General features: G+C 44.4%; 43 protein-coding genes and 1 pseudogene (1 of these 44 running past the window's edge). 16 read left to right on the plus strand and 28 right to left on the minus strand.

Annotated features, from left to right (window positions below; all coding sequences use genetic code 11):
• Nucleotides 1–319 precede the first annotated feature (319 nt).
• Nucleotides 320–1,300 (minus strand): Hpt domain-containing protein, encoded by a 981-nt coding sequence (locus tag H6F74_RS23685; RefSeq protein ID WP_190444604.1) that lies wholly within the window; start codon nucleotides 1,298–1,300, stop codon nucleotides 320–322.
• Nucleotides 1,301–1,725: 425 nt separating this feature from the next.
• Nucleotides 1,726–8,184, minus strand: coding sequence for a CHAT domain-containing protein (locus H6F74_RS29505; protein ID WP_199301577.1), 6,459 nt, complete (start codon nucleotides 8,182–8,184; stop codon nucleotides 1,726–1,728).
• A gap of 231 nt (nucleotides 8,185–8,415) precedes the next feature.
• On the opposite strand from H6F74_RS29505, the gene H6F74_RS23705 reads away from it, so the two are divergent.
• On the plus strand, nucleotides 8,416–9,081 hold the full coding sequence (locus tag H6F74_RS23705; protein ID WP_190444605.1) for a Uma2 family endonuclease: 666 nt from the start codon (nucleotides 8,416–8,418) through the stop codon (nucleotides 9,079–9,081).
• A gap of 127 nt (nucleotides 9,082–9,208) precedes the next feature.
• On the opposite strand, the gene H6F74_RS23710 is transcribed toward H6F74_RS23705, so the two are convergent.
• The 3 genes from H6F74_RS23710 to H6F74_RS23720 form a co-directional block, all read right to left on the minus strand.
• Nucleotides 9,209–10,078 carry an alpha/beta hydrolase gene (locus H6F74_RS23710; RefSeq protein WP_190444606.1) on the minus strand — a complete coding sequence of 290 codons (870 nt, stop codon included), beginning with the start codon at nucleotides 10,076–10,078 and terminating at the stop codon, nucleotides 9,209–9,211.
• 112 nt (nucleotides 10,079–10,190) lie between these two features.
• Nucleotides 10,191–10,820 carry a cytochrome b N-terminal domain-containing protein gene (locus H6F74_RS23715; protein ID WP_190444607.1) on the minus strand — a complete coding sequence of 210 codons (630 nt, stop codon included), beginning with the start codon at nucleotides 10,818–10,820 and terminating at the stop codon, nucleotides 10,191–10,193.
• A 141-nt stretch (nucleotides 10,821–10,961) separates the two neighbouring features.
• Nucleotides 10,962–13,775: an EAL domain-containing protein gene (locus tag H6F74_RS23720; protein ID WP_190444608.1), complete on the minus strand. Its 2,814-nt coding sequence runs from the start codon at nucleotides 13,773–13,775 to the stop codon at nucleotides 10,962–10,964.
• Between the two features lie 388 nt (nucleotides 13,776–14,163).
• Between H6F74_RS23720 and H6F74_RS23725 the strand changes: the two genes are divergently transcribed.
• Entirely contained in the window at nucleotides 14,164–14,580 is a 417-nt protein-coding gene (locus H6F74_RS23725) for a DUF2358 domain-containing protein (protein WP_190444609.1), read from the plus strand.
• A gap of 79 nt (nucleotides 14,581–14,659) precedes the next feature.
• Here the strand turns inward: H6F74_RS23725 and H6F74_RS23730 are convergent, their stop codons facing one another.
• Complete coding sequence (locus H6F74_RS23730; RefSeq protein ID WP_190444610.1) at nucleotides 14,660–15,982, minus strand: hypothetical protein; 1,323 nt, start codon at nucleotides 15,980–15,982, stop codon at nucleotides 14,660–14,662.
• 690 nt (nucleotides 15,983–16,672) lie between these two features.
• On the opposite strand from H6F74_RS23730, the gene H6F74_RS23735 reads away from it, so the two are divergent.
• Entirely contained in the window at nucleotides 16,673–17,449 is a 777-nt protein-coding gene (locus H6F74_RS23735) for a DUF2927 domain-containing protein (protein ID WP_199301578.1), read from the plus strand.
• 307 nt (nucleotides 17,450–17,756) lie between these two features.
• Here the strand turns inward: H6F74_RS23735 and H6F74_RS23740 are convergent, their stop codons facing one another.
• The gene (locus H6F74_RS23740) at nucleotides 17,757–18,179 is read right to left on the minus strand and encodes a hypothetical protein (protein WP_190444611.1); all 423 of its coding nucleotides are present in this window, start codon (nucleotides 18,177–18,179) and stop codon (nucleotides 17,757–17,759) included.
• A 349-nt stretch (nucleotides 18,180–18,528) separates the two neighbouring features.
• On the minus strand, nucleotides 18,529–19,116 hold the full coding sequence (locus H6F74_RS23745; protein ID WP_190444612.1) for a peptidoglycan-binding protein: 588 nt from the start codon (nucleotides 19,114–19,116) through the stop codon (nucleotides 18,529–18,531).
• 259 nt (nucleotides 19,117–19,375) lie between these two features.
• Here H6F74_RS23745 and H6F74_RS23750 point away from each other — a divergent pair.
• Nucleotides 19,376–20,484, plus strand: a pseudogene (locus H6F74_RS23750) (IS630 family transposase).
• A 326-nt stretch (nucleotides 20,485–20,810) separates the two neighbouring features.
• Here the strand turns inward: H6F74_RS23750 and uvrA are convergent.
• The 4 genes from uvrA to H6F74_RS23770 all read right to left on the minus strand — a co-directional run bounded on the left by uvrA (nucleotide 20,811) and on the right by H6F74_RS23770 (nucleotide 28,309).
• Complete coding sequence (uvrA, locus tag H6F74_RS23755; RefSeq protein WP_190444613.1) at nucleotides 20,811–23,813, minus strand: excinuclease ABC subunit UvrA; 3,003 nt, start codon at nucleotides 23,811–23,813, stop codon at nucleotides 20,811–20,813.
• A gap of 109 nt (nucleotides 23,814–23,922) precedes the next feature.
• Nucleotides 23,923–24,492, minus strand: coding sequence for a Uma2 family endonuclease (locus H6F74_RS23760; protein ID WP_190444614.1), 570 nt, complete (start codon nucleotides 24,490–24,492; stop codon nucleotides 23,923–23,925).
• A 94-nt stretch (nucleotides 24,493–24,586) separates the two neighbouring features.
• A complete protein-coding gene (locus H6F74_RS23765; protein WP_190444615.1) occupies nucleotides 24,587–26,038 on the minus strand; it encodes a serine/threonine-protein kinase in 1,452 nt (483 codons plus the stop codon).
• Nucleotides 26,039–26,176: 138 nt separating this feature from the next.
• Nucleotides 26,177–28,309 carry a tetratricopeptide repeat protein gene (locus H6F74_RS23770; protein ID WP_190444616.1) on the minus strand — a complete coding sequence of 711 codons (2,133 nt, stop codon included), beginning with the start codon at nucleotides 28,307–28,309 and terminating at the stop codon, nucleotides 26,177–26,179.
• Nucleotides 28,310–28,413: 104 nt separating this feature from the next.
• Between H6F74_RS23770 and H6F74_RS23775 the strand changes: the two genes are divergently transcribed.
• The 4 genes from H6F74_RS23775 (at nucleotide 28,414) to H6F74_RS23790 (ending at nucleotide 31,779) form a co-directional block, all read left to right on the plus strand.
• On the plus strand, nucleotides 28,414–28,596 hold the full coding sequence (locus H6F74_RS23775; protein ID WP_190444617.1) for a hypothetical protein: 183 nt from the start codon (nucleotides 28,414–28,416) through the stop codon (nucleotides 28,594–28,596).
• Nucleotides 28,597–28,751: 155 nt separating this feature from the next.
• Entirely contained in the window at nucleotides 28,752–30,692 is a 1,941-nt protein-coding gene (locus tag H6F74_RS23780) for a serine/threonine-protein kinase (protein ID WP_190444618.1), read from the plus strand.
• A gap of 165 nt (nucleotides 30,693–30,857) precedes the next feature.
• Complete coding sequence (gene smpB, locus H6F74_RS23785; protein ID WP_190426023.1) at nucleotides 30,858–31,325, plus strand: SsrA-binding protein SmpB; 468 nt, start codon at nucleotides 30,858–30,860, stop codon at nucleotides 31,323–31,325.
• Between the two features lie 151 nt (nucleotides 31,326–31,476).
• The gene (locus H6F74_RS23790) at nucleotides 31,477–31,779 is read left to right on the plus strand and encodes a WGxxGxxG family protein (protein ID WP_190444619.1); all 303 of its coding nucleotides are present in this window, start codon (nucleotides 31,477–31,479) and stop codon (nucleotides 31,777–31,779) included.
• Between the two features lie 101 nt (nucleotides 31,780–31,880).
• On the opposite strand, the gene H6F74_RS23795 is transcribed toward H6F74_RS23790, so the two are convergent.
• The 5 genes from H6F74_RS23795 to H6F74_RS23815 form a co-directional block, all read right to left on the minus strand.
• Complete coding sequence (locus tag H6F74_RS23795; RefSeq protein ID WP_190444620.1) at nucleotides 31,881–33,290, minus strand: IctB family putative bicarbonate transporter; 1,410 nt, start codon at nucleotides 33,288–33,290, stop codon at nucleotides 31,881–31,883.
• A gap of 103 nt (nucleotides 33,291–33,393) precedes the next feature.
• Nucleotides 33,394–35,013 carry a GAF domain-containing sensor histidine kinase gene (locus H6F74_RS23800; protein ID WP_242022392.1) on the minus strand — a complete coding sequence of 540 codons (1,620 nt, stop codon included), beginning with the start codon at nucleotides 35,011–35,013 and terminating at the stop codon, nucleotides 33,394–33,396.
• 253 nt (nucleotides 35,014–35,266) lie between these two features.
• A complete protein-coding gene (locus H6F74_RS23805; RefSeq protein WP_190444621.1) occupies nucleotides 35,267–36,007 on the minus strand; it encodes a GUN4 domain-containing protein in 741 nt (246 codons plus the stop codon).
• 124 nt (nucleotides 36,008–36,131) lie between these two features.
• A complete protein-coding gene (locus H6F74_RS23810) occupies nucleotides 36,132–36,626 on the minus strand; it encodes an adenylyltransferase/cytidyltransferase family protein (RefSeq protein ID WP_190444622.1) in 495 nt (164 codons plus the stop codon).
• A gap of 84 nt (nucleotides 36,627–36,710) precedes the next feature.
• Nucleotides 36,711–37,397, minus strand: coding sequence for a response regulator transcription factor (locus tag H6F74_RS23815; protein WP_190444623.1), 687 nt, complete (start codon nucleotides 37,395–37,397; stop codon nucleotides 36,711–36,713).
• A gap of 868 nt (nucleotides 37,398–38,265) precedes the next feature.
• On the opposite strand from H6F74_RS23815, the gene H6F74_RS23820 reads away from it, so the two are divergent.
• Both H6F74_RS23820 and H6F74_RS23825 read left to right on the plus strand, forming a co-directional pair.
• Nucleotides 38,266–39,003 (plus strand): PEP-CTERM sorting domain-containing protein, encoded by a 738-nt coding sequence (locus H6F74_RS23820; RefSeq protein ID WP_190444624.1) that lies wholly within the window; start codon nucleotides 38,266–38,268, stop codon nucleotides 39,001–39,003.
• A 100-nt stretch (nucleotides 39,004–39,103) separates the two neighbouring features.
• Nucleotides 39,104–40,528, plus strand: a complete 1,425-nt coding sequence (locus H6F74_RS23825; protein ID WP_190444625.1) for an NADP-dependent isocitrate dehydrogenase — start codon at nucleotides 39,104–39,106, stop codon at nucleotides 40,526–40,528.
• A 183-nt stretch (nucleotides 40,529–40,711) separates the two neighbouring features.
• Here the strand turns inward: H6F74_RS23825 and H6F74_RS23830 are convergent, their stop codons facing one another.
• From H6F74_RS23830 to H6F74_RS23860, 7 genes are all read right to left on the minus strand, one after another.
• Entirely contained in the window at nucleotides 40,712–41,815 is a 1,104-nt protein-coding gene (locus tag H6F74_RS23830) for a hypothetical protein (RefSeq protein WP_190444626.1), read from the minus strand.
• A gap of 321 nt (nucleotides 41,816–42,136) precedes the next feature.
• A complete protein-coding gene (locus H6F74_RS23835) occupies nucleotides 42,137–43,300 on the minus strand; it encodes an LptF/LptG family permease (protein WP_242022394.1) in 1,164 nt (387 codons plus the stop codon).
• Between the two features lie 94 nt (nucleotides 43,301–43,394).
• Entirely contained in the window at nucleotides 43,395–44,123 is a 729-nt protein-coding gene (gene lptB / locus H6F74_RS23840; protein ID WP_190444627.1) for an LPS export ABC transporter ATP-binding protein, read from the minus strand.
• Nucleotides 44,124–44,206: 83 nt separating this feature from the next.
• On the minus strand, nucleotides 44,207–44,743 hold the full coding sequence (locus H6F74_RS23845) for an LptA/OstA family protein (RefSeq protein WP_190444747.1): 537 nt from the start codon (nucleotides 44,741–44,743) through the stop codon (nucleotides 44,207–44,209).
• Nucleotides 44,744–44,893: 150 nt separating this feature from the next.
• Nucleotides 44,894–45,313: a DUF309 domain-containing protein gene (locus H6F74_RS23850; protein ID WP_190444628.1), complete on the minus strand. Its 420-nt coding sequence runs from the start codon at nucleotides 45,311–45,313 to the stop codon at nucleotides 44,894–44,896.
• Nucleotides 45,314–45,447: 134 nt separating this feature from the next.
• A complete protein-coding gene (locus H6F74_RS23855) occupies nucleotides 45,448–45,810 on the minus strand; it encodes a ferredoxin thioredoxin reductase catalytic beta subunit (protein WP_190426056.1) in 363 nt (120 codons plus the stop codon).
• A 96-nt stretch (nucleotides 45,811–45,906) separates the two neighbouring features.
• Nucleotides 45,907–47,061, minus strand: a complete 1,155-nt coding sequence (locus H6F74_RS23860; RefSeq protein ID WP_190444629.1) for a DUF58 domain-containing protein — start codon at nucleotides 47,059–47,061, stop codon at nucleotides 45,907–45,909.
• A gap of 304 nt (nucleotides 47,062–47,365) precedes the next feature.
• Between H6F74_RS23860 and H6F74_RS23865 the strand changes: the two genes are divergently transcribed.
• Nucleotides 47,366–48,487 (plus strand): RNA-guided endonuclease TnpB family protein, encoded by a 1,122-nt coding sequence (locus H6F74_RS23865; RefSeq protein WP_190444630.1) that lies wholly within the window; start codon nucleotides 47,366–47,368, stop codon nucleotides 48,485–48,487.
• 235 nt (nucleotides 48,488–48,722) lie between these two features.
• The gene (locus H6F74_RS23870) at nucleotides 48,723–49,937 is read left to right on the plus strand and encodes a PilT/PilU family type 4a pilus ATPase (protein WP_190444631.1); all 1,215 of its coding nucleotides are present in this window, start codon (nucleotides 48,723–48,725) and stop codon (nucleotides 49,935–49,937) included.
• 109 nt (nucleotides 49,938–50,046) lie between these two features.
• Here H6F74_RS23870 and typA read toward each other — a convergent pair whose 3' ends face one another.
• The gene (typA, locus tag H6F74_RS23875; protein WP_190444632.1) at nucleotides 50,047–51,837 is read right to left on the minus strand and encodes a translational GTPase TypA; all 1,791 of its coding nucleotides are present in this window, start codon (nucleotides 51,835–51,837) and stop codon (nucleotides 50,047–50,049) included.
• 739 nt (nucleotides 51,838–52,576) lie between these two features.
• Between typA and H6F74_RS23880 the strand changes: the two genes are divergently transcribed.
• Nucleotides 52,577–54,172 (plus strand): ATP-binding protein, encoded by a 1,596-nt coding sequence (locus tag H6F74_RS23880; protein WP_190444633.1) that lies wholly within the window; start codon nucleotides 52,577–52,579, stop codon nucleotides 54,170–54,172.
• Nucleotides 54,173–54,203: 31 nt separating this feature from the next.
• Here H6F74_RS23880 and H6F74_RS23885 read toward each other — a convergent pair whose 3' ends face one another.
• From H6F74_RS23885 to H6F74_RS23895, 3 genes are all read right to left on the minus strand, one after another.
• Entirely contained in the window at nucleotides 54,204–55,184 is a 981-nt protein-coding gene (locus tag H6F74_RS23885; RefSeq protein ID WP_190444634.1) for an aldo/keto reductase, read from the minus strand.
• A 22-nt stretch (nucleotides 55,185–55,206) separates the two neighbouring features.
• Nucleotides 55,207–55,698 (minus strand): DinB family protein, encoded by a 492-nt coding sequence (locus H6F74_RS23890; RefSeq protein ID WP_190444635.1) that lies wholly within the window; start codon nucleotides 55,696–55,698, stop codon nucleotides 55,207–55,209.
• Nucleotides 55,699–55,759: 61 nt separating this feature from the next.
• Nucleotides 55,760–56,149 (minus strand): MerR family transcriptional regulator, encoded by a 390-nt coding sequence (locus H6F74_RS23895; RefSeq protein WP_347269549.1) that lies wholly within the window; start codon nucleotides 56,147–56,149, stop codon nucleotides 55,760–55,762.
• A gap of 266 nt (nucleotides 56,150–56,415) precedes the next feature.
• Here H6F74_RS23895 and H6F74_RS23900 point away from each other — a divergent pair, with 266 nt between their 5' ends.
• From H6F74_RS23900 to H6F74_RS23910, 3 genes are all read left to right on the plus strand, one after another.
• Nucleotides 56,416–57,405 carry a serine/threonine-protein kinase gene (locus tag H6F74_RS23900; protein WP_190444636.1) on the plus strand — a complete coding sequence of 330 codons (990 nt, stop codon included), beginning with the start codon at nucleotides 56,416–56,418 and terminating at the stop codon, nucleotides 57,403–57,405.
• A 62-nt stretch (nucleotides 57,406–57,467) separates the two neighbouring features.
• On the plus strand, nucleotides 57,468–57,644 hold the full coding sequence (locus H6F74_RS23905; RefSeq protein ID WP_190444637.1) for a hypothetical protein: 177 nt from the start codon (nucleotides 57,468–57,470) through the stop codon (nucleotides 57,642–57,644).
• Between the two features lie 20 nt (nucleotides 57,645–57,664).
• Nucleotides 57,665–57,671, plus strand: the start of a protein-coding gene (locus H6F74_RS23910) for a hypothetical protein (protein WP_199301579.1). The gene runs 632 nt beyond the window's last position; only the first 7 of its 639 coding nucleotides appear in the window; it begins with the start codon at nucleotides 57,665–57,667; the stop codon falls past the right edge of the window.

A 57,671-nucleotide genomic window follows, 5' to 3' on the forward strand; every position in this document is an offset into this window, starting at 1 on the left:
CGCTCTGATTTTCCGGATAACTATTAAGTATAAATACTCAATAGTTTAGTTGGGGATTCTCTTCTACGCTTGGAGCCGCTGTCTATGTGCCAGTTGCGGGTGCGGAATGTGGGATTTAATGGGATCTGCAATTTAATATAAAAAATCATCAGTAGTATAGCGTTTCTCAGTTGGGTGGAATATATGACAGTTCTGACGTTTGGGCTACCTTGGTAGAGACTTGGCAATGCCATGTCTCTATAGATGTATGGCACCCAACCGTAGAATTACTATAGAGCAGGCATACCTACCTGCCCTACAGAGATTTAGCCAAGGATGGTCAGCGGCTAGCTTGGTGAAGTAACTTAGCTAGCATCAACAGTTGCTCTTTATTAAAAACTTGAGCCAAAGCCTTTGCTGCTGCTCTGGGTTCTAGTGGAACAGTAATTTCCTTGGGGGAGGAAGGGCTGGGTGTTGGTGCCTGTACGGGTGTTTTTGCCACCGACGTAGTAGGGGCAGGGGTTGCTGGAGAAGCTGCCAGCAGCCGCAGACTGGCACTAGGAGCGATCGCGTTACCTTTCCCAGCTTGCAACAAGTCGCTAGATTGCTTGAGTTCCTTGATGGCAATGGGTGCCAGAGTAGAATAAGGATTTTTGGGATTAGCGATCGCTCGATGTACCGTTTTTACCAGCATCGTCCAAGTTCCTATCCCACCTCCCAGCTGCGCTAGACGTTGGCAAAAAGTTTGAAGTTGTTGGCGACTTGATGGCGTTTCTGCTCCCTTAAACAGCAGCAACATCTGTTTTAGAACCGCCGTCACCTGAACCGAGAAATTTGGCGGCGGCATTTTCGCCACAGGTTTCGCTAGTTCCGCCTGTAGGGGTAATTCATCAATTGCTCCTACTCCCCCACCTACTAAGCGATCCAGATATGCCTGCAATTGTGCAAAATTAGGCTCTGCCGCTTGCACGAGTTTCTCACCTTCATCTTCCCTCAGCCCAAATGGCCCTTGCAGGCGGTCAACTAATTCCTTAAGCGTGTCGTACCCTTTTAAAAACATTGACTCCAGCTGGTGGTCAATGGTGACAGGATGCTCTTTGAGAATCTTAAAACAATCCTCAAACCGGTGGGAAACCTTTTGAATACTGTTAAAGCCTAGCATCGCCGCGCCTCCCTTAACAGAATGGGCAGCGCGAAACATTTCATTAACCCTTTCCTGATCTGCTATGACGCTTTGCAGATCCATTAGCCCTTTTTCCAGGGTTTCCAGGTGTTCTTTTGCCTCCTCGATAAAAAAACCTAAAATTTTTCCCGACTCCACGGCAGTATTCCTCAAAACAACGATTTTCTGTACTCACCTGTTCATTGGGGGAGTCGTTCCAGGCAATGATTCTTGCACTTGACACTGTTTACCCCGGTTCATCGCGGCACCCCTTTCCTTTGGCTTGTAGAGGCGGGATGTAATCTCGCGTCTCTACAAAGCTGTGAATACGCTTAGGACTGTTCTTAAAATACCCGAAACCGAAAATTTAGTGCTGAGTGGCAATACCTAACTTTGTAAGTGATATTTTTGCACTTGTGTCAAGTAAGTTTGTCCATTGGGATAAAAAAGGCGGACGAAAGCCTATAAAACATACAACAACACCATATGTAACTTTTCCTAAATTTTCTTACTGTTGCAGGTATCTTGTCTGCGCTACGGATTTTTTCTTTTTTTGTATGGGAGCCTTTTACATGAGTGGCTTTTTACCACGGGTTGCCAATCATCGTGAAAGCTGCCCAGTAGTAAGGATGGGTGAGTTCTTGGTTTTCCAAGTTAGCGAGTTCTGGTGGCAGAGGTAGGTTGCCTGTGGGTAACAATAGTTGACCTCCTTCCAGACGCACCTGCCCCTTAAGCATCGCCACTTGCGCCTGTCGCAATGCCTCAGCTTTGATGGGGGCTTTTTTCAATTGTGCATAAAAATCCGCCATCAATCCTTGGGTTCCCTCATCTGACACAGACCATAAACTGGCGACAGCTGATTTTGCCCCTGCCAGCACAGCTAAGCCAGCAAACCCTAACTCTGCCTGTTCATCTCCGAGTGCCGTGCGACAGGCACTCAATACCAACAATTCTACGGGCGGATCGTTCCATCCGAGTTGACGCAGCTGGTTTAGTCGCAGTTTGGTGTCCCATAACTGGATGTAAGAGTTTTCCACTGATCCAGGCTTAAATTCTCCATGAGTTGCCAGGTGAACGATTCCATATGGCACTAGGCGACGCTGTGCTTTGAGATTATCCAGGGTAAATTTCTCATTGAGGAAAGATTTCCCCTTCCATAGTTTCTGGGTGATAATGGACAATTCTACAGGCACGCCTGGTAAAGGATTGAGTTCAGCAAATTTTGACATACCCATTGCTAGAACTTGGGTGTTTTTGATATCTACGTAACGGGTATCAGTGAGACTGAGACTGGGCATGGTGCCGATGCTGTACTTTTCTATCAAGAATTTTTGACCATCATGGAGGGCAGCCATTGGTAGACTTCGCAAACCCGCATCCATCATAAATACTAGATTCTGCATCCCTCTAGCTTGTAATTCGGCTTCCAGGGGTGCCACCATCCACTGATAAAGTTGCTGCGATGATGCCTGGTAGCCACGGGCATTTCTGACATTGGTTATTTCGCCGCGAAATGTTTTAGCCACTTTCATGACTTGTTCGCGTGTTGCCCCTTCTACCCGTTTCCGAATTGCCGATCCCTTGGCAGGAACGACTACAAGTTCCAGTTGGTCGTTGTTTTGGGCGGGACGATTAACTGGAGGGGTAGCAACCTGTTGCTGAGACACTTGATTGAGGGCTAGTCCTTGGGCATTAAACTGCCATATAACATCGGATTGTGGCGATATTGGTAGAGAAATAGTCTTGTCTGCTGCTGCTTTTGGCGTCCCCGTGGCAGGAACAAAATTAATATAGATCAGGGCAGGTTTTATTCCGGTTGCTTTCTCAATTGAGAGAAGAATATCGCGAGCTTCGGTTAAAGTTTTTACAGGAGTATCCGCACTTTCACCAATATATTGCTCGAATGAGCGCGTGGATGACTCCTCTAAGTCAACTAAGAGTGTGTCAACTTCTGCTGGAGGAATGGTAGTAAATAGGGAAAGTTGTGGAGATTCATTTTCCTCCGGCGGCGTTGCCTCATCAGGCGCTGAATTTGGTGCTGTTGAGGGTTGTGGATCTGGCTGTAGTATGGGCTTTTGGTCTGGTTGTGCTGGTTGTGGATCTGGCTGTGGATCTGGTTGTGGATCTGGCGGTGGGGATGGTGGTGGTGAAGCGGTAATTATTTTTATCTCACTCGGTGCAGTGCCTTGAGAATAGCTATCTAAGAAAGATTGGGTAGGGATAATGCTATTGTCGGAACCAGTTGTAATTACGCCGCGAGTTCCATTAGTCCCAGCATCTCCCACAATAAAAGGAGTAATGTTGTTGCCTCCATGACGAATGGTAATGGCATTACCTCCCGCACCTCCGGCGTTGGAAATGCTTGCTTGTTGACCATTTGTGTCTGTGAAGGTGTCGGTGGCGCGGAAAAATCTACCTGTGGTAATGTCAACAATGCCGCCTGTGCCTCTAGATCCGCCTTGGGCGTTAATGAAACTAACAGAGATGTCATTTTCAGGATCGAGGATGACATTACCACCATTTCCGGTGCTGGCACTGGAGTTGATTTTTCCTGCGGTGATGCGAGTGATGGCAGAAATGGTGATGTCTCCGCCATTTGTGGTGCCTGTGGCGGTTAAATCTCGACTTTCTACGGCTGCTGTCTGACTGGTGAGGCTGATATTGCCGCCACTACCATTGATGGAATTAGAGATGATATCGCCTGCTAGTATGTTGTCTTGGGCGGTGAATGCGATCGCGCCCCCATTCCCAGAACTATAACCATAACCATAGCCAGAACCAGAACTATAACTAGAGTTTATTCTGCCTGCGGTGGTATCAATCGTACCGTTGCTAGTTAGAGTAATATTCCCTGCCGGATTAGTAATATTACCTGTGATAATATCTTGATTTGCCAGCAGTGCGATCGCTCTGCCTGACCCTAGAATTTCAAAACCTGCGGTATCAATTGAGCCTGCTTGCAAGGTAACTTGAGACAAGAAGCTTGTGTCATCAGCAAGTGTTATCTTGCCGCTACTTGTTGCTCCTCCGATGGTGAGAGCATTCCTAAAACTACTCAATACGACCATATCGCCTGCTGTTACGCTCAAAGCATTGGAGTTATTGTATGCTCCGCCAATCTCAATGTTTCTGCTAGCGGTTGCTGGTTGTAAAGTTAAGTTACCCGTGCCGCTGATTGTCGGAACTGGTCGGAAATCAATCTCATCTGCTGTCAGCGTCACATCTGAATTTAAGATTATATTACTGTCGAAACTGATGGTGCTACCACTCGTTGTGGTAATGTTGCCGTTTAGGTTGGTGGTGCCGGAATCAACAATAGTTAAATTGCCTATGGGCGTGGTGTCGCCAATAGCACCACCAAATGTGATGGGACTGCTTAGCGACAAAGTTAAGCTTTGTCCACCTGCACCTGTTCCATCAACCGTTCCGGTGATGCTGATGGGAGCGCCTCCTCCTCTGCTGGCACTGAGGGCAACGTTGTTACCAAGTAACACGTTGCCATCAATCGAGATGCTGTTATTTCCGTTGCCATCAATCGAGATGCTGCTGATGTCTGCGTTTAGGGTTGTAGTCGGTGCAATCAGGTTGACAAAGCCGTTTGGGTTTGTAATTGTGCCATTGACTGCGATCGCGCCTTGTGTTTGAATCGTTCCGTCTGTGGAGAACAAGGCACCTGCTGGATCAATTGTGATAGTGCCGTTGCTATTGGTGCCTCCGATGACGAGCGGTCTAGTAGAGGTGAATACGTTAAGATCGCTGGCGGTCACGGTCACAGAACCTGGTAAATTGTATGCCCTACCAACCTGAATATTTCGGTTAGCTGTCGCGGGTGCGAGGATTAGGGTGCCTGTTCTGGTAGCGTCAACAACTGTCCCCCTAAAGTCAATCTCATCAGCTATCAGCGCTATATCGTTCCCACTATTCAACGTCAGCCCACTGTTGAAATTAATAGTGCTGCCTGGGGCTGTTTTGACATTGCCATTAAGAGTGACATCATTACTATTGACAGTCAAGTTGCCTATCGGTGTTGTGTCGCCAACAGCGTTACCAAAAGTGATATTACCTCGGAATGCCTCCAGTGTCAGATTTTGACCGCCTGCACCATTTCCATCCAGCGTTCCTGTGATGTTAATGTTACCGTCCGTATCACCTAAATCAGTGCTTGTGGTTGTCGTGGTAAATGTAGCGTTGTTCCTGAGTACCACGTTGCCATTAATATTGATATCGCCCCCGTTAAAACTATCGGCAGTGGTACCGAGATTGCCATTAATCAAAATTGCCGATGTGTTTGCTGGGCTAATTGTCAGGTTAATATTCCCACTACCCAAATTAGTAGAGTTGGTGATGATAGTGCCGACATTAATACTGTTAGTAGCATTGATGTCAATATCTGAGCCATTAGTAATAATGGTGCCAAGCTGACTATTGAAGTTGACGCTACTGCTCTGAAAACTGCCACCGCCAGTGTTAATCGTCCCAGTAATTGTGATGTTATTAGCTCGGCTTCCCGCACCACCTGCACCGCGAAGCTCTACTCCCAATGCAAAACCCTCAATTGAACCATTCAGGGTAATGTTATTGGCGGCTTCCAAGATAAGAGCGGTACCATCACCCGCTACAATGTTTGCTCCGGATGCTAGGGTAATGTCACCAGCTTGTGTACCTGTGTTTCCCGTAGTGATGATGACGGTGGTTCCGTTAAGCGAGGAAGTAACTGTCGCTACGTCAACGATTGCATCATCATTAGTAGGAGTGAAAATAGCAGGAATTCCACCAGTATCCCCGTTAGTCAACGTACCGCCAGTAGTAGGAGATGCCTGGATAATTACGTTACGAGGATCTAACAACCAGGTGCCGGGAAGACCTTTAGGAGCGCTGGCATCAGCGGGTTTAGTAACTTCCAGGTAATTTTTGCCGGAAGTTTCGATAAAGCCACCGTTACCGCCTTCTGAGCCACCACGAGCGGTAATATTGCCATGAGTACGGGTGGCTTCATCTGCCCAAACTATTACTCTACCGCCATTGCCATTAGTAATAGCATCAGCATTGATTTTTGCATCTTCGCTAACATAGGTATAAGCAGCATTGGGAACACCGCCTTTTCCCAAATAATCGCCGCCAATTAATACTCTACCGCCACCCGCATCGCCGGAGACATTAACGTTGGCTCCGACTAACGCAACTTTATTTCCTAGTACAGCTACTGCACCGCCTGTTGCTCCTGGTTGCGTGTTGGATGCGTCTAGTTTACCGGATGCGATCGCGTTTCCCGATTCTACTGGTACGCTAATCCCAGAACCAGTTATCTGAATGCGATCGCTATTGACAATTAATCCAGTAGCATTAATTACGTTTCCACCCGTCAGTAATTGCGGCAAAGATTGTGGAGACTGACCGGGGACATCTGACAGGCCAGAGGTTTGTCCTACCAACGGACTGACTTCTAAACTTAATACATTTCCCGCGTTAGAGATGCGAACTAAACTTTCACCCGGTACAGCGGCAATGGTAATATTTCCTCCTGGTGCCGTCAGAGTTCCTGTGTTTAAGACTGTCCCAGCCAATAGATTGAGATTATATCCAGTTCCTACAGCTAAGTTACCTGTGTTGACAATGCTCCCCGGCTGTTGTGTACTAAAGGTAAAGGTGTTGGGTATTCCTGTCAAGTTGGCGTAGTTATTCAACCCATAAGCATTAAACGAGTTATTATTACCAAAACCGATGCTTGTAGCGGTGGTGGCGGTAAAAGAAGCGGGAACATTTAAGCTGGCATTGTTGCCAAAAACGATGCCAGCGGGATTCATCAGAAATAAATTAGAGTTGCCGCCTGTAACTTGAAGCAAACCATTAATAATCGAGGGATTGCCACCATTGACGCGACCGAGGATGTTTTGAATTGATGGTTTAGATAAGAAATTAGCTATTTGGTTTGAGCCGAGTCCAAATTCGCTGAAACTGTGGAATAAATTTGCTTTGTCTCCTGAAAGTTTACCGCCGCTAATATCAATTTGATTGCCTGTGGTGGTGACGTTGGTGTTGGTGTCGTTTCCTGGGGTGATTTGTGCTTTGACGAAAGTTGGAAAAAGGCAAAAAGCGAGAGATAGAAGGGGTACTCCCACTTTTTTAGCTGTCACTCTGAAGGGTGCGGCTACACGAACAAAGGCTGCTTCCGCCGCCTGAATTAGTTTCAGCTTGCGGAGGCTGGCTTCGTTTGCGTAGCCGCAGGTTTCAACTTGTGGGGGTATTGGGAAAAAATCTATAAGTGACTTATTTTTGGGAATTAATTTAACTATTGATTGAAAGGGAAAATGACTGAAAATTTGCAATTGTATCGCCAAGCGATCGCTCATTCCCCGGCGATGAATAGCGTTAGCGATCGCTCGTGCTGAGTTTTTCGCCTGCTGTTTGGTATATCGCTGAGAATCGCTCCCTAGATGGCACCGATAGTAATACAGCGGCTTTTTGACGTGCCGCACTTCGGTAATTTCGGAGAGTTTCAGGCATAAATCGTAGTCTTCTACGTATGCCATTGACTCATCAAAACCTCCCACTTGCTCCAAGACATCCCGCCGCATCAGACGGAAGTGAAAGGTCATAAAATCGAGCAATAGCCGCTCTTTGGAGTAGGGAATTTGGCACCGTTTCCCGTAGCTGAGAATTTTGCCGCGTTGGTTAATATCCAGGTAGTCGGTGTAGACTAAACCTACTTCTGAGTTTGCCTCTAGTACAGCTGCTGTTTCAAGGAGTGCTGTCGGTGTCAGCAAGTCGTCGCTGTCTACAAACCCGATGTAGGTTCCTTTTGCGTGCGCGATCGCATTTTGCAATGACGGTATTCTGCCTTGATGTTCTGCCGCTATTACCCGCACACGGCGATCGCGTTTAGCATACTCCCTAGCAATTTCCACAGATTTATCTGTAGAACCGTCATCCCAAACAATTAGCTCAAAGTCACGCCTAGTCTGCGCCAGAATACTCTCAATAGCCGCACCGAGATAGCGATCGCGGTTGTAGGTAGTAATAACTAGGGAAATCGGTACAGGCATGGACTACTCCGAAATGGTTAACTTTCGTTGCCGAAAGTCGTGCTACATATAATCAAATTATCTGATCTAAAATACTCCTTTAAGTAGATGTCTAAGCAAAATTAAATAATATTTAGCAAACGCAAATTTGCTAAATCACAAAATGCCAAATTGTATTTGACAGTCCTAAAACGTGGGTCGTCTGCTGTGCAAACAAGCTAATATAAAAACATATTTTAAAAGTAAATCTGTATGGTACAATTTGACCCAAAACTGGGTTTACCCTCAAGCGATGAATTACCTGATTCTGATGGTCTACCTGTGGATAATGAACTACAAACTCTCGTCCCCAATTTCTTGAGTTTAATTTTAGGTTTTATCTGGGCTAATCGCTTTGATTGGTTTTTTGGTGTCAATATGGGCGTTTACCATACCACAGGTTTAAATCCTAGAGTTCCCATTGTTCCTGATGCTTTCCTCAGCTTGGGAGTCGAACGGGTCAAGGGGAATAATTTACGTAAAAGTTACGTAACGTGGGAAGAAAACGCGGTTGTCCCCAGATTTGTTCTGGAAGTCGTTTCTCAAACCCCCGGAGGCGAGTACGACGATAAAATGACTATTTACGCTCGGTTAGGAGTGTTGTATTACGTTATTTATAACCCGGATTTTTGGCGACGCGATCGCCAGGAACCTTTTGAAGTTTATCGCTTAATTGATGGAGTTTATCAACGTCAAATTGGAGAGCCGTTTTGGATGCCAGAAATCGGTTTAGGAATTGGACGAGGTATCGGCTATCATGTAGGATTTCAAAGAGAGTGGTTGTACTGGTTTGATCAAAGGGGAAATCGGTTTCCTACTCCAGAAGAGCTGGTGGAGCGTTATCGCGATCGCTTTGGTGAATTGCCAGAGGAGGAATAGCGTTAAAAATATTAACTACTAAGCCTCCACAGAAAAAGCCTGCCTATGACAGGCTTTTGTGTAGCCGCACCCTTTGGGGTGACGGCTACTGTAACCGAACTGTATTGGGAATGAGAGTTTATATTTGCTAATTTCTAGCTGTCAAAAACTCTCGCATATATTGAATTACCAACTCTGGCTGCTCTTGCTGCACCCAATGGCTAGAAGTTGGGATGTATTTGATAGTAAAGTCCTTGACATACTCCTCAGTTCCATAGGTTAGTTCTTTACCCAGTGCTGTATCTTTCTCCCCCCAAATCATCAGCGTGGGAACTTGGAGAACGCTCCAATCTAAACTTAGAATTCTCTGTTGAGTTACATTGCGGTAATAGTTCAGCGTTGCTGTTAATGCACCGCGTTTGGAGGCAGCATCTTTATAAGCCTCAATATCCTCATTAGTGAAAGCGTTTTTGTTAACTGCCATACCCTTGAGAGCAGATTCAATTGCTTGGTAGTCTCCCGCTTGCAAGAGTAATTCTGGTAGTCCCGGTATTTGAAAGAAGAAGATGTAAGAGCTACGTAGCAACTGTTGAGGAGTGCGGAAACCTTCGGCAAACTTGGCAGGATGAGGTATATTTAGCACTATCAACTTATCTAACATTTCGGGGTAAGCGTAGGCAAAATTCCAAGCGATCGCGCCTCCCCAATCATGTCCAACCAAAACGCATTTATCGTATCCTAACCCTTGAATTACCCCTTTCACATCTTCGATAAATTCAGCCATTACATAAGCTGATTGCTCTTTTGGTTTGTCGCTTTCATTGTAGCCGCGCAAGTCGAGAGCCACGACTTTAAAATCTTTGGCAAATTCGGGTATTAGATGCCGCCATGAGTACCAAAACTCAGGAAATCCGTGCAGCATCAGCATCAAAGGCCCTTCGCCCTGCGTGACATAGTGCAGCCTGATGCCGTTACTTGTGATGTATTCGTGCTTCCAAGAACCTTCTAGCACTGACATTGATATCACCTCATACGATTGTGGATTTCCTCTCGTTACCAGGCTCAGCCTGGTAACGAGATTATTGAAACTCTGCCGCAATTTGATCCTGGTACAAACAGTAAGATACTCGTTATTCAGGCAAAGATAACTGAGCATTTGATTCCATCAACGTCTGTTTCTCTTCTTTTTCCTGTAGCAGTAATCCTGCTAGATGAATAATGGCAAGAATCAGCGCTCCGATGGAGAGAATATAACTGTGCAAAGTGTAAAGGTGCGCGACTGTTACAGTGTTGATTGCGCCACCGCCTGTAAGAATTTGTCGGAGTACGGAACCGATGAGGGGAATGGTTTCTATTGTGCCTAACTCGATTTGGAAACGCCAGTATCCCAGCTGCGTCCAGTCGAGGAGCATAGCAGTCCATCCGAGAGCGATCGCAACTAAGGTCAATAAAATTCCGCTGATCCAAGCTGTTAGCCAGCTAGGGCGAAATTTCTCTCCCAAAAACACCACAACAATTTCTATCAGAGAAACACCAATTAATCCATTACCAGCAATGTCATGGATACGCTGAACTAACCAGCCATTGGAAACTTCGGCTTTAATTGTGTTTAAGGAGTTATAGGCTCCACCCGCCGTAGGTTCGTAGTAGAAAGACAGAAGAATTCCGGTGATGGCTGCAATCAGGGTTAAAGACAGAATAACTACAGCCAAAATAGTAGCCAGTCTCTGAAGTACGAAAGGGTACTGTACATTTTTCATGGCTAATTCCAACCTTTGTCGGCTGAATATGTATTTATACTTATTTTATGTATTTTTCTTAAGTTAATGCCAATAAAATATTAAATTTCTCATTTTCCCTAAATTGGAAATTCTCCCACTCTCCTACTCTCCTGGCACCCATCACCACTGGCACTCTCGCGCCATCAATGCTTCTATCGCCTCAACATCCAGGGGTCGGGAGAAAAAATATCCCTGACCATACTCGCATTCGAGCGCTCTGAGCTGGGCAAGTTGCTCAGATGTTTCCACCCCTTCTGCAATCACATCTAGACCCAAGTTATGTGCCAGCGTCACAATGGTGCGGACAATTTCCGAATTTTCACCATCGCCGCTCATCCTACTGACAAAGGAACGGTCAACTTTTAAAGTATCAATTGGAAATCGGTGCAAATAACTTAAAGATGAATAACCCGTGCCAAAGTCATCAATATATAACTGTACCCCTAATTTTTTCAGATGCAAGAGCGTGGAAATTGCAGATTCAGCATTTTCCATCACGGCGCTTTCAGTGATTTCCAACCGTAAACTTCCAGCATCAAAACCAGTGTCTTGTAAAATCTGATGGACTGCTAGAGCTAGATTGGGTTGCGTAAACTGTTTGCTAGAAAGATTCACGCTAATAGTTAAGGGTGAGCTGCCCAAGAATTTTCCTTGCCATTCGCGCATCTGACGGCAAGCTTCCTGTAATACCCACCAACCGATAGGAACAATTAGCCCTGTTTCCTCCGCCACCGGAATAAATTCCCCTGGAGAAACCAAACCCCGTTCTGGATGCTGCCAGCGCACCAGCGCCTCAAACCCGGTAATTTGACCTGTGGAGAGCGAAACAATTGGCTGATAGTGAAGCCGAAACTCTTGGCGATTAACAGCGTGTCTCAGGTCAGTTTCTAAGTGCAAAAGTGCCACGGCGTGGGTGTGCATAGCCATGTTAAAAACCTCATGACGCGCTCTACCCGATGCCTTAGCGCGATACATGGCAATATCAGCATCGCGTAAAAGGTGTTCCGGCTCTTCGTAATCTGTTGTCCCCAAGGCGATGCCAATACTGACGCTGGTAAACACCCTCTGTCCATTCAGATTGAAAGGGAAGGTCAGTTTATTTTGAATTTGGTTGGCAATGCGGGTGGCATCGCTGATATTTGTAATATCGTCTAGGAGAATTGCGAACTCGTCACCACCCAAACGGGCAACTGTATCTACATGGCGGACACACGTTTCCAGCTTACGAGCGATTTCTACTAACAGTTGATCTCCACTCATGTGTCCCAGGCTATCGTTGACGACTTTAAAGCGATCTAGATCCAAAAAAAGAACGGCAAATAAGTAATCATTCCGCCGTTTTTTCAATTCATTCGCGTGTTTTAGTCGATCCATGAACAAGGCACGGTTTGGTAAGCCTGTCAGCTTATCGTAAAAGGCATCGTGTATTAATTGCTCTTCTGCAAGTTTGCGATCCGTAATATCTGTAGAAACACCAAGAATTTGTCTAGTTTTTCCATCAGGGGATACAAGCAATTTCTTAATTGTCTGAAACCAATGTACTTTACCTGTGGAATCTGTAATGATTTCTTCTGGAATAGTTTTTTCGTAAGATGATGCTATCACATCTCTGTCATCGCAAATAAACTGCTCTACTTGCGCTGAATTTGAATTGAAATCTGCATCGGTTTTGCCAAGCAAATTTTCGACTGTTGTGCCATAAATATTTGCTACTGCTTTATTAGCTAGGATAAATTTTCCATCACAGTCTTTGACAAAAATTAGATTTGAAGTTCCGTCAATTACATAGCGAAGAAACTCTTGTTGTACTCTCAATGCTTCCTCAGCTCGATTGCGTTCAGTGATATCTCTAATAACGGTGATGACGCACAACTCATTATCAAAGTCAATAATTTCTGCTGATACCAGCCCTACACGTACTTCGCCTGACTTAATAACAAAGTTAAATTCCTGGTTACGAACTGTCCCTTGATGCTGTAAAGTCTGCATCACCTGAGTACGCTCCTCTGCATTTGCCCAAAGGTTTAGCTCAAATGAAGTAATACCGATAATTTCTTCGCGGCTATAGCCAGTGTGGTGTAGAAAACCATCATTGACTTCAATAATGCGTCCTTCTGCTAGGGTGGTGATAGCGATCGCATCCGGACTGGAACGAAAGGCTTTAAAAAACCTTTCTTCGGACATCCGCCGCGCCTCTTGTGCCAGTTCGCGCTCTTTAATTTCAGCTTGCAATTTTTGATTCGCTTTTTCCAGTTCGGCGGTTCGTTCCTGAACCCGGATTTCTAGCTCATCGTGGGCTTTACGAAGCGCTGCTTCTGTGTGCTGGCGTTCTAGTGTCGCTTCTAGCAGGTTTGCATAATTACGTCGCAGTTCGAGTTGCGCGACTACTTGACGACTAAGCGCTAAGAGAGCCTCTTGTTGCTCCAAACTCAGTTGACGCGGTACAAAGTCAATTACACACAGCGTTCCCAGTGCATAACCTGCGGGCGTTATTAAGGGCGCACCCACATAAAATCGGATGTTGGGGTCGGACGTCACTAAAGGGTTAGCTGCAAAGCGATTGTCGGTTGAAGCGTCTGGGACGATAAACAGATCGGATTGCATAATGGCATGGGCGCAAAACGCAATATCTCGCGGTGTTTCTGATACCTCCACGCCTACTTTTGACTTGAACCATTGACGATTCGCATCAACTAGGCTCACCAGTGCAACCGGAGTTTCGCAGATATGTGCGGCCAAATAGGTCAGCTCGTCGAAAGCCCCTTCTGGAAGAGTATCAAGAACTTCATACTGGCAGAGAGCTTGAAGCCTTGCTGCTTCATTGCTAGGTATTGGTGCTTTCACTCTTGATGTTTCTCCAGATTGGATGTTGGTGACATCTTCTTTAGCACTAGCTTTCGCTTCAAATATCCCTATCCGGCTCAGATTTGCCATATATATTTAGTTTGTCCTTTGCCAGGCTAGCTACATTTATTGCTGCGGTATTTAGTTTTACCTCAAATCGGATAGTATCTCTAGGGATCTAAATCACATAAATCCCGTACCTTTATCACAAAATGCCTTAAACAAGCCCTGAAACAAGATGTTTGTAGATTGGCAGGGCTTGTATGTTCTCTTGCTATGAAGTTTTCGTAACTTTTACTTTATCAACCTTTAATAATTATCACAGATAAAGTTTAAAATTAATGTTGATGAGCTTGACTTTGGGGGCGAGTTCATCCGGAGGAAGGTGCGTTAGGGTGACACCCGTAACATACCCTACCGATGAACTGAGACAGCACTAAGCACCAAAATAAAATTGCTCGGAGGATGATATTAACGCATGGAATATCAATTGCAAGTCAATCGGGCGATAGAAACCTTGAAGAAGGATTTACCGACACTTTTTGAAAAAGATATATCCTACGAAATTTATACGAAAGATATTTACTTTCAAGATCCTGTAAACAAATTTAAAGGGAAAATTAGCTATCACATTATCTTTTGGACTTTGCGATTTCACGCCAAGCTATTTTTTACTCAAATTTATTTTGATTTGCATGATGTATCTCAAACAGCTCAGGATACGATTTTGGCAAATTGGACTGTTCGAGGCGTGTTGCGAGTTCCTTGGAAAGCTCGCATACTCTTTAATGGCTATTCTACTTACACGCTTAATAAAGATGGTTTAATATACAATCACATCGATACTTGGGATCATAAACCAAGCGAAATTCTGAAGCAGTTCATCCGCAAATAACCAAAAATGCAATAAATTGACTTGGGTATTTGCCTCTACGTGCTTATAATCGCTTTTCAATTTTTGCTTCTTACCTTTTTTAGCGTTCACATTTGTGAGAAAAAACACGATAAGCATTCTCGTCTACATTACAAGGCTCGGTTGCATCATCGTCTTCCATATTCACCAAATTGTATCGAACATTTTCCGTATGAATTGCCAATGTGACTTTTGACACTTCCAAAAAATTAATTACCCAAAAACATTCTTCTTGGGGATAACATTCATAATACTGAATGATTTTCGCAAGACAAACTTCTAGATGAGTACGGCTATAGGGAGAAATTAGAATTATTTTAAGGAGAAGCATTGCTAAGGTTACGGATTTTCCTTGAGAAGCTAAGGAAATAAACAGCGAAGAAGGTTCGCCATTTCTCTTAACCGTTAAACATTCAATAACTCGATTACAAGTTTTGAGTAGCAGAGAGCTATCTAACTCTTTTTCTGAGTATTCTTCATAGAAAGATTCTAGAGCTTTACATACTTTTGTTTGTAAAGTATCTACTAAACCTTGGTTATCTGTAGAATAAAATAAATATTTAAGTAGGCTTTGCTTAAAATACTTGTACTTAAGCTGTTGAGTTTGTTTGAGAAAAATATTAGCTAGACTTGCATGGTTGAACCAGCCGCGTTTTGCCAAAACTTTCTTCACTAAGCGCAGTGCGTCATCGCCAAGAGCCGTAGGGTTTTGGGTTCTTCTATCATTAACTGTAACAGGCTGAGAACGAGCTGTATACATCGCCAGTTCAAATTTGAATTGTTCTTTTAGCTGCTTTGCTAGTCCTTTAGCTGCTTGACGCTGTTCTATTGTGTTTTTAGAATTGACATACTCAGGTGCTAGTAAATAAGAAGCATAACGGTATTTCCAATGATCTTTCTGTACAACTTCATATTTAAAAACAAATAGCTTGAGTTCTTGGTAATCTGGGCTATTGACAAAATTCAACAGCCACGTATTGAGGGTTTTTCGAGTTGGAGATGAGAAGCTATCGCTAGGCGATAAGTTAGAAAATAGCTGAACTAAATCTTGTGCTGATTTGGATTGCCTAGCGGCAATCCAATTATTAATTAAGATATAACAAGAACGTTTTAAAGTGTTTTTAAATTCTTTTTCAGCATTAAAGAATATCATTTTCTGTAGTGCTTCTCTAGGCTCAGAAGCAACAGTCTTAGCCGGATTAACAAATAACTGGTTGAACTGATATAAAACTAAGTCTGGCGACCATTTTTTAACAATGCTGAGGAAAAAACGGCAGATAATTTCTTGCTCAGGAAGAATATTTTTGCCCGACTTGTTTGATTTAGGCAATGGCTTAGGCTGATAAGAATTTGGTAAGACATCCCGGAGTTTCGGAGTCGTCATAACTCTTGAGTGCTTGGTTGTGAGTTGAGGTAAAACGCTCTGGGATTGCATGGTGCTGTCGAGGATTCTTTATTCTAAATGTAGACTGTTTCTCCACAAGATTTTGTGATGGAAAACAGCGATAGAGTATGACAGCCACCTCATGAATGGGTGAGGACGGATACTATAGCAATGTGACGCCAGTCACGCAAGCGATCGCCTTTAAGCCTTGTGGGAATTTTCTCCGCTGGGGGATTTTTTTTTGTACAGGTGTAGCGGAAAATGAAATCGAAAACCTCTACTGTAGAGAAGAGGTTTGAGACGCACCAGTCGTAAGCTGTATCTAGCTGAAGCCGAGGTGTAGCGATCGCTTCCTAGCGAATTGCTTATTAACTACACGCCGTTTAGAGGTAATTCCGGCTTCTTGTAGCGCACCACACCTACTTAATATACACCTCACATTAGAATAACAAGTATTAACTATATTCGCAATAAGAGATAAAAATCTCTCTTTCCTAGTACCCAATCCCACTTAAAAGTTAACTTCTCGGCGTTAAAATACACTAAAGAACTAAGAAGCAGCCATTCCAGGGAACATTATTCTGATTGGAGAACGTCAATTTAACCCGCCGTCTTCTGACCATGCTGAAATTTTATATGCCAGTAACTAAGCGAACTCTTTGTAGTTTAATTGTAAGCTGTTTGATCATTTTGGCTTATCAGCCACCCAACTATGGGAATAATAAGCAGTTCGATACCCCGACAAGTGAAAAGGCAGTTAATCGTACCTCTATCAACGGAAAATACACACCTCTGGCAATTAATTATTTTCTGGAAGTGGCTATGGGAACTGAGTACGAAGGCTCAAGTTCCACAATCAAAAAATGGGATAGGGATATAAGGATTAAAGTTATTGGTTCGCCAACTCCTGAAGACCTCACAAGTTTGCAAGCAGTAATTGACGAAATCAATATTCTTACCTTAGGTAATATCAACTTGTCATACGATGCCAATAATCCCAACCTAGAAATTTACTTTGTTCCTGTCTCACAATTTGCAAAATATGAGCCAAATTATAAGGCGTTAAATTATGGCTTTTGCTGGGTTGGGTGGAATAATGATGCTATTTATAAGTCGAGAGTTTTGATTTCTACAGTTGGAATTACCCAGAAAGAACGCTCTCATCTGATCCGCGAAGAACTCACCCAATCTTTAGGGCTAATGAGGGATTCTGACAGATACGCAGATAGTATCTTCTATCAAGGTTGGACTGACTCAACAGAGTATGCTGAGATTGATAAAGCTCTTATCAAAATGCTTTATCGACCAGAAATCCGTTCTGGAATGAGTAAGGCACAAGTGCTGGAGGTGTTGAAAACAATGGATATACAAGAAGAAATTGCACCTAATTCTGATTGTAAACCAACCGATGCCAATCCTGCTCTTGATTTTTCGGTTGAATCATTTTGTGATAGTAGCACTAAGTAAGAGGAATCTCTTTTAACTAAGGAAAGCCGGAAATCTGCACGTTTCTTTAGGTAAGAGAGATCCCCCAAATAGCGATAGGTAGCTGTCTAAAAGCTGAAAGTACCTCAAGATTGTGCGAATGGGGTGCAATAAGGTGCAAAGCACGAAAAGAGCGATCGCTTAACTTCATGAGCTTACCCTGACACAAGCTGACACCCCCTCTTAATTCGCCAACAGTATCCTTAAGTTCTTGGCGGGTTATTGAGAATGGTGCAATATCTCAATTAAGTTATTTTTTTATCCTACAGTTTGAAGTGCGGAATGTGGGCTATAAGCCAAATGCTCGTTTTACGCTTGGCTTATTCAGGTAATACAAAATCAGGGCTGACATTCCAATATTAAAATTTGAAACTATTTGTATAAAGGATATTCCTATGCCACTAATTACATAAACTGAGCTAATAATATAGATAAATTGAAGTATGAACATGGCGAATAGTGCCCATTTTTTTAACCTCAAAAAGTCAAAATTAATTTTCCCTAAAAGTACAACAATAATTAGCATTATAAGAATAATAAATGGAAAGGGGAAAGGTATTATTTCCACATCCGCCCATACTTGTCCTATATACAAAACAAGCCAGAAAACTAAAAAGAGTATTAGCCAACAAATACTCGAGCAAATACAAAGAATAGAAATAATTTTCACTTCAGTAGGTCGTCGGCTATTTTGTTCAGGAGGTTGTTGCATCTTTTTTTTGAATTCAAGAATTCGTAAGTATCTTTCACTAATCGTTTGCTAACAATTAGTGATAAACCAAAAGCAAAAATTTTAATAAAAAGACTGGTAGTGGTATAGAAGTAGTGATAAATCCATTTTCACCCCCTACCGTACAAGGCTTTGAGCATTGAATATCACTACCTGTTTACCACTACCGTATTTCGTTACCAAACCGCCGTAGACACCCTAAAATTTAAGACGATACTGGAGGTTAGTTACAGATCAATCGCTGTTGTGCTTTGCAAGAAGTGATAGAAGTCTATCACTTCTCGTGACACCTTCGCTTAACTAGGATGCTGTCAACTTCCTAGACTCTTTATTAATACAAAGCCGCACGAGTTTGTGGCCCAACAACGCCGTCTACTCGTAATCCGTTTGCTGCCTGAAATCTTCTTACTGAAGACGTTGTTACAGAACCATAGTATCCCGTGCTGGTTCCACTAAAGTAACCTAAATCTCTCAGACGATTCTGGACGCTAACCACGCCGGGGCCACTGATACCAAATCGCAACAGACCTGATGGAGAACCACCACCAGTAGTACCACCGCCGCTGCTACCCCCTACCCAGGCGGCAGATACCCAGTTGCCATTAGAAAGCTGCGCCCAGCCTCCTGAATAGCGACCGCTTAGGGAGATATCGGTTCCATTTCGCAAGCTACCGACAACCGCACCATTAGGGCTGGAACGGACTTTCAGGGAACTGCCATTGGTTCTCACATAGGCTGCCATAGCACTATTGGCTAAGCTGACAATTGAGAGCGCCATCATGGCAGATAATAAACCAATCCAAGCTGAGCTTGGCGGTTTCCAGTTTAATCCTTTGAATAACGTCACCTCGTATGCGTCCGGATTGAGGGTGACTTCTTCATGGGCTACAGACAAATGGATGTATGCAAGTGTTTCCATTGTTTTATTCTCCAGAAAATTGCTTAATGCAACTGACAAAAGGCTGTAACCGCCATTTTTCTCAGTTAGTCGTTATCACATAGGTGTAACTACTGAGATTAACTACAATGATATAAAGCAATTTTCGGTTAGATTATATTTTCTTAATTAAAAAATAATAATAGACAGACTGGCGGGATAATTCAAGCTGGCAGGTAAGCTGCTACGCAGCTTGATTATATAATGTAAAAATAATTAACCAAGCTATTGTCAGCCACGTATGCCAGCCAAAAATCATCTTTCTCAAGAACAAAGAAAACGCCTACTTAAAACGTTAAAAGAGCATGAAAATCCCTATGTAAGAGAGAAAGTTTTTATTTTGCTGTTGATAAATGATGGAAAGACTTACCAAGAAGTTAGTGAGTTTTTAGGCATTGCTTATCCAACAGTAGCCTACTGGGCAGTTCATGGCGACCCAGACAATGAGGATAGTTTTTTAGATGGGAGAAGGGAAGGTAATTTTCGTAAAGTCACCAAAGAGTATGAAGATTTATTGTTAGAAGTTGTTGAAAAAGAACCAGCAGAATATGGATATGAATTTGGTCGATGGACAGCAGCAAAACTAGCAACTTACCTTGAACAAGCCATAGGAATCAAGTTAAGTGGCTCTCAAGTGAGGAGAATATTAGAGAAAAAAAAGTACGTTTACCTTTGGGCAAAATACAGCCTGGAGGACAAACAAAATCCTGAGAAGCGCAAGGCTTTTAAAGAAAAATTATCAGAATATTTAAAAGTAACTAAAACTAACCCAGAGCGTTTACAGGTATGGTAAAGGGCGTGAGAGCGGTTTTAGCTTAAGGGTGATAAGAAGAAAAACATGGGGAAGGAAAGGTCACAGAAAGAAAGTGACAGGACAAAGAAGAAGAGGAAGAGTAAATATTATGGGAGGATTACGCTATCACGACAAAAAGAGAATAAACTTTGTGGTTAAAAAGGGAAATGCAGATGTTTTTTTACGAACAGATAAAACTCTTGAATATTTTCCTATTACAAGAATGGATAGAGCAAGGAAATATAGCTGAAAACTTCACAAAATCTTCAGCGAAAATAATTATTATTTTAGATAATGCTAGCTTTCATAAAAAAAAAGATATTTTAGAGAAAATCGAAGCAGAAATGCCAAATATTATCTTGGAGTTTTTGCCACCATATAGTCCAGATTATAATTTAATTGAATTGGTCTGGCATTCAGCTAAAGAATATATAGCTCATAGATTATTCGAGTCAGTAGAACAGCTAGAAGAGTTGTTAAATAAATTACTAAATGAAGGAGGTCTTATTATTAAATGGGAACGCCGAATTAAAAACAAAAGTAATGCTGTTTATTAAATTTAGCTGCGTAGCAGCTTAGTGCAGTAGCGATCGCAACCAGAGAGACGATGCAAAAATGACATTTATAAATTAATGTTACTCGCGTACCACTTTCTCTTGACGTTTCTGAATTACTTTATCTAGTAAACTGTGGGTTTGTTTAGAGCTAGGGGGCGTAGGGAATGCAATCGCTAATTTTGGCGATAACTTACATTTCAATACTTCTATAGGAGGTATTAGCCCCTCCTCTTGTAGAGGACGGGTTGGGGAAAGGTAAATTTGTATTGCACCGAAGTGGGAATCGCTCTAGCTTTCTCAAAGTCGGTTATTTTTGTTAAAAACTGTCATTTTGCTGGATGCTGCTGTAACACCTGCTTGATATATTGTCCCGTATAAGACCGTGGATTTTCTGCTACTTTCTCTGGCGTACCTACGGCAATTAATTCTCCACCTTTATTACCACCTTCTGGCCCCAAATCAATTACCCAGTCAGCGCAACGAATTACATCTAAGTTGTGTTCAATCACCAAAATTGAATTGCCTTTGTCTACTAAACGTTGCAACACATCTAGCAACTTGTGGACATCATAAAAAGATAAACCTGTCGTCGGTTCATCTATTAAATACAGCGTCTTTCCTGTAGCGCGGCGAGAAAGTTCTGATGCTAACTTCACCCGCTGCGCTTCACCGCCGGATAATGTGGGCGCGGGTTGTCCTAAGCGAACGTAACCGAGTCCGACATCAAGCAAAGTTTGCAACCGTGTTGCTGCTTTCGGAATGTTTTTAAAAAACTCCAGGCTTTCTTCTACTGTCATGTTGAGAACATCGGAAATAGACTTGCCTTTGTACTTCACTTGTAGGGTTTCCCGATTGTAGCGATCGCCTTTGCAAACTTCGCATTGTACATAGACATCCGGCAGGAAGTTCATCTCAATTACGTTCACACCCTGACCGCCACAAGCTTCGCAACGTCCACCCTTAACATTGAAAGAAAACTGCCCCGGTTTGTAGCCTCTCGCTTTTGCTTCAATTGTTTGGGCAAAGACATCGCGAATCGCATCAAAAACACCCGTATATGTAGCAGAGTTAGAACGGGGAGTTCGTCCTATGGGAGATTGATCGATGACAATCGCTTTATCAATCGAGTTGAGTCCTTTGATAGTATCTAGCTGTTTAGGGAAAGGAACTTTGCGGGTGAGTTGGTGTTGTAATGCTGGGTAAAGTAATTCGTTAACTACCGTTGATTTGCCAGAACCAGAAACACCAGTGACACAGACAAGTTTACCCAAAGGAATTTCGACATCTATATTCCTTAAGTTGTTACGATGGGCATTTTTGAGAACAAGCGATCGCCCGTTTCCATTTCTCCTCTGTGCTGGCGTTTCAATTACCTGTCTTCCTGACAAATATGCACCAGTCAGAGACTCTTCTGCTGTTAACAATGTTTCCAAATCGCCTTGGGCAATAACTCTTCCCCCATGAACGCCTGCACCAGGGCCAATATCAACAAGATGGTCAGCAGCACGTATGGTTTCTTCATCATGCTCTACCACAATTAATGTATTACCCAAGTCGCGCAGTTTGGTCAAAGTTTGCAGCAATCTTCCATTATCTCTTTGATGCAGTCCGATACTCGGTTCATCCAAAACGTAGAGTACGCCCGTGAGTCCAGAACCAATCTGAGTAGCAAGACGAATTCGTTGTGCTTCTCCCCCAGAAAGTGTCATCGCTGGACGGTCGAGGGTGAGGTAATCTAAACCAACATCAAGGAGAAATTGCAATCTAGCTCTGATTTCTTTTAAAACTAAATCGGCGATTTGGGTTTGGCGATCGCTTAACTTTAAATTATCAACTCTTTCCCGACATTGCCCAATATCAATACCCGTCAAATCGGTAACTCTATATTGTCCCAATCGCACCGAAAGCGCTTCTGGCTTCAATCGCTTTCCCTGACATACTTCGCAAAGCTGATCTACTAAATATGGCTCCAGCTTTTGTTTAACCAGTTCCGAATTGGTTTCGTCATACTGTCTCTGAAGCATCGGAATTACTCCAGCGTATCGTCTATATTCGTTGCGGTCTTCTATCTTGATAGATTTATCAGAACCGTACAAAATGACGTGTTGCTGTTCTGAATTTAACTTGTTCCAGGGTGCCTGGATTTCAAAACCATAAGCTTGTCCGACGCTGTACAGTAGTGAAAGATAGTAAGAGTTATCTTTTTCTGACCAAGGTGCAATAGCTGCATACACTGGTGAATTAAGATCTGGTACTAATAATTCTGGTGCAAATGTCCGCAAGTTACCCAACCCGTGACACTTAGGACAAGCACCGTAAGGCGAGTTAAATGAGAACAATCGCGGAGAAAGTTCATCCATCACCGCACCATGTTCTGGACACGCAAAGTTTTCTGAGAATACTAATTCGTTACTTGGTTGCTGATAGGAATTTTCCCCATTCGTAGAAGTATCTTGCACATTTTCACTTTTTGGGGTATTTTCAGCATAAGAAGTATTTGTTTGCTCGGATTGTTTGGGTATCGATGTATCATTTAAAAGGTCGATGACCGCAATTCCACTGGCATGACGCAGACAGGTTGCCAGAGAATCGACTAAACGCTCCTGAATACCAGGTTTTTTAATCAACCTGTCAATGACAATCTCAATGGTGTGAGTATAATTTTTATCAAGTTCAATAGAATCGGACAGTTGAAAAACCTCGCCATCGACGCGGACGCGAGCAAATCCTTCAGAAACTAGGCTGGAGAGCAATTTTTGATGAGTGCCTTTCTTGCCGCGCACCACGGGCGCTAGAATTTGGAAGCGGGTGCCGTCAGGCAGTTCCATGATGCGATCGCATATCTCATCAATCGTCTGCGGTGCAATTGAGCGATCGCATATCGGGCAATGCGGTTCGCCAGCGCGTCCAAACAACAGCCGCAGGTAGTCGTAAATCTCCGTCACCGTGCCAACTGTGGAACGTGGGTTGTGAGAAGTTGATTTTTGGTCGATGGAAATCGCCGGACTTAAGCCTTCAATCGCATCTACATCGGGTTTATCTAACTGCCCTAAGAATTGCCGTGCATAGGCACTTAGAGACTCAACGTAACGCCGCTGCCCTTCCGCAAAGATGGTGTCAAAGGCAAGGGAAGACTTACCACTCCCGGAGACACCAGTGAAGACAATCAAGCGATCGCGCGGCAATTCCAAATCAATATTTTTCAGATTGTGCTGCCTAGCGCCGCGAATGCGAATTTTATTTTGGTTTTCCTGATTTACGCCCGTGGGATGATGCCCATTTGGGGACTGAGTTGGTAGAGCATCTGAAAGATTTACACGGTCAGACATGAGGGCAGAGGGAAACAGTGCTTAACGATCTTAACGCTGTCTTTTGCAAAACTTTGATGACTTGGCCGATTCCTGAAATGATGGCTAACTGAAAGTCAGTAGTAAGCCATCAACTAAGTTCTAAAACATCCTCATACAGTGCCGCAATGGAACAGCTAAAATTAACACTAGCCAATTCAACTTCTTCGTCTTTGCCGTAGGGATAGAGAACCCAACGCCCTTCGGGATTGCGACGGAAACAATCTACACTTAATTTTTCTTGATTTATTAACACATATTCTTGGAGCGTTTCCAACGTTCGATAGTCGGCAAATTTATCACTTCTATCAAAAGCTTGTGTTGTTGGAGACAGCACTTCAACAATTAAGCAAGGGTATCGCTTGAAATCATCAGGATTCCTATCCCGCTCATCGCAAGTTACCATCACATCGGGATAATAAAAAATATTGGCTTGTTCAATTCGGGCTTTCATCTCTGCCATGTAGACCCGGCAACCAGTACCGCGAACATGATTTCTAAGGAGCGCAAATAGATTGCCTGCAATTATATTATGTGCATCGCTTGCACCTGCCATTGCATAAATTTCCCCTTGCCTATACTCATGTTTGATTAAACTTATCTTCTCACCTTCTAAATAATCTTCTGGGGAAACGTAGATATCACTTTTACTAACGGTCATATTTTATAGCTTCTTTAGGATGCTTTTATTTTAAGCGATCGCTTTTAAAATTACTTGGCGAACAGAAGCGATCGCCTTCACATCTGCAAAGATTTTATCTATGTTTAGTGCCATTAGGCATAATTGCACCTTTGAAGTTTGCATTCCGCAGCTTGGTATCTAACTTAGCACCCTTCAAGTTAGCACCCTCCAAGTTAGTACACTCTAGGTAAGTATCTTTCAAGTTGGCACTTCCCAAGTTGGCACTTCCCAAGTTGGCACTTCCCAAGTTGACTCCTCGCAGGTTAGCAAACTCCAGGTTCGCACCCTGCAAGTGTCCATTTGCCAAGAATGCACCACGCAGGTTAGCACTACCCAAATTGGCACTTCCCAAGTCAGCACTTCCCAATTTGGCAAACTCCAGGTTGGCACTTCCCAATTTGGCACTTCCCAGTTTGGCATTATCCAAATAAGCTTCTTGCAAGTTAGCATTTCCCAGGTTGGCAAACTCCAAGTTGGCACCCTGTAAGTTTGCATCCCGCAAGTTAGCATTCCCCAAGTTGGCACCCTTGAGATTGACACCGTGGAGATCGCACTTTTGACATTCTTTAGTTTCCAATAACCGCTTAACCAAAGTTTCCTGCCGGGGAGTTGTCAAAGCTGGGTAAATCATCATAGCCCCCAACCCGGCGATAATACCAATGCTGGTTAAGCCCAACACAGCGGCTTTTTTTCTACTTTTTATGCCACCACCGACAACATCAATAGGTTTAAGTGCGGTCATCGCAACAACAGCATTATCGAAGCGATTTTTCAGGTTTGGTTCCACCATTTTTGTTAACCATTCAACAAAGTTTGAGCTTAGTTGAGGAACCAACTTCTTAAAATCAAAACGATAGTTGTCGTCAATCAAGTTACCAATAGCAACGGAACGGGTGCCAGTAAGTAAGCAGATTAGCGTTACACCTAAACTATAGAGGTCTGATGCCTTTGTGAGGGGACGACCAAACTGTTCTTCTGGCGGCATAAAACCGGGAGTTCCTGCTGCCACACTGCTCATCGCAACTTCCCCACTCCGAATTCTCGCCAAACCAAAATCAACTAAGTAAGCATTTAATTGCTGGTCAACCAAGATATTCTCAGGTTTGATATCTCGATGAATAATTGGGGGAATTCGCCTTTGCAGGTAAGCCAAAATTTCTAATACTGAGAGAGCAATTTGCTTGATCTCTTCAGGATTAAAGCTGCATCTTTCTGCTAAAGATGGTGCGTTTTTATATTCCTGCACCAAACAAAAACCCGCTGGAGTTCCAAAAGAATTTAGGTATTGAGGAATGCGGGAATGCTGCATTTGTTGCAGCACTTCAATCTCGCGCTGATAAGCTTTAAAACTCGACCAGTCACCACCCGCATCGGCAAAACGAAACTCTTTGATTACTACCTGTTGATCTGAGTTGAGGGCGGTAGCTTGATAGGTAATACGTCCCGCTTCCCGGTTGCGTCCTAATTCTCTGATGACTTGATAACCTAGCTGGGAAAAGTCTGGATAGTTACTCATTTGATTCATCGCTGTCTCTCAATCTTGGCGCAGCAAATTAATAGTGATGGAGTGCATCTCAGTTTTGTAAAAACGCCTAACAAGTAAACTCGCGCGAGGCTTGAGCCTGTGAGAAATTTCTCTGAGATGCTCCCCTATTGCTTCCTGTCAAGAGTCAGCTTTTCCGGATTTATCTGACTTTTTACCTGCTTTTGGAGTCAACTTTTCCGGCTTCATTTGACTCTCTACCTGCTGTTTAGCTTCTATTGCTTGCTGGTAATCTGGCTTGTATCGAATTGCTTTCTCATAGGAAGACAGCGCTTCTTCGTATTTTTGTAAATTAAATAGCGCATTGCCGCGACTGAACCAGCTTTCGTAGTGTTCTGATCTAATTTTAACCGCTCGGTTATAAGACGCGATCGCATCTTCGTATTTTTTCAGATTATACAATAGATTCCCTAGATTGTACCAAATTATATAATCATTATTATTTAATCTAAGCGCTTTTTGATAAAAGCCTAATGCTTCTTCGTAACGCTCCAATTGATGCAGCGCCCAACCTCTCGCATACCAGCCTTTATAGTAGCTTGGTTGGATTTTATTCACTTGTTTATATGAATCAATCGCTTCTTTATATTGCTGTAAATTAACTAAAGCATTGCCACGACTGTACCAAGCATTGTAATTATTCGGCTGAAATTTAACAGCTTTCTCATAAGACTCAACAGCATCTTTGTAACGTTGCAAGCTGATGAGCGAATTCCCGCGATTGTGCCAAGCTTGCGCGTAGTCAGATTTGAAATCAATCGCTTTGTCGTAAGACGCGATCGCATCCTCATACTTCTGCAAATTATGCTCTGCCCATCCCTTACTATACCAAGCTTGATAATAATCTTGCTTAAATTTAACTGCTTTATCAAAAGAGTCTATTGCTTCTTCGTATTGCTGTAAATTAGTCTGGGCTTCTCCTTTACCATTCCAGACTTCAGGCGAGTTTTCTTTGATTTCTAAAGCCTTGTCAAAAGAATAAATTGCTTCTTTGTATCGCTGCAAGTTATCCAAGACATAGCCTCTACCAGCCCAAGCTTCAAAAGAAACTGGACTCAGTTGAATTGCTTTATCATAGGCATCAAGTGCCTCTTTGTACTTCTTTAAATCTAACAGCGATTTACCTCGACCATTCCAAGCTTCAAAGTAATCTGGACTAATTTTAAGAGCTTTGTTGTAAAGCGCGATCGCTTCCTCATTTCGGTTTAACTCAGATAGCGTCTTGCCTCGATTATATAAATCAGTTGCATTAGAAGAATTAACAAAATTTACCAGATAAAGTCCGCCCACTGTTCCCAATCCAAGCAAAACAGTTAATATTAAAACATTTCTCCAAATCGAGACGGATTTTTTAGCTTTCTTCTGAGTTGTCGGACGAACTGGCGTTTTAACAACTGGCGAAACCATCATCGTGACACCAGTAGGAATCTTCAAATCTTTAAGTGCTTGCAATCCTTCAGATGCTGATTGGTAGCGCTGCCGAAAATCATAACGCACCATCTTGTCTAAAACATTCCCCAAACCATTGCTAACTGATGAATGATTACGCCAGATAATTTCCCCAGTATCGGGATCGGTTTTTAACTGATTAGGAAATACCCCAGTGAGAGCTTGAATCCCAATCATTCCCACAGCGTAAATATCGCTAGTTAATTTAGGGTGTCCGTTAGCTTGTTCGCTGGGTAGATACCCTTGAGTACCAATAGCTACAGTGAAGTTACTCTGTAGACCATTAATTATCTGAGTGCTAATTTGTTTGACTGCACCAAAATCAATTAAAACTAACTTATTGTCTTCCTGACGACGGATTAAGTTGCGGGGATTAATATCGCGGTGAATTACATTTTGTTGATGGACAAATTCTAAAATTTCTAAAATATCTTGTAAAAGGGAAACAACTTCATCTTCACTCAACTGTTTACCGGGAGTGAGTTCTTCGCTGAGGTTATAGCCTTCAATAAATTCTTGAATCAGATAAAACTCTTGATTTTCCTCAAAGTAAGCAAAAAGGCGAGGAATTTGAGCGTAATTTCCTAATTGATACAAAACTTTTGCTTCAGTATCGAATAAACGCCTTGCTATTTCTAAAGTCTGCGGATTGGCTGACTGAGGCTTAAGTTGCTTAACAACGCACGGAGGATTGCCAGGGAGATACATATCTTTAGCAAGGTAAGTTTTACCAAACCCACCTCCTCCCAAGGAGTTGATGATTTGGTAGTGTCCTCCTAGTATTTGTCCTAAAGTTAAGTTCATGCAGTTTCGTGACAGTTGGCGTTAGGGAAGGGTCTTGCAAAAAATCGCGCAACGGCTGAAAACGATTTTGGCACAGAACAACGCGCCTAACTCCACCTACACGGGTGAAAACAATTAATCAGACACCGCAAGTAAGCTTTGCGCTTTCATCCGCCCTAATTATTGGATGTTACAGCTTATTGGAAAAAAGTGCTGAGTGGGAGGACGTGAGAGAAGGTTTACGCAAGCGATCGCGTCTTACCGAAAAAATACTAACCCAGCTTGCGAGGGCATTGTACGGCGTTTAGGGCGATTTCCTTGCTGTTGCTGGGGTTCAGGGTATGCAACCCGCAAGCGATCGCTTTCCACAAGATCCGGAAAGACAGGGAAATTCCCGAAAAAATATATATATATCTAGATGTGCGTTTAAAAGCCACTGTATAAGGAGCTGGCAATCCACCCAATGATCGGCAAAATAGTAAAAAATCGTTACCAAATTGTCCAGCTCTTGATCTCTGGGGTTTTCGGGCAAACCTATATTGCTGAAGACCTTGACCAAACAGGCAACCCCAGATGTGTTCTCAAACACTTCAATTTTGCCACTCCAGCCCCCAACCTTTCTTCAATTACAAAGCGTAGGTTTATCTGCGAAACCGAAACTTTGAAAAAACTAAAACATAACGAGCATATTCCCCAACTATTAGATTACTTTGAAGAAAACCAAGAATTTTTCTTAGTGCAAGAATTCGTTCAAGGTCATCCCCTGAGTGCGGAACTGCCCATCAGCAAAGGCTGTGTCAAACGCTGGACTCCAAGTCAAGTTGTACAAATGCTGCAAGATATTTTGTGCATTCTTGACTTTGTTCACTCTCAAGGTATCATTTATTGCGATATTAAACCCAATAATATCATTAGACGCGCCGAAGATTGCAAGTTATTTATAACTGATTTTAGCGCAGTTCAATCGCAGCATTTTACTATAGATAAAGCTCAGAGTAACACTACTCTGGCTATTAGTGGCTTGGGCTATATTCCCGCCGAGCAACTGATAGGCCATGCCCACCCGAACAGCGATATTTATGCTCTGGGAATGATTGCCATCCAAGCACTAACAGGCGTCGAACCAGCGCAACTAACAGAAGATCCGGTTACGGGGGAGGTGATTTGGGAGCATCATTTGCCGCTAGAAGCGATGTATGAATCACCTCTAAATGAGTTAATTTCGGTGCTGAAAAAAATGGTGCGCTATCACTTCCGCACCCGCTACCAATCAGCATTTGAAACATTACAGGCGCTGCAACCGTTAACCGTAAAGATTTCGGAGCCAGAAGTCCTAGAGGCGGACTTTATCCGAATGTCGGCTGGTAGGCAAGAAGTGTTGAGCCGATCTGTAATTGTAGAAGCGGGTTTACGTCGCCTCTTACCCTTCTCGAAAGTATGGGGTGAGGAAACGACGAGTATACAAGAAGTCTTAATAAACCCGCCCGTAGAGAACTCTGAAGCACTTGTTAGGCAAAATTTATTTAACCCAAATGTAAAAAAACTTCCTACTTCTCCTGTTCTTACTGGAGTTACTATAGGTATTGCAGCTAATAGTTTAGTAATTGCAGGTGGAGTATATTCTCTGCTGCAAGCGTTTCCCTCGGAATCAACATCAGGAACTTTGGTAACGGCGCAGGAAAAATATCAAAATGGAGATTTCAAAGGCGCGATCGCGCTGGCTAAATCCATTCCTTCAAAAAGCACCGTCTACCCAGAAGCTCAAGCCGCCATCCAAGAGTGGAGCCAAGATTGGCATACCGCCGCTACTCAATTTAAAGCGGCTGAACAAGCATTTAAGGAAAGCCGATGGTTAGATGTCGTAGTTGCTGCTCGTAAGATTCCTGATGTTCCTTTTTGGGAAAAGAAAGCCCAGCCAATCCTCCAAAAAGCGCAACCCAAAATAGAAGCAGAAGCAAAACAATTAATTCAAAAAGCCTATGAAAAAGCTTCCCAAAAAGACTTTACCAGCGCTGTTAACTATTTGAAATTAATTCCTAAAGATACGGCAGATGTAACAATTCAACAAAAATTGGTAGAATATACTGAGAAAGAGCGGATTAAATCCGAATATTTGTTACAACAAGCATACGAAAGAGCAGCCCAAACAAACTTTGCTGGTGCCTTAAACTATCTCCAACAGATTCCTCAAGACACTCCCGCCTACGCTCAAGCTCAAGCCAAAATTGCTGAGTACACCAAAAAGCAGCACATCCAGGCTGAGGTTCAAAAGGCTGCAATGTCAACCGCCAAGTCTTCTTCAGCCAACAAAGTGTCATCCAGCAGCAACACCGAGGCGAAGTATCAAGATATTAACCCTGGTAGCCGCCTGCAAGAAGTTACTATTAAAGTCCGTTCCCGATAGTTATGCAAAGCAGGGACTGGCGACTGAGGAAATTATTCTCGTTCCTAGTTATAGACTGAGAACCGAGATAATGAGGAGAATTTGCCTGTCTCCCTCTTCTGGGTTGTTGCGATCGCTTACATTTTAAGGCTACGTTAAGACAAGGTTTTCCACAGCTGGGTTGCGATGAGTGAAAAGAACGAAGGTATTAAAATTATTAGCGATAACCGACAAGCCCGTTTCCTCTATGAAATTTTGGAAACCTATGAGGCTGGAATTGAGTTAACTGGTACGGAAGTTAAATCGATTCGCCAAGGTCAGGTTAATCTACGAGATGGCTATGCTTTGATTCGCAATAGTGAAGTATGGCTGATAAACGTCCACATTTCGCCGTACAAGGGTATCGGCGAATTTTTCAACCACGACCCCAGGCGCACGCGCAAACTGCTGCTGCACCGACAGGAAATCCGCAAACTGATTGGCAAGGTGGAACAGCAGGGCTTAACTTTAGTGCCTTTGAAGATGTATTTGAAGCGGGGTTGGGTGAAGCTAACAATTGGGCTTGGCAAAGGGAAAAAGCTGCACGATAAGCGCGAAGACATCAAGAAACGTGAAGATAAACGAGATATGGAACGAGCCATGAAAAATTACTAAAGTCAGAAAGTGGGGAAAAAGTACATCTTCTATATCTATAGTTAGAGGGAACAACCAGCTTACTTTATAGCCACAGATTGATTCTAGTTTTGGGGAATAACTATACCTTTATAAGTTAGGAACTCACAAAGCACTTTACTTAATTTAACTTATGAAGCGTTCTAATTTGTCGAAGGTTGTTGGAGCTGGCGTTCTCACCGTGAGTATGGCACTTCTCCCCTTAACTATGCCCGCCTCTGCTCAAACAAATCCCGATAATACAACTACTGTAGACCCCGCTACTTCGGGCCAAGATGTTGTTGTTGAGAACGAAGATGATGGTTTCGATTGGGGTTGGCTGGGCTTACTTGGTCTGGCTGGTTTAGCTGGGCTGGCTGGCCGCAAGAACAGTGAGCCGACAGCATACCGCGACCCCGATCCAGCATCTCGCACTGGTACTGGATATAGAGAGTAAAAAGACTAAAATTTAAAAAAAAAGCAGAAAGATTTTTTCATCTTTCTGCTTTTTTTTTCATAAGAAAAGGAGAAAATTATCAAACGCTGATCGCTATATCTCTAACTCGTGGGCATGCGATCGCTTGCAGGGGAGACAATGTAATAACTAGCAATTAACGCCACCATCATCCACCAGAGAGTATTAACTTCCGGTCGGTACCAGACTGTATCTACCAACCCGTGTCCCAGCAAACCCAACATAGCCGCAATCGCCGCCATCAGCCAAAACCCGTCCCGTCTTTGTACTTCCCGCAACCGAGTGAGTTGTAACCATCCCTGGTTAAAGGTGACAATCAGCAGCCACATAAAACTGATAAATCCGATAAAACCAGTTTCTACAAGCAATTCCAGAAAGATAGAATAGGCACTCAAAGCGTTATAACGAGGAAGCTGATACACCGGATAGATTTTATTGAAGACCACATTACCAGGGCCAATACCCAGAATCGGGCGATCGCGAATCATTTCTATCACCGCAATCCAGACATTGATCCGAAAATTATTGCTGCTATCCTTGCGACCACTAAACATACTGAAAACGCGATCGCGTAATGGTTCCACAAATAGTAAAGCCAACAATAGTACAACCGCCGAACTTCCCAATAACAACGGTAGCGACCAAGTGCGCCAGAAAGGAGGCATCTGGATACTCCACCAGAAAACCAGCATCATCGCAAACGCGCCCAGCAAAAATATCAAGGCGATCCAACCGCCGCGGCTAAAAGTTAAAACCAGACAGGCAGAGTTTACCACAAACATCGTCAACGCTAAGGCTTTGGGAACCCAACCGCGCCAAACGAAAACAGCCGCCAAAGATAAAGCGATCGCAGGCAACAGATAAGCTGCCAGTAAATTAGGATTACCCAGGTAACTGTAAACTCGCGTAGTTTGAGACATGGGAGACGTGGGATCTGTCCAAGTTGCCAAAGCTTCTGCCCCAAAAAACCACTGCCGCAACCCATATACACTGACAATCAACGCCACGTGCAAGTAGACGGTAATAAGTATTGAGCGCAGACGAGGCGATCGCAACACCCGCGCCATCAGCGCAAAAAACAGCAAATACAGCGTTAGCTTCGACCATCCCTTAAAAGCTGCTTCCTTCTCCGGCGACAAAGCCGTTGCTATCGTAGCAATACCCCAGTACAGCAAAACCAACCAGTGAATAGGCGTTACCTTTGGGGAGCCTTGGACGTACCCCCGCTCATCCGAGAGTGTCAGCAGCGCCCAAAAACCAGCACCAGCAGCCATTAACACGCCGATCAGGACATTTGACACGAAAGGAGCTAAAACAAACACTAAAGCTACCAAAACAGCTCCTATCGCTTGCTCCCACTGCATCAGCCAGCTACTTTGCCGCCAAGATCGCAAAATACCAACCAACCGATGTAAATAGCTGGTGCTTTGCCACTGATACAGCGGCAAATTGGACATGGTAAATCGTTGCCAAACAGTTATGTAATTGGTCATTTGCTAATTGCTAATTGTTCAAGCGCTAATTGCCATTAGCCATTAGCCGTTAGCAATTAGCCATTACCTATTCCCAAGTACATAGTCTATAGCCCATTGTCAGTCAATCGTCAAATGTTTCCTCACTCTCCATTGGCGGCAAGCTGACAACATAGCGATAACCTGCGTCTGGAGAGCCTTGAACAGAAATTTGTCCGCCATGAGTTTCCGCCAACAGACAGCTGAGTAAAAGTCCCAGATTTTCGCGAGAGTTGCTATTGCTCTGTTGCTGCCCAGGTACTGATTCCGGACTGGGAATAGCGGTACCCGAACCATTCAGCAGCATTGGATTAGCTGCTTGCAGGCACGACATAGATGATTGCGATTGCTGAGCGTGGGTGATGCTGGCTTGCAGCGCCGCTTCTGAGCGCTCCGAGAGCGTCGAAACTTCTGAATGCGAGTAAAACTCAATCTGAGGCAGACCATCTCCTAACCAAGGGTGAGAAACCCAGACAGAAATGTTCAGCCTTTCGCCTTTGCGAGAGACATGAATGCGAACCACACCACCCGCACTGCCTGAGTTAATTAAATTAAAAATCAGGTAGTAGAGGATTTGCCGCACCTTATCCTTATCCAGCAACCAGATGCGCTTACCAGGTTCTATTGATAAACGAATCTGTTGCTGCCGCCCAGACGCAAACTGTTCCAAGCTATTAATTGCCTGTTGACAGAGCATTTCAATGTCCACAGACGTAAAATCGAGTTTTTGGGTACCTTCATCTAGCCCTCCCAGAGACAAAATTTCATCCACCAGCGAAACTAAGTGGCGTCCGCTGTGGTGGATAATTTCCAGATACTCCTTCTGCTTAGTTGTTAATGGCCCGTAAACTTCGCGACCCAAAACACTCGCCATCCCCATCACCGAAGTTAGTGGGGTTCGCAGTTCCTGCGACAGCTGAGATAGCAGTTTAGCTTTAACAGAGGTCGTTGCAGATGGGTTGGGGGCTGAACGGGTCAGGGAAAGCAAATCGCTCGAATTCAGGGGAGTAGCGGCATTGTATCCTAAGTGATCGTAAGAGTCTGGTGGCGTGTGTAGCGACGATTTAGCAAACCATTGACTGCTGGAGCTGATACGCTGTGGCGAATCCACTTGCCGCGTTCCCAGAAGCAAAAGGTTTCGCTCATATTCGCTCAGGCTCCAGCGTGCCATGAGTGCCAAGAATTCAACATCTTTGCTGGTAAAACTACGAGGCACTAAATCCATGACTGCCAGTGTACCCAGACAAATTCCATCAGATGTCAACAGGGGGGTGCCTAAGTAGGAACGGATGCCGTAGTGCTGCACCAGCAAACTCTCAGCAAATATTGGCTGGGAAAGCTTGTCATTAGTATCGTAAATTGCCAATACCTGATGACTATCTACTACATAAGTGCAGAAGGTTTCATTGCGTGGGATTTGCCGCGAAGTCGCTAGCTCGTTCATCAGTCCCACTCGCGATAAACCCACAGCTGACTTGAGCCACTGGGTTTCTTGTGCTATTAAACCCAAAAAGCAGATTGGCGCTTCCAAAAAGCGGGCTGCTGTTTGTGTAGCTTCCTCAAAAACTGGAATCATTTCTGTTTCCAGTAGCCCCAACTCTCGCAAAGCCTTGAGTCTTTGTTGTTCTCTAACTTGTGGTGTCAAACCATCAAAACGGCAAAAAAGTCTACTTTCTGGGCCTACCATTACTATCCCTACCCCCATACACGTTGCTTGTATGACATCATTAATAATTTCCAGCTATATTTAGGGTTCCCGAATCAAGGCAATAATAAACACGTTCAGGAAAGATTGCCTAAAAAGCTCAACAAGCAAGGATGAAGATAGGTAGGGTGCGTTAGGTTAGAGAGCGATCGCAACATTGCTAACTTAGTCGGTTTTCGAGAGCGCTGCTATCGGTTGACGCACACCACACAATAGCGCTAACGCTGACGCAGTGCGATCGCTCTTTAACTACTCAAGATTCAGGACTTTTATTCGACCAGGCGGGATGAGATAGCAATGAGGCAATCACCCGGACACCTCGCAGCTGATTTGACAGAGGGAGATGACCTCTAGGAGCAGACAGATCCCAGGTAAACTCGTTGGGGTATCTAGTCCAGTTGTTTCCGTTCTTCCAGCCGATTTTCGGCCAGAATTTTAAGAAGTTTTTGCCGACACCCAACCAAATTTCGTGCTGCACTCCAAAGCCAAATTTCCCTTCTGAGTAGACGAACCACAGGTTATTGATGGTTTGCAAATCCTTAATGGGGAAGTTTTCTACTTCAGTAAAGTACAACCATTTTCTCTGCACGGCATCAACGCCTGCTAATTCACACATTTTTTGCAAGGTCATCCGGTCAGCTGAAAGAAAGTCCTGTTTTTTGAGCAGCTGTTGCAGCGGTGTGTAGTCGATGCCGCGTTCTGAGTTTAGCGGTACGATCCCGTTAGGGAAATGGGTTTGCAGAAATTCATCTGCGACTTTTGAGTTGGCGCTCTCAAGGGTCTGGTAGGCTTTGACAGCAACCAAAGTGGCAGGTTTTGACTTGCTTTGAAGTAAAAATTCCATCAGTACCTCTAAACCGGACTCTCCAGCTTTTATGAGTTCTGGAATGAGTTGTAGTTGCCCTGCTGGAGAACCCGACTCGAACTTGAAGCGGAGGGCGGCGATGTCGTTAGAGGTGGTGTCTGGTAGATCGGCAGTCTTTGGGTCAATCATGAAGCAAGTTTCAGTCTGTTGTCTTTTTTCCGTAAGCGTTTGAACGTTTGAAGGTTGGAGGCGCTGGAGGCGTTGTTAGAACGAGAATACCTACCCAACGTTTCAAAGTTTCAATAACCTATAACTAATGACTTGAGTGCAGGATGCGGTCAATAAGTGCTGTGGTCGAGGTAGGAATTTCCACTTTGACTAATTCTATCCGCCCCCCGTATGCCAAAACATCTGGTGCTTCTGGCAGGGTTTCTTTGCTGTAGTCGCCTCCTTTGACATAAATATCCGGTTTGAGTGCTTCAATTAAGCTAGTGGCGGTTAAGTCCTCAAAAATCACTACCCCATCGACGGACTTTAGGGCGGCGAGAACTTCTGCCCGCTGCTGTTGGGGAACTATAGGTCGAGGAGGCAATCCCTGTTTGTGCGGTTTGATGGCACTAACTGAGCGATCGCTATTTAACCCCACTACAAGCGATCGCCCGAAGGACTTTGCTATTTGTAAATATCTCACATGACCTGCATGGAGTATATCAAAGCACCCGTTAGTAAATACTAACGGTCTCCATTGCGACTGATCGGTCGCGATCGCTTGACTTATTTCACTCAATGTGTAAACGCTGATAATCATGGCTAATAGTTAATGGCTAATAGCTAATGGGTAATGGCTGATGGCTTTTAACAATTAGCAATGAACAAGCAACTAGCATTTCTTCTATAATTGCTCCTCATTGCTGGGACGGCGGTATCCGCGTTCAAAGGCAAAGCGAACCAGTTGAGAGCGATTGTCTAGCTCCAGCTTACCGAGGATGTTACTCAGATGGGTTTGAACTGTGCGGGGACTGATGAACAAGCGATCGCTAATTTGTTTGTTGGTAAAACCTTGAATTACCTCCCAAAAAACTCTTTGCTCTGCTGGGGTTAAGGGCAGTGACATCACTGGGGGAACATCTGAGTATTGTGATTTCTCTTCAGCAGGGGCAGCGCTGGTAGCCAGCTGCTGCATTAACCGTACCATTTCTGCATTGATGCGGCGCGATCGCTCTAGCTGTGCCTCAATTTTTGCAACTAATTCCCGTGGATCGAAAGGTTTTGTCAGATAATCATCTGCTCCTATTGTGTGTCCTTGAATTCGGTCTTCTAATTCTCCTTTTCCTGATAGAAATATAAACGGCACTAATTGTCCTGAAGGTATCCCTCGCAGACGGCGGCAAAATTCCAGACCGTCCATTTCTGGCATCATGACATCACTAACCACTACATCCGGTGCATCTTGTTCAAAAACAGTTAATGCCTCCATACCAGAACTTACATCCTGAACCTGATACCCTTGGGTTTGCAGGTAGCGTGTCAAGACGGTTCGCAGGGTTCTGTCATCATCAACGACTAATATCTTTTTCATCGTTATTCTAGAGGGCCCTTACCATCCATATCAGCCATGTGCAAACTGGATTATCCCGCTTTATCGTGAGTTGTGTTATTGGAAAGTACAGAGGCTGGTTGTGCAGCATATATCTTTTTTATATCAGCTTGTAAATAATCGGCAGCGTTAGCAGTGTCTCAACCAGTGGTAGTGAGACTAGGGTATAAAGAGGTATCACACGGGGGCGATCGCGCTCGATCTACCCTACTTCAGCATAATGGCTGATGTCTGACTGCGCTCAATGCTGCATCGAAAACCATTTGACAGCAAAAAATGGCTGCTATGAGCTATAATATTTTTCCTATCTTTGTCAGCGCTTTCTTGCTTTAAGTTGATGAAAATGAAGCAGGCGCGATGTTCTAGCTGAAATACTCGCAGAAAACTATTAAGTATTTTTGCTTAAATATTTAGTTGAGAGCGCAGTAGCTTAAGCAACCTGTACCAAATTTCTCTCTAAAACTAATGCTGATATTGCAGCATTAACCACATATTTTTTAACATTTAAACTTTTCTCACTTCACCAAAATGGCAGAAGATATCAAATATGTCTTAGATTACCTTTCCAAATTTGCTGGAATTGGCTTGTCCTAAAGCTTCCCAATAAATACTTAAAGTAAGTATTTATAACTTCCGCAGAATTACTTAGTTTTTTTTAGAGTAACCTTGTTTTACTTTATTTGCCTTTGCCATATATCTGATTTCTAGTCAGATTTACTAAATATTTAAAATAAATAAACAAAACATAGTTTTGGGGAGAAAAATGCCCAATATGCACTTGTAAAATGCGCCTAAAAAGTGGCATAATTTTTGTAGCAAAGACTACATAAAAATCAACTTAACAAAGCATATGAAGACCTGCCAGACAGTTGTCACCCTCTCCCTAGCCGCCCTGGGACTAATGGCATCGCCTCATGCAGCTAGTGCGTACAGCCTCAGCCATTTGGACACAGATACAGACTATAATGCGCTGATCGATCAACTTTCCTTTGTTCCCGAAGGTCGAATAGGGTCTAACTCAATCGGTGGAACGACTTACGAACTCGATATCCATGACATTGTTAATAATAATTTTGTCATTTTAGATCGGGATGAATTTGTCTGGTCAAATGGCACAGCAACACCTTTTACCCTTGCGTACCAAGCAGGTACCCAAAATGTCAGCTACAGCGTAGGAGGTAAAACCTTAAACTCGGCTGCCACAGGCCCGTTTACAGACATTTTAATCCGCACCAGAGCTACCAAGCCCAACTCCAAAATTGAAGTTAACAATTTATTCCTAAACGGACTTGCCCTGAATGATTCTTCTGTTGCGGATGCAGATGGAGACAGCTTAGACTATCTGCGAATTAGAGGTCTATCTGATAAAACAGATTTTCTCCTCACTGGACAATCAATTATGAGTTGGTTAGGAGCAACCCCCTCTCAATCCCAGCTTGCCTATCAAATCAAAGTTGGCACGACAGTAGAGGGGCCATTGTCAGAATCAGAGTCAGTTCCAGAGCCAGCCTCTATGTCCCTATTTTCCTTGATTGTCGGTGGCATTGCCTGGATGAGGAGCGGGCGGCGTAGCAAACACAAAGCTTAAAATTCAAAAAAGCTTGACTTGAGCGATCGCAAGCTTTGATGATCTGGTAGCCTTCAAAAAAGCATTGTCTGGCTCAGACTAGACTCAACAAGAGTGTAATATGTACGAAAAGATCGCTCCCCCTGAAACAGGCTCCAAGATTACCTTTAAAAATGGGGAACCCATTGTCCCAGATAACCCAATCATCCCCTTCATTCGCGGCGACGGCACGGGAATAGACCTCTGGCCCGCATCTCAAAAAGTCTTTGATGCCGCCGTAAAAGTTGCCTACGGCGGTAAGCGGCAAATTAGCTGGTTTAAAGTCTACGCAGGTGATGAAGCCTGCGAAAAGTACGGCACCTACCAGTATTTGCCCCAAGATACCCTCGACGCGATTAAAGAGTATGGGATTGCCATCAAAGGGCCTCTGACAACGCCAATCGGAGGAGGCATTCGGTCGCTGAATGTGGCATTGCGTCAAATTTTCGACCTCTACTCCTGCGTTCGTCCCTGCAAGTATTACGCAGGTACGCCCTCTCCCCACAAAACTCCAGAAAAACTAGATGTCATCATCTACCGAGAAAACACAGAAGACATCTATCTGGGAATTGAGTGGCGACAGGGCAGCGAAATTGGCGACAAACTGATTAAACTGCTCAATACTGAGTTAATCCCCGCGACACCCGAACACGGGAAAAAGCAAATTCCCCTCGACTCTGGCATCGGCATCAAACCAATTAGCAAAAAGGGTTCTCAACGTTTGGTGCGCCGTGCCATGAAAAATGCCCTGCGACTCCCCAAGAACAAGCAGCAGGTGACGCTGGTGCATAAGGGCAATATCATGAAGTACACTGAGGGCGCTTTCCGCGACTGGGGCTATGAACTGGTTACTACAGAGTTTCGCGGCGAGTGCGTCACTGAACGGGAATCTTGGATTCTGAGCAACAAAGAGCGTAACCCAAATATTAGTTTAGAAGAAAACGCCCGTCAGATTGATCCTGGGTACGATGCCCTCACGGAGGAGAAAAAAGCCCAAATCTGTCAGGAAGTTGAAGATGTCCTCAACTCCATCTGGCAAACTCACGGTAACGGTCAGTGGAAAAACTTGGTGATGGTGAATGACCGAATTGCCGACAGCATTTTCCAACAAATTCAGACGCGACCGGATGAATATTCCATCCTCGCCACGATGAATTTGAATGGGGATTATCTCTCTGACGCAGCTGCTGCGATTGTCGGTGGGTTGGGGATGGGGCCTGGAGCCAATATTGGCGACCAATGTGCCATCTTTGAGGCTACTCACGGTACTGCTCCCAAACACGCTGGTTTAGACCGAGTAAACCCTGGTTCGGTGATTTTGTCGGGGGTGATGATGCTGGAATTTATGGGCTGGCAAGAGGCAGCGGATTTGATTAAGAAAGGGCTTGGTGAAGCTATTTCTAACCGCGAAGTGACTTATGATTTAGCGCGGTTGATGGAACCACCAGTAGAGCCACCCTTGAAATGTTCTGAGTTTGCAGAGGCGATTATCAAACATTTCAATTGATAGTTGTCAGTTGTCTTTATTAATTGAAAGAGTTTGGAGTTATTAATTTTAAATTAATAACTCCAAACTCGAATTCTATTGACTTAAGAGTTGTTTATTGGGTGGGGAGTAAGCTTTATATAACGTCTTCCTAATATTTTTTGGGTCTGGTGCCTCAACCCAGCCTTTCCCAATTATTCCTTTTTAAGGATTGGTAAAAGTGTTTATCCGGCCTCCCCCAAGGGATCTCCCTGTAGCTGGACGGGGAAAGTTGCTAGTAGGCTGAGTTACCTGATTCGGTTGCACTCCCGGATTACCAACGTTGGAATTATTACCCACGTTGGAACTAAATCCGGAGTTGGTGCCAATGTTGCTTCCCTGATTGGGCAACCCAGATGGGTATTGTCCGTAATTATTGGTGGTTATGGGGGCGGGTGGCGCTACGGGTACGGGTGCGACTGGCACTATTGGCGCTGGCTGGGGTTGGGTAAAAGAGGTGTAAGGATTAGGATTAGGATTAGTTGTTGTGGTTGGGGGAACGCTATAGCCTGTTGTGGTGGGTAAGGTAGTTGTCGTTGGCGGTGCCATCTGTCCACTGTAGGTGGATGTCGGGGTTGCCTGCGTGGACTCAGATACATTTGCAGGTGGCTGACTCGTAGACAATAAAGGTGTTGATGTTTGGTTTAACCCTTGTTGCAGGGGGCTTCCAGGCATCGTAGCTTGGGATGGTTTATCACCATTGAGCGCTTTAAACCCAGCTGTTGGGCTAGAAGTTACGGTTGTTGTGGATGTTTCAGTTTGCTGGTTGCTGGGTGTTGCTCCTAAAAGGGGGCCACTATTGGAAAGGGGGCCAGCATTTAGTAGCTCTTGCGCTGATGTAGCAAAAGGATTGGTGGAGTTTTGCGGATCTTTGGGTGCTATCCTGAGCAATTGAGACGTTGATTCTGGATTAGGCGCAGCAGTTTTGTTACGAGTCAACTGTTCAAATAAACCTTCTTCCTTGGGACTTTGAGATTTCTGCTTTTGCTTGCCTGCGCCTTGGGGATTGACCGGGTTAAATTCTTGAATTAATACAGGTAAACTATCAATATCAGCACCGATAGCACTACTTTCTTCCGAAAGGCTTTGTTCATCCTCGGTTGCTTCATCGCCACTGCCAGTTAGCCACTCTGGGTGTTGCCAGTACTGCCATCCGCCAAAGAGTACCATTGAGATCGTGATCGCGCTACCCCAAAACGCCGGACGCAGCACTGTCCGGAACCGTGCTTTGAAATAGCGGATGGAGGCAGGAACTTGTTTGGATGGCATAGGTGTAGTGCAGCTCGGCTCTGCACGGTGGGTATAAATTGATTCTATACGCTATTTAACTTAAGGTAGTTGCCGTAAGGTAATCTTTTTTTAAAGATGGCAGTATCTTGTGTAAAAGTTTCTCTAACAACTCCTTTATAGGCTGTAACCCTTAAGACAGGGGGACAATCTGCAAACGAAAAAATATTTCACAATTATTTATAACTGTTATATAAGCAGTCAGTCATTAGTTAGTAGCGATCGCTAACGAGCAACGTCCTGAATCATTAGCGATCGCTTATTGGTTCGCGATATACACAGCCCGAACAAATAATGACTAATTTACCGGGCAGCTTTAAGCAAAAACCAGACACCTGCTGCTAAGCCAAACAGGTTTGGCATCCAAGCAGCGACAAAGGGAGGCAGGAAGTTGCCCAGCCCCAGCGCATCTCCAAAGGACATTAATAAATAGTAAGTAAAAATTACCAAGACGCTAATACCAAAACCTGTCGCTTTACTGGTGCGCGTAGGTCTAGTTGCCAAAGCAGCACCCACTATAGCAAACACTACACAAGCAAAGGGTAAGGCTATTTTTTGGTGAATGCGGATCAGCAGCTTGCGAATTTTCTGCTCATTGCCACTTAAACGTTCTATTTTCAGACGTTCTGTGGATTGTGCAAGGTTCATTTCTCCATAGTCGCGCCCAGAACTTGCCAAATCTAAAGCTGTGCGAGGCAGTTGCAGCTGTTGGTGTTCAAACCGCAAAATGTTGCGGTAGGAAGCATCAGGAGAAATTAGATAAATGGTGCCTTTAAAAAAATCCCAGGTATTTTGTGCTGGGTTCCAAGACGCGGCTTGTGAGGTAACAATTTGGTTTAGTCCTTCTTGTGACCAATCCAAAATTGTCAAACCCTGCATTTTTTCCCCATCAAACTTTTCTGCATAAAACAAACGCTTTAGCACTTGTTCTTTTTGACCATTGGGCAGTTTGACTTTAGTATATTCTGGATAGAAAATATTGCGCTCTTGGAAAGACGGCTTTTCTTTATTCAGCGCTCGATCTAGGGTAACTTTAGCTTGAAAGTTAGCTGCTGGTACTACATATTCATTAAAGGTAAAGGCAATACCAGTAATAAAAAATCCCAAGATAATTGCTGGTGCTACTAGACGATAAACACTTATGCCGCAGCTACGCAAAGCTACCAATTCGCTGTCACTGGAAAGACGACTATAGGTTAATAAGGTAGCTAGTAGCGTTGACGCAGCAAAGGCGTATGCCATAAATTGCGGTAGACTCAACAGCAACACTTTCAAAACCAGCATCGCTGGTAGCCCTACGTCCACACTTCTCCGCATCAGGTCAAATAAGCTGCCAATCGTTACTCCCAAAGAGGAAAAGAAACCCATTCCAAACAGGAAAGGTGCGAATAGTTCGCTGGCAATGTAGCGATCCATGACCGAGATGCGGGAAATCAAGGGGTAGAGTGGATTGAAAAATTTGGGCATTGCTAATGGCTAATTGCTAATGGCTAGTTGCTAATGGCTAATTGCTAATTGTTTTTAAGAAATTAGGAATGAGCTATTAGCCAAGGACTAGGGGCTACCTTTTGAAGTCATCGCCTAAGTAATATTGGCGTACTAAAGGGTTATTGTATAGTTCTTCAGCGCTGCCTGCTGCGAGGATTTGTCCGTCGCGCATGATGTAGGCTCGATCTGTAATAGCGAGGGTTTCCCGGACGTTGTGATCGGTGATCAAGATGCCCATGCTGCGATCGCGTAGTTCGGCTATGATTTTTTGAATCTCCGATACGGCAATTGGATCGACACCCGCAAATGGTTCATCTAAAAACAAAAATTTTGGCCCTTCGGGGCCAGATGCTAAGGATCTCGCCAACTCGGTGCGCCGCCGTTCTCCCCCAGAGACACGAATTCCGTGTGTATAAGCAACTTTTTCTAGACGAAAGTCTTGAAGTAAGTAATCCAGACGCTGCTGCCACTGACGGCGCGGGACACCTGTTTGCTCTAACACCAGTAGAATGTTATCTCGGACGCTGAGGTTCCGGAAAATACTTGCTTCCTGCGCGAGGTAGCCAATGCCCAACGTAGCTCGTTTATGAATGGGCAAGGCGGTGATGTCGGTGTTATCCAACCAAACAGTACCTTGATCGGGTTTTTCTAAGCCAGTAGCAATGTAAAAGGTGGTGGTTTTACCAGCACCATTGGGGCCGAGCAATCCCACGATTTCCCCTTGCGCTACTGAAAGGTTGACACGATTAACAATCGTGCGCTTGGCATAAGACTTGTGGATATTTTCCAGTACGATTTTCATTGAATTGTGGCTGATGGCTAATGGCTAAAAGAATAAGTAAATTATTCTTTTTCTGCCTTTTGCATGAGAGCCTTTTGCCTTTATTACCTTCGGGGGGTTGTTAATGGGCTATTCGGTGTTTTGAAGGCTGGCTTAGGATTGACGGGGGGAGTTGTTACAGGCGCTGCGGGTTGAGTTGGGGCGCTGGGGTCGGAAACTAAATAAATTGATTCTACCTGTCGGCTGCCTTGAGGCAGGGCAACAAAGCGCCCTTCATCGATGAGGTATGTAATTGTCTCGCCTCGGAGACTATTACCTTGTTGTAGGACGTAGACGTTGCCAGTGAGAACAATGCGGCGCTCTTTGCTGAAATACTGAGCTTGGGCAGCTGTTGCCTGAATTTGCCGTGATGGATAGTACATTTGCACGTTACCACGTGCGGTTACGACTCCTGTTTTCGAGTTGGCTTCTTGGACATCAGAACGGACGGTGAGGGCGCGTCCGTCGCCTGGAGTTTGGGCTTGAGCGTTTTGTTGCATCTGGCTGGGGAATGCGATCGCTCCCACCAAGGCAGCTGGAAGCATCAATACTAATCCCAGGCGACGCATGAAAGATTGAGTTTGTTGAGAGGATTGCATCATGGGTTTTGCGGAGACATCAATGTTAGTCATTGGCAACAGGCTAAGGAGGCGCTGAATAAGTTAGTCGGCTACTGTGCCTAGTTTACTCTTTCTATAGACTCGATCCGGATCTACTTCAGGGATGACCAAGCACTAAAATCCTGACGATGCCTAGCTTGCAGAAGTTTCTTGAGTGTCTACTCGCTGTATTTTTGGTAATTGTACAGTGTCGCCTTGGTGCTGCATCTGTTCCACGAATTCAGCGATGTTTTCCGCACCAGCTTCTTGCAGTGCTGTCAACAGTTCAGCACTCTGATCTATGAGTTGGCTAACATCAATACCGCTGTATCGGGGTTCGTAAGCTTTGATGCGTCCGATTCCCTCTCCTAGTAATATCGCCGCACCGCGCCAGTTGAGATTGCCCAGATGATAGCAGGCAACTGCTATTTGCAGGACTCCCTGATAAAACCTTTTTTGCGGTTCGCTGGCTTCCATCCAGAGGGCTTCTAAGGTGTCGTGACAAGCGTAAAATTCCTGCTGATTAAACTGCTCTACTCCTTGCAAAAATTCAGTCGTGATTTCTTCAGACATTATATATAGCAATACCTACCCTACTAAAAAGTTTTTTTTATCAGGTTTTATGGAAATCTAAAGGCTATAACTTAAAAGCATCCAAGTTGTTTAATGATTAAAAAATAGCGAGGCTGATTGCCTCGCTCACATGGTTACATACTATCTCGCACGGCGTGAATTTCTTCAATAGAGATGTCTTGCATTTCACCACGAAACTCGTTATCTTCGGTGAGAAATAACATACAATGGCATTCTTTGCGTTCGCGCATGGGTACGCAGGGACAATTCCAGAAAGCCGCAGCTACTTCTGCCTCTTTATCTTCGTAATGGCGACAGGGACACAAAGGCGCACCAAGGTCATCTTTGTGCTTGGCGAGTCCTTCAATCACGACAGCTGTTACTGAGGGATCGACGCAAAAGTATGTACCTGTCCGTTTGGCGTAAGTTTGAGAAAACTGACGCATTGCCTCTAGGTTTTTATCGCTGGATTTCGATTGAGTTTCTGATGATTGCATGATATGTAATGACAGGATGTAGGCAGGTATTAAAGCATTGTATCCTAAGGCTTTTCTTCAAGGGGATCGGCTGATAAAAAATGTTAGTGAAGAAATCTATCTCAGGGGTGACTGTAGCTGAACTTGTAGCGGTTGCTCAGTGTTGATGATTATTCCAGGGGAATTGCGATTTACGGGTGTTGCAGCTTCAGTTAATGATGGCATCCATAGCACCCAGCGGCTAGCAGGGGGTAAGGCAGTTAGTGTTACTGGGTTCTGAGTCAGCCAAATTAAGGGAAGATTGGGCGGACTCAGAGCGATCGCATCTTCTCCAGCATATGTTGCGGCTAAGGTTTCTAATACTACGCGATGACCTTGCACTAATCCAGTTAAGGCTGTCCAAAGTTTCACATTTAACTGTCGTCCACTGGCATAGAAGTATAGGGATGCAGCAGCAATTACGGCTTGTTCAAAATCTTCCGGGTTCCAGATGCTGCCACTGTCAAGGCATATAATTACTTCTTGTCCTCCAGTGAAGGTTTCCAACTCGCGGACTTGGAATTGTCCTAACCGGGCGCTGGTTCGCCAGTGAATTAAGCGGGTGGGATCGCCGACGCGATAGGGACGCAGGGTTCGCGTTACTCCTTCTGTTGCTGCCTGGGAACGACGATCTATACTGAGAAATTGGGGACTGGTATCTTGCCCAATTTCATCGATTAGAGGGCAATTGATCAGGGGTAAAACTGTAGGATAGACGAAGGCTGTTGCTGGAACATGGCGATCGCGCCGACACCAAAACAACCCCAGAGGGGCAGCTGTCTTGAGTTGCACTGTCATCCACCGATAAACGCCGCGTTTTTGGGCTGGTTGGTAGTAAATCCAGTGGTGGATGCTTTTCGGGGGAATAGTTTCTATCGGTGTGTGTACAGGTTTTCCCAGAACGAAGGGGAGATCGTCTTGGATTTGTAGCAGGTTTTGGGATTTGTCAACTGGATTTTCTATATCTAATTCGATTGTTAGCTCGTCACCAACACTCACTGGTTGGATGGGACGGCGGTTGACTCGCAAAGACTTGAGACTTCGGGCTGGTAAAATAGCCGAGAGTCCCAAAAGTGCTAACATTACACCACTGATAACATACAGCCACCCTGCCATAGTGTTAGTGGCGGCTCCAAAAAAACAGATAGCGATCGCTAAGAGTATCCCACCCCCATAGGCTGGCTTTACCCAACGAGTTTCTAACCATTCTGCCATTCGATCAACGTTTTTCATTAAAAGCGCCCAATCGCTATATCACAAGCAATTTAACAAAAATCAGATTACGAATAAATAAAATTTTTTGCGGCTATCCGGGAATTTTTTACCGAAAAAAATGGGTCTAAAGCCCCGCACTTTTAGGGCGGATTTAGAAAGCTCCCGCTTTCAGGCTTCTAATCAGTTCCCTTAATACATCAGTCTTTGTCGTGTCCACAGCCAAGAAATATTCTCCCTTGAAGCAAGAAACTCAAATTCCTCAATCTGAAAATCTAATCGTTTCTTCATCGCTAAGTAAGGTTATTCGCTGTACAATCCTAGCATGAAGACATTGAAGTTTAAGCTCTACACTCACAAGCGGAATCGATTTCTCAAGCGGTCAATTAACGCTGCTGGAGCTATCTATAACCACTGTATTGCTCTCCACAAGCGGTATTACCAGATGTGGGGCAAACACTTAAATTGCGCTAAACTTCAAGCTCATATCGCCAAGCTCCGGAAACGTAAAGAGTTCTGGCAATTAGTCGGCTCTCAAGCGGTGCAGGATATTTGTCAACGGATTGAGAAAGCCTATCAACTGTTTTTTAAACACAACAAAAAAGGAGTTAGACCACCGGGATTCAAGAAAGTCAGAAGATACAAGTCCTTCACCTTGAAGCAAGCTGGCTACAAGTTCTTGGGTGGCAATCGTATTAAGATTGGTAGCAAGGTCTATCAGTATTGGAACTCTAGAGTGATTGAGGGTAGGGTCAAAACGCTCACTATAAAGCGGACACCATTGGGTGAAATGTTTATGGTGGTTGTAGTTGACAGCAGCAGTGAGCCGGAAATCAAATTCGAGACGAGTCGCATCGCTGGGTTTGATTTTGGGTTGAAAACGTTTCTCACCTGCTCTGATGGTTCCACAATTGAATCTCCCCAATTCTTCAAACAGTCGCTCAGTGACGTTAAGATAGCTAGTCGTCGGCACTCTAAGAAAGTTAAAGGTTCAAACAACCGTGAATGTGCAAGAAAGCATCTAGTCCGCAAATATGAAAATGTTTCTAACCGCCGTAGCGGTTGGTTCTGGAAACAAGCTCACGACCTGACTGACAAATTTGATGTGCTGTGTTTTGAGACGTTGAACCTCAAAGGAATGCAGCGTCTTTGGGGGCGTAAAATTTCTGATTTGGCTTTTGGGGAATTCCTGAAAATTCTTGACTGGGTTGCGAAAAAGAAAGGCAAACTCATTGTCTATATCGATCGCTGGTATCCATCCAGCAAGACCTGTTCCCCTTGCGGTCACGTCTTAGAATTGGATTTGTCGGTCAGAGTTTGGCGTTGTCCATCGTGCGGGTGTATCAACGGGCGGGATGAAAACGCGGCTTTGAATATTCAAGCAGTTGGGGCATCAACTGTTAGGTTAGGCGATGTCAGACAGTCAAAAGCTGCAATTGCTGTTTGAGCCTAGAATCTCCGTGCGTTTACGCCGGGGAGTATGTCAAAATATTTAAGTAAATTCACGCTTTACTTAAAAAAGAATTTATAGACTAGATCCATTAAACTGTGGTTTTACCGATACTAACTGACCAAGATTAGGGATTGGGGATTGGGAATTGAAAAAAAGTCTTACCCAGTCCCTAGCCCCTCAGTCCCCAGTCCCCCTTCAACCTAGTTAACACCTCGCGGAAACCGGAAAAATGACACAAATCAATGATGCTGGCAAATTGAAGCCTCAGGCTCCTCCACATATGCCACCACCGCCACCTCCTCCTCAGATGCAGACAGGGCGACTACCAGAGGTCAGCAAAGTTAATACTTCCATTAAACAATTGGTTAAGGAAGCGTTTCATCACAAAGCCTCTGACATTCACATTAGAGTTGGGCAAGTTACCAGATTTCGGGTTCGAGGTCAGATAACCCAATCTGAAAGCCAGATGAGGGTGACACCAGAAATCTATGAAAGATACCTGGCAGAGATTCTGAGTCCAGCTCAGCGAAAGCAATTCGCTGAGAAAAAAGAGCTGGATACAGCGATTTTCTATCCAGGTTTCGTGCGCTGTCGGGTGAACTGCTTTGAGACTTTGATGGGCGGAGCGATGGTGCTGCGCTTAATCACTCTGGATGTCCCTTCTATTGATAGTTTAAACTTACCGCAAGTCCTCAAAGACATTGTGTCAAAACCCCAAGGACTAATCCTAGTTACAGGGCCTACGGGATCGGGTAAATCAACTACACTTGCAGCAATGATTCGTCATCTGAACGAGACGATGAATAAGCACATTGTGACAATTGAAGACCCGATTGAATTTGTTCACTCTTCGCAAAATTGTCTACTTAGTCAGCGGGAAGTTGGTTTGCATACCAATGACTTTCACGAGGCGCTACGGGCAGTTTTGCGGGAAGACCCGGATGTAATTCTGATTGGGGAAATGCGCGATCGCATTACCATTGAAACAGCTTTGCAAGCATCCCAAACGGGTCACTTAGTTTTGGGTACTCTGCATACCAGAAGCGCTATCGGTGCTGTGGATCGTTTGTTAAACCTCTACAAAGCAGATGAACAGCCAGTGATGCGGATACAGATTACCCAATCTCTGATAGCTGTAGTAGCCCAACTCCTACTCCCTACCACAGATAGTCGGCGCACGGCAGTCCACGATATTTTAATTAATACACCTGCAATGGAAGATTACCTGCTCAAAGGTGAAAATGAGGAGGCATTCCGGTTAATGGAAAACGACCAGTACGACGGTATGCAGGTGATGAACCAGGCTCTCTACAATGAAATGCTGGAGGGTCGGATTACCCTTGAGGAAGCCTTGAACGCTTCCCCAGATCCCAACGATCTAGATCGCCGTATCCGTACAGGTGGGGTTGATGCTTCTAACTCCTCGACTCGCAGCTGGATGTAATCTCAGATTACATCAACCGAAGATGATGTGACACCCCCAATAAAAAAGCCCGCGCAGGCGGGCTTTTTTGTGTAGCCGCAGGTTGAAACCGGCGGGTTACCTGAGATAATTACCGCTTCGCCAGCTTCTTCGCCAGCTTCCGCAGACGAATCGACTTGGGCGTTACTTCCACCAATTCATCTGATCCAATGTATTCCAAGGCACGCTCCAAGCTCATATCTATTGGCGCTTGCAACTGCACTAACTCATCACCGCCAGAGGCACGGTGGTTGGTCAGCTGCTTCGCCTTGCAAACATTGAGTTCCAAGTCTTGTTGGCGGTTGTGTTCGCCAACAATCATGCCTTTGTAAACTTTGGTACCCGGAGTGATAAAGAACGCACCCCGATCCTCAGCATTCTTCATGGCGTAGAAGGTAGCAACGCCTTCCTCAAACGAAATTAAGACACCGTTGCGGCGAGTTTCCATATCGCTGGTGATGGGGCGATAGTCTAGGAAACTGTGGTTCATAATCCCTTCGCCACGGGTGAGGCGCATGAATTCACCCCGGAAGCCGATTAAACCACGGGCAGGAATTACAAATTCTAGCTGGGTGCGACCAGTGGTACTGATCTGCATATCTTGCATTTCGCCCTTGCGCTGTCCCAAACGCTCGATACAGCCACCGCTGGCTTCTTGCGGAACATCCAAAACCAAACATTCGTAAGGTTCGCAGGGTTGACCGCTAACTTCGCGGTAAATCACCTGCGGCTGGGAAACTTGAAATTCATAACCTTCCCGGCGCATGGTTTCAATCAAGATGCCGAGGTGGAGTTCGCCTCGACCGGAAACCAGTAATTTATCGGGAGAGTCGGTATCTTCGACACGCAAGGCGACGTTAGTTTCGAGTTCGCGGAACAAGCGATCGCGTACTTGTCTTGATGTCACCATCGTCCCTTCCTGTCCGGCAAACGGCGAATCGTTCACCGAGAAGGTCATTTGCAAGGTAGGCTCATCCACCTTAATCAGCGGCAAAGCTTGCGGTTCGTTCGGGCAAGTAATTGTCTCGCCAATGTTCGCATCGGCAAAACCAGCCACCGCCACAATATTTCCCGCAGAGGCTTCTTCTAAATCAATCCGCTTTAAGCCTTCAAAACCCATCAGCTTCGAGACTTTACCTTTCACAATGGCGCTGGTTTCCGTCACCAAAGCCACTTGTTGCCCCATTCGGATTGTGCCGTTATGGATTTTCCCAATCACAATCCGACCCAGATATTCAGAATAATCCAGGGTTGTCACTTGCAGCTGTAAAGGCTTATTCGGATCGCCTACAGGTGGCGCGACATGGTGCAGAATTGCCTCAAACATGGGCTGCATATCCATGTTGTCGGATTCCAGGGTGTTTCTGGAATAACCATTGATACCGGAGGCGAACAGATAAGGGAAATCGCACTGATCGTCATCTGCGCCCAGTTCCAAAAACAGATCCAATACTTTATCAATTGCGCCGTGAGGATCAGCTTGAGGACGGTCTATTTTATTGACGACAACGATAGGGCGCAATCCCTTTTCCAGGGCTTTTTTCAGCACAAATCGTGTCTGCGGCATGGGGCCTTCATTGGCATCCACAATCAGGATACAGCCATCGACCATGCCTAACACCCGCTCGACTTCGCCGCCAAAATCGGCGTGTCCGGGGGTATCGATAATATTGATTAGGGTTTCTTTGTATCTGACGGCGGTGTTTTTCGACAAAATTGTGATGCCCCGCTCCCTCTCTAGGGCGTTGGAATCCATGACGCAATCAGGAACGTCTTCCCCTTCGCGGAAGATGCCAGATTGTTTGAGGAGGGCATCAACAAGGGTGGTTTTGCCGTGATCGACGTGGGCAATGATTGCGACGTTGCGAATGGGGAGACTCATAGGAGCGTTCCAGAGTTGGTACTGCGACTCAGTTAAATTTAAGAAGCTCTTTAACAGAATTTGTCATCTAAGAGGAATGCTGTAAAGAAGCCGTAACAATTCTAGCTTAATTGCTTCAAATATTGCTAAATAGGTTTCCGTGCAGCTCAAAGGCAGAATTCCCAAGAGGGGGTGGAGGTAGCGATCGCTCTCAAGATGCTTTGCAGCGATCGCGTATCGGTTGAAAGCGCGGTAGAACCAGGCTTAACCTACTGCACTCTCTTTCGGCGATAAAATTACAACTTTGCCAAGTAGGTAGACATAATTGAACTAAATATCTAACGTAGGTTGGAACATTGGAAACCCACGCAACATTGATATGGTTTGATGGGTAATGCTACTATACCCATCCTAACAAATAACTATATCCATTTACTTAATAAAAACTTATTGTTAAAAACCAATTTCAAGTAAAAAATTTTAACTTAACTGGATTTTAAACAAAGCATTATTACCTATGAGTTGATAGTACCTGGCAATCGGGTAAAGGTAATTGATTATCGTATGCTAACGGCTACAAAAAAAAACTTTGTCCGGCAGTTACTCGTCACCAAAGCAAGCAACTAGTACCTAATCAAAGGTTACAGCTTTTTCTCATGTTTGTATTGTTAATGTATATTATGTACAATTTATACCAGCCGTCAAGCACTCAGCAATCTGCTGACGGCCTTTAAGCGAACAGCCACTTTGAGGAATGCAGATGAAGTTACAGCTGCGTGTTCTAATAGTTGAAGATTTAGAAGAAGATGCTGAACTGCTAATATATGAACTAAAGCGCGGTGATTACCATCCTATATACGAACGGGTGGACACAGCAGATGCTTTCATCGTAGCGCTGGATAAACAGCATTGGGATATTGTCATTGCTGATTACTCTATGCCTTGTTTTAGCGCTCCTGGTGCTTTGAGTTTGTTGCAGGAGAAGAAACTGGATATACCATTCATTATTGTGTCAGGAACCATCGGTGAGGAGATGGCTGTTGATGCTATGAAAGCTGGAGCTTCTGACTACATCATGAAAGGCAACTTGGCGCGACTTATCCCTGCTGTTGAACGGGAGTTACGTGAAGCCCTCCAGCGACAAAAACGACGGGAAGCGGAACAAGCTTTACGCGAGAACGAAGAACGATTTCGCTCTCTCATTGAAAATGCCTTAGATATTATTACAGTTCTGAGTACTGATGGCACTGTGTATTATATAAGCCCCTCTGTTCATAGAGTTTTGGGTTACGAATCAGAAGAATTAGTAGAAAAAAATCTCCTTGGTTACATTCACCCGGAGGATGTAACTGAAGTTATTAACAACCTGCATCAGGCACTTAATAACCCCAGTAGCACGTTATTTATAAAATTTCGGTTTCAGCATCAAGATGGCTCTTGGCGAATTCTTGAATCTGTTTGTAAAAAAATTATATATTCACCAGAAGTAGCAAGTATTGTTGTTAACTGTCGCGATATTACAGAGCGTCAGCAAAATGAAGAGATTCGCCGGGAGCTGGAGAAACAAAAAGAATTAAACGAAAGTAAATTCGACTTTGTTTCGATAATGTCGCACGAGTTTCGCAATCCGCTCAATGTTATTACAATATCTGCTGAATTACTGGAAAAATATAGCGATGTTGCCAGTAAAGAGCAAAAATATTTGTACTTTCAGCGCATTCGATTGGCTGCTCGAAATATGACGCAGTTGTTAGATGATATTCTGACAATCAGTAAAGCGGAAGTCGGAAAATTAGAGATAAACCCAGCTACCCTTGATTTAGCAAAGTTTTGCTTGGAGTTGGTGGAGGAGATGCAGTTTAGTAATGCAGGTCATGCGGTCAATTTTGTTTTTAAAGGCGGAGACGTTGATGAACAACAAAGTCAGGAATCGGAAGCAGGAAATTCGATAACCAATTGTTGTAGCTTAGCTTATATGGATGAAAAACTGCTGCGGCATATTTTTATTAATTTGCTTTCAAATGCTATTAAGTATTCACCCACAGGAGGTGAGGTATATTTTGAGCTTTCTTGTCAGAATCAGGAGGCAATTATCCAAGTTAAGGATCAAGGTATCGGGATTCCTGTAAATGACCAAAAACGACTGTTTGAAGTGTTTCATCGAGCAGGAAATGTGGGTAAGATTCCCGGTACGGGGCTGGGATTATCCATTGTCAAAAAGTTCGTGGAATTGCACGGTGGCAAGATTGAAGTAAGTAGTGAAGTGGGAGTGGGTAGCACGTTTACAGTTAAGCTGCCATTGCAAAGTCAGAGATTAACAGAATCGCGCCACACTTACTCCTGTGGCGCGAACTAAAATTTTTGGTATTCTCGTTAAGGGCGATTCCTTAACGATTTACGGAACTCATATCGGCGTAGCGATCGCCTGCTGCAACGTTCTTGGGTGCTACTTCGTCAAGGCGCGATCGCTCTTGTTGAGTTAAGGTAATGGCAGCAGCTGCCACATTCTCCTCCAAGTAGGCGCGGCGCTTGGTTCCGGGGATCGGGACGATATCGTCTCCCTGCGAGAGCAACCAAGCTAAAGCTAGTTGTCCCGGCGTGACACCCTTTTCGTTGGCAATTTCCTTCACCCGTTCAACGAGTTGCAGATTCTTCTGAAAATTCTCGCCTTGGAAGCGTGGCAAATGCTGGCGGTAATCATCGGGAGCAAAATTATCGGGACTGGTAATTTGTCCTGAGAGAAACCCCCGTCCAAGTGGACTATATGCCACAAAGCCAATTCCCAATTCCCGTACTGTGGGTAAAATCTCATCTTCAGGCTCCCGCTGCCAAAGCGAGTATTCTGATTGCAAAGCAGTAATCGGGTGAACTGCATGGGCGCGTCGAATCGTTGCCGGAGCAGCTTCAGAAAGTCCCAGGAACCGGACTTTGCCTTGCTTTACTAATTCTGCCATTGCACCGATAGTTTCCTCAATGGGAACGTTGGGATCGACGCGGTGCTGGTAGTATAGGTCAATGTAATCAAGTCCAAGCCGTTGCAGCGAAGCATCACACGCCTGCTGCACGTATTCCGGACTGCCATTGATCCCCCGAAAACTACTATCCTCGCCGCGTTGGATGCCAAATTTTGTGGCTAGTACGACCGCATCGCGACGGTCTTTAATAGCTTTTCCTACCAGCTTTTCATTCTCCCCGGTTCCGTACATATCAGCAGTATCGAGCAGGGTGACACCGAGATCCAGTGCGCGGTGAATGGTATCAATTGATTGGGCTTCATCGCCTGCGCCGTAGAACTCGGACATTCCCATACATCCCAGTCCCAGTTCTGAAACCATCAATCCTTGGCTTCCGAGTTTGCGTAGTTTCATTATTCCATTTCTCCTTATTAAGTTATGGTCGAACAATCCGGTGCATATCCAGAACTGGCGGGACAATTTCTGTCTGGGTTATCAGGTCGTGAATTTGTCCCCGGTGGTGTGTCTGGTGATTGAAAAAGTGGGCGACTAACAAATTGACGGGATCGGTATAAATTTTTCCGGCGTTATTTCGGTACTGAATCGTACCCGCCAAAAATTCTTCGGTTAAACCAGAGGCAAAGCTTTCAATCCGCTCATCTTCTGCTACACGCGCTTGGTTGAGTTGGTCGAAGTCTTCATAAAGGATGGCGTTGAGTCCGGTGGATGGGATTTCTTTGCCCTGGAAACGTGTCATCCAGATGCGATCGCCCACCATAATATGATTTAGCGTCCCGTGGATACTTTTGAAAAAGGCTGGTCTGATTTTCTTGCGTTCTGCATCCGAAAGCAAAGCGCAAGTTTCATAAAGTTTGCGATTCGAGAGTGTGTTGTATCGTGCCAGCATCTGGAAGTGCTGTATCAGCATACTGGTTTCCACCTCCTAACTATATAACTTTAACGTTAACGTTAGATTAACTACAAAAAAATTACTGGTTGCTGACCTCCTCGATATATTGCTGTATCCGGGCGATATTAGCTTGCAAGTCGTAGCGAAACTGCTCTAAAGCGACGATTTTTTCGTCAGTCTCCTGAAGATGAGTTTGCAGAATTTCCAGTAGTTTCTGCTTACCTCGTAACATCGTCGGTTCTTCAAAAAACAGGTCGATGATACTGCTAATCTCTTCCAGACTTAATCCCAACCCTTTGAGCGCATCAATTTTGCGGAGTCTGGCTAGTTCAAGCTCCGTGTAGTAGCGAAAGCCTTTGCCTTGCCGCTCAGCAGGGCCAAGTAATCCCAGATCCTCGTAGTAGCGAATTGTTCGCGGAGTCACGCCTGCTTTGAGGGCAAGCTCTCCGATTCGCATTTTTTCAGTCACGCTCTGTTGATTTGCCGAGATTGACGTTAACGTTAAATTCAGTTTAGCGATTCTCTAGTTCAGTGTCAATCACGTTGCAATAACTCTCGTTCCCACGCACAGCTTAGGAATGCAGATAAAGAGGCTCTGCCTCGTGTTAATTCCCTCCTTCTGGCTGGGAAGAAAAATTGCTTGTATTTGCGCCTTAAATATGGTACATATGTACTAAATCAGGCATCGCTTCAGCCTGTCTCATAAACCGATGCAAGCGTCTTGGAGGCTTGAAAATGGCTTGGAATCCTGGGCAAAAGTTGCAAAACGGCAAATATACTATCGAAAAAGTGCTAGGGCAAGGTGGTTTTGGGATTACCTATCTGGTGAAGAACAAAAGGGGTAATCTACTGGTAGTTAAAACCCTCAATAGTTGGGTGCAACGCTGGTGCGACTTTGCCAAACTTCAGCAGGATTTCCTGAATGAGGCGCTGCGACTGTCCAAATTTAATCATCCTCATATCGTGAAAATTGATGAGGTGGTTCAAGAGGCTGGGTTGTGGTGCATTGTGATGGAATATATCGATGGGGAAAGTCTAGCTTCTCACGTTTGGAATCAAGGGATTTTGCCAGAAACCGAAGCGTTACGGTACATTCAACAGATTGGTGATGCGCTGACGGTTGTTCATGAGCGTGGTTTACTACACCGGGATGTTAAGCCGCTAAATATCATGTTGCGAAAGGGTAAGACTGAAGCTGTGCTGATAGACTTTGGCATCGCCCGCGAGTTTACCCCAAATCTGACGCAGACACAGACGGAATTTTGCTCTAGTGGCTTTGCGCCAATTGAGCAGTATGATTGGCGGGGGAAAAGGGGTGCTTACACCGATGTTTATTCTTTGGCGGCGACGCTGTATACTTTGTTAACTGCACAAGTGCCGCTACCTTCACCAATGAGAGCTTATGGAATGCGACTGGAGCCACCCAAGCAGATAAATTCGCTTCTGAGCGATCGCATAAATCGCGCTATTCTCAAAGGTATGGCATTAAAGCCAGAGGAGCGATCGCAGTCGGTACAGGAATGGCTGGGATTGTTGGGCATTGGCGCACCAAGAATTGCCAACGGCAGTCCCCTGCGAGAGTGGCAAGAGCGATTGCGTAAAGCGCAGGAAGATAAATTAAAAGATAATGGTGATTGGCGGGAGCGATTTCGGAAAGCGCAGGAAGATAACTTAAAAGATAATGATGATTGGCGTGAGAAATGGCGAAAAGCCTGTGAAAAGTGATGCACTCTTCATGGGTTATGCAAGCATAATCATGAATTGGTTTGCATTTGAGTGCAAGCTGAGTGGGAGTTTTTCGTTTCCGTAAGGAACGAGAAAAGATGCGATCGCATCTCTTATCTGGGGAACCTAGAGCGATCGCTCTTGCGTCAAATCTGAATATGGTTGGTACTGCTGATTTATATCCTTTCAGCATTTTCTGGGGTAGAAACAGCAGCTTTTTATGGCTAAATACGTGTTGATATAAAAATAGTAAAAAAATATGGTGA

The organism is Trichocoleus sp. FACHB-90 (assembly GCF_014695505.1).
Classification (GTDB): domain Bacteria; phylum Cyanobacteriota; class Cyanobacteriia; order Cyanobacteriales; family FACHB-T130; genus Funiculus; species Funiculus sociatus.

Coding starts and splice junctions, on each gene's coding strand:
- H6F74_RS23900 (WP_190444636.1), top strand. CDS start 56,416: ATGGCTTGGAATCCTGGGCAAAAGTTGCAAAACGGCAAATATACTATC.
- H6F74_RS23890 (WP_190444635.1), bottom strand. CDS start 55,698: ATGCTGATACAGCACTTCCAGATGCTGGCACGATACAACACACTCTCG.
- H6F74_RS23825 (WP_190444625.1), top strand. CDS start 39,104: ATGTACGAAAAGATCGCTCCCCCTGAAACAGGCTCCAAGATTACCTTT.
- H6F74_RS23805 (WP_190444621.1), bottom strand. CDS start 36,007: ATGATTGACCCAAAGACTGCCGATCTACCAGACACCACCTCTAACGAC.
- H6F74_RS23790 (WP_190444619.1), top strand. CDS start 31,477: ATGAAGCGTTCTAATTTGTCGAAGGTTGTTGGAGCTGGCGTTCTCACC.
- H6F74_RS29505 (WP_199301577.1), bottom strand. CDS start 8,184: ATGCCTGTACCGATTTCCCTAGTTATTACTACCTACAACCGCGATCGC.
- H6F74_RS23760 (WP_190444614.1), bottom strand. CDS start 24,492: ATGACCGTTAGTAAAAGTGATATCTACGTTTCCCCAGAAGATTATTTA.
- smpB (WP_190426023.1), top strand. CDS start 30,858: ATGAGTGAAAAGAACGAAGGTATTAAAATTATTAGCGATAACCGACAA.
- H6F74_RS23710 (WP_190444606.1), bottom strand. CDS start 10,078: ATGTCAGTGCTAGAAGGTTCTTGGAAGCACGAATACATCACAAGTAAC.
- H6F74_RS23855 (WP_190426056.1), bottom strand. CDS start 45,810: ATGCAATCATCAGAAACTCAATCGAAATCCAGCGATAAAAACCTAGAG.
- H6F74_RS23705 (WP_190444605.1), top strand. CDS start 8,416: ATGGTACAATTTGACCCAAAACTGGGTTTACCCTCAAGCGATGAATTA.
- H6F74_RS23730 (WP_190444610.1), bottom strand. CDS start 15,982: ATGACGACTCCGAAACTCCGGGATGTCTTACCAAATTCTTATCAGCCT.
- H6F74_RS23870 (WP_190444631.1), top strand. CDS start 48,723: ATGACACAAATCAATGATGCTGGCAAATTGAAGCCTCAGGCTCCTCCA.
- H6F74_RS23810 (WP_190444622.1), bottom strand. CDS start 36,626: ATGATTATCAGCGTTTACACATTGAGTGAAATAAGTCAAGCGATCGCG.
- H6F74_RS23725 (WP_190444609.1), top strand. CDS start 14,164: ATGGAATATCAATTGCAAGTCAATCGGGCGATAGAAACCTTGAAGAAG.
- H6F74_RS23720 (WP_190444608.1), bottom strand. CDS start 13,775: ATGGCAAATCTGAGCCGGATAGGGATATTTGAAGCGAAAGCTAGTGCT.
- H6F74_RS23860 (WP_190444629.1), bottom strand. CDS start 47,061: ATGAAAAACGTTGATCGAATGGCAGAATGGTTAGAAACTCGTTGGGTA.
- H6F74_RS23885 (WP_190444634.1), bottom strand. CDS start 55,184: ATGAAACTACGCAAACTCGGAAGCCAAGGATTGATGGTTTCAGAACTG.
- H6F74_RS23880 (WP_190444633.1), top strand. CDS start 52,577: ATGAAGTTACAGCTGCGTGTTCTAATAGTTGAAGATTTAGAAGAAGAT.
- lptB (WP_190444627.1), bottom strand. CDS start 44,123: ATGAAAATCGTACTGGAAAATATCCACAAGTCTTATGCCAAGCGCACG.
- H6F74_RS23770 (WP_190444616.1), bottom strand. CDS start 28,309: ATGAACTTAACTTTAGGACAAATACTAGGAGGACACTACCAAATCATC.
- H6F74_RS23820 (WP_190444624.1), top strand. CDS start 38,266: ATGAAGACCTGCCAGACAGTTGTCACCCTCTCCCTAGCCGCCCTGGGA.
- uvrA (WP_190444613.1), bottom strand. CDS start 23,813: ATGTCTGACCGTGTAAATCTTTCAGATGCTCTACCAACTCAGTCCCCA.
- H6F74_RS23850 (WP_190444628.1), bottom strand. CDS start 45,313: ATGTCTGAAGAAATCACGACTGAATTTTTGCAAGGAGTAGAGCAGTTT.
- H6F74_RS23765 (WP_190444615.1), bottom strand. CDS start 26,038: ATGAATCAAATGAGTAACTATCCAGACTTTTCCCAGCTAGGTTATCAA.
- H6F74_RS23715 (WP_190444607.1), bottom strand. CDS start 10,820: ATGAAAAATGTACAGTACCCTTTCGTACTTCAGAGACTGGCTACTATT.
- typA (WP_190444632.1), bottom strand. CDS start 51,837: ATGAGTCTCCCCATTCGCAACGTCGCAATCATTGCCCACGTCGATCAC.
- H6F74_RS23865 (WP_190444630.1), top strand. CDS start 47,366: ATGAAGACATTGAAGTTTAAGCTCTACACTCACAAGCGGAATCGATTT.
- H6F74_RS23800 (WP_242022392.1), bottom strand. CDS start 35,013: ATGGGGGTAGGGATAGTAATGGTAGGCCCAGAAAGTAGACTTTTTTGC.
- H6F74_RS23830 (WP_190444626.1), bottom strand. CDS start 41,815: ATGCCATCCAAACAAGTTCCTGCCTCCATCCGCTATTTCAAAGCACGG.
- H6F74_RS23795 (WP_190444620.1), bottom strand. CDS start 33,290: ATGACCAATTACATAACTGTTTGGCAACGATTTACCATGTCCAATTTG.
- H6F74_RS23845 (WP_190444747.1), bottom strand. CDS start 44,743: ATGATGCAATCCTCTCAACAAACTCAATCTTTCATGCGTCGCCTGGGA.
- H6F74_RS23780 (WP_190444618.1), top strand. CDS start 28,752: ATGATCGGCAAAATAGTAAAAAATCGTTACCAAATTGTCCAGCTCTTG.
- H6F74_RS23835 (WP_242022394.1), bottom strand. CDS start 43,300: ATGCCCAAATTTTTCAATCCACTCTACCCCTTGATTTCCCGCATCTCG.
- H6F74_RS23815 (WP_190444623.1), bottom strand. CDS start 37,397: ATGAAAAAGATATTAGTCGTTGATGATGACAGAACCCTGCGAACCGTC.
- H6F74_RS23745 (WP_190444612.1), bottom strand. CDS start 19,116: ATGGAAACACTTGCATACATCCATTTGTCTGTAGCCCATGAAGAAGTC.
- H6F74_RS23740 (WP_190444611.1), bottom strand. CDS start 18,179: ATGCAACAACCTCCTGAACAAAATAGCCGACGACCTACTGAAGTGAAA.